General features: G+C 58.5%; 56 protein-coding genes (1 of these 56 running past the window's edge). 38 read left to right on the top strand and 18 right to left on the bottom strand.

What is annotated here, in order from left to right:
• From C8D82_RS11720 to amrS, 3 genes are all read left to right on the top strand, one after another.
• Window positions 1–277, top strand: the 3' end of a protein-coding gene (locus C8D82_RS11720; protein WP_165833035.1) for a thermonuclease family protein. 350 nt of this gene lie to the left of the window's left edge; 277 of the gene's 627 nt are visible here — the last part of the coding sequence; its start codon lies off the left edge, out of view; its stop codon occupies window positions 275–277.
• 83 nt (window positions 278–360) lie between these two features.
• On the top strand, window positions 361–687 hold the full coding sequence (locus C8D82_RS11715) for a 50S ribosome-binding protein YggL (protein ID WP_116884476.1): 327 nt from the start codon (window positions 361–363) through the stop codon (window positions 685–687).
• Between the two features lie 5 nt (window positions 688–692).
• Complete coding sequence (amrS, locus tag C8D82_RS11710) at window positions 693–1,568, top strand: AmmeMemoRadiSam system radical SAM enzyme (protein ID WP_165833034.1); 876 nt, start codon at window positions 693–695, stop codon at window positions 1,566–1,568.
• A gap of 15 nt (window positions 1,569–1,583) precedes the next feature.
• Here amrS and C8D82_RS11705 read toward each other — a convergent pair whose 3' ends face one another.
• The 7 genes from C8D82_RS11705 to C8D82_RS11675 form a co-directional block, all read right to left on the bottom strand.
• Window positions 1,584–2,639 carry a hypothetical protein gene (locus tag C8D82_RS11705; RefSeq protein ID WP_116884474.1) on the bottom strand — a complete coding sequence of 352 codons (1,056 nt, stop codon included), beginning with the start codon at window positions 2,637–2,639 and terminating at the stop codon, window positions 1,584–1,586.
• Window positions 2,630–3,673 carry an HlyD family secretion protein gene (locus tag C8D82_RS11700; RefSeq protein WP_116884473.1) on the bottom strand — a complete coding sequence of 348 codons (1,044 nt, stop codon included), beginning with the start codon at window positions 3,671–3,673 and terminating at the stop codon, window positions 2,630–2,632. Before C8D82_RS11700 ends, C8D82_RS11705 begins: the two co-directional genes overlap by 10 nt.
• A gap of 3 nt (window positions 3,674–3,676) precedes the next feature.
• Complete coding sequence (locus C8D82_RS11695) at window positions 3,677–5,161, bottom strand: TolC family protein (protein ID WP_116884472.1); 1,485 nt, start codon at window positions 5,159–5,161, stop codon at window positions 3,677–3,679.
• A gap of 317 nt (window positions 5,162–5,478) precedes the next feature.
• The gene (locus C8D82_RS11690) at window positions 5,479–6,225 is read right to left on the bottom strand and encodes a cell division cycle protein 123 family protein (protein ID WP_116884471.1); all 747 of its coding nucleotides are present in this window, start codon (window positions 6,223–6,225) and stop codon (window positions 5,479–5,481) included.
• 3 nt (window positions 6,226–6,228) lie between these two features.
• Window positions 6,229–7,173: a hypothetical protein gene (locus C8D82_RS11685; RefSeq protein WP_116884470.1), complete on the bottom strand. Its 945-nt coding sequence runs from the start codon at window positions 7,171–7,173 to the stop codon at window positions 6,229–6,231.
• Window positions 7,170–7,763 (bottom strand): peptide deformylase, encoded by a 594-nt coding sequence (gene def, locus C8D82_RS11680; RefSeq protein WP_116884469.1) that lies wholly within the window; start codon window positions 7,761–7,763, stop codon window positions 7,170–7,172. Before def ends, C8D82_RS11685 begins: the two co-directional genes overlap by 4 nt.
• Before the next feature lie 72 nt (window positions 7,764–7,835).
• A complete protein-coding gene (locus tag C8D82_RS11675; protein WP_116884468.1) occupies window positions 7,836–9,659 on the bottom strand; it encodes a TolC family protein in 1,824 nt (607 codons plus the stop codon).
• Between the two features lie 320 nt (window positions 9,660–9,979).
• Between C8D82_RS11675 and C8D82_RS11670 the strand changes: the two genes are divergently transcribed.
• From C8D82_RS11670 to C8D82_RS11655, 4 genes are read left to right on the top strand one after another with little or no spacing between them, the layout of a single operon-like run.
• Window positions 9,980–10,963 (top strand): NAD-dependent epimerase/dehydratase family protein, encoded by a 984-nt coding sequence (locus C8D82_RS11670; RefSeq protein WP_116884467.1) that lies wholly within the window; start codon window positions 9,980–9,982, stop codon window positions 10,961–10,963.
• Window positions 10,964–10,987: 24 nt separating this feature from the next.
• Window positions 10,988–11,953, top strand: coding sequence for a UDP-glucuronic acid decarboxylase family protein (locus tag C8D82_RS11665; RefSeq protein ID WP_116884466.1), 966 nt, complete (start codon window positions 10,988–10,990; stop codon window positions 11,951–11,953).
• 13 nt (window positions 11,954–11,966) lie between these two features.
• Entirely contained in the window at window positions 11,967–13,340 is a 1,374-nt protein-coding gene (locus C8D82_RS11660; protein WP_116884465.1) for a UDP-glucose 6-dehydrogenase, read from the top strand.
• 13 nt (window positions 13,341–13,353) lie between these two features.
• The gene (locus C8D82_RS11655) at window positions 13,354–13,956 is read left to right on the top strand and encodes a GNAT family N-acetyltransferase (protein ID WP_116884464.1); all 603 of its coding nucleotides are present in this window, start codon (window positions 13,354–13,356) and stop codon (window positions 13,954–13,956) included.
• A 42-nt stretch (window positions 13,957–13,998) separates the two neighbouring features.
• Here the strand turns inward: C8D82_RS11655 and C8D82_RS11650 are convergent, their stop codons facing one another.
• Entirely contained in the window at window positions 13,999–15,333 is a 1,335-nt protein-coding gene (locus C8D82_RS11650) for a mechanosensitive ion channel family protein (RefSeq protein ID WP_116884463.1), read from the bottom strand.
• Between the two features lie 123 nt (window positions 15,334–15,456).
• Between C8D82_RS11650 and C8D82_RS11645 the strand changes: the two genes are divergently transcribed.
• A complete protein-coding gene (locus tag C8D82_RS11645) occupies window positions 15,457–15,711 on the top strand; it encodes a glutaredoxin family protein (protein ID WP_116884462.1) in 255 nt (84 codons plus the stop codon).
• 167 nt (window positions 15,712–15,878) lie between these two features.
• Window positions 15,879–16,244: a hypothetical protein gene (locus C8D82_RS11640; protein WP_116884461.1), complete on the top strand. Its 366-nt coding sequence runs from the start codon at window positions 15,879–15,881 to the stop codon at window positions 16,242–16,244.
• A gap of 57 nt (window positions 16,245–16,301) precedes the next feature.
• Here the strand turns inward: C8D82_RS11640 and C8D82_RS11635 are convergent, their stop codons facing one another.
• From C8D82_RS11635 to tsaD, 6 genes are all read right to left on the bottom strand, one after another.
• Window positions 16,302–17,618: a phenylacetate--CoA ligase family protein gene (locus tag C8D82_RS11635; RefSeq protein ID WP_116884460.1), complete on the bottom strand. Its 1,317-nt coding sequence runs from the start codon at window positions 17,616–17,618 to the stop codon at window positions 16,302–16,304.
• 102 nt (window positions 17,619–17,720) lie between these two features.
• A complete protein-coding gene (locus tag C8D82_RS11630; protein WP_116884459.1) occupies window positions 17,721–19,064 on the bottom strand; it encodes a CCA tRNA nucleotidyltransferase in 1,344 nt (447 codons plus the stop codon).
• Window positions 19,065–19,072: 8 nt separating this feature from the next.
• Entirely contained in the window at window positions 19,073–19,897 is an 825-nt protein-coding gene (locus C8D82_RS11625; RefSeq protein WP_116884458.1) for a nitroreductase family protein, read from the bottom strand.
• A gap of 27 nt (window positions 19,898–19,924) precedes the next feature.
• Window positions 19,925–21,928: an alpha-amylase family protein gene (locus tag C8D82_RS11620; RefSeq protein WP_116884457.1), complete on the bottom strand. Its 2,004-nt coding sequence runs from the start codon at window positions 21,926–21,928 to the stop codon at window positions 19,925–19,927.
• 36 nt (window positions 21,929–21,964) lie between these two features.
• The gene (locus C8D82_RS11615; protein ID WP_116884456.1) at window positions 21,965–22,603 is read right to left on the bottom strand and encodes an HAD family hydrolase; all 639 of its coding nucleotides are present in this window, start codon (window positions 22,601–22,603) and stop codon (window positions 21,965–21,967) included.
• Between the two features lies 1 nt (window position 22,604).
• Window positions 22,605–23,684 carry a tRNA (adenosine(37)-N6)-threonylcarbamoyltransferase complex transferase subunit TsaD gene (gene tsaD / locus C8D82_RS11610; protein ID WP_116884455.1) on the bottom strand — a complete coding sequence of 360 codons (1,080 nt, stop codon included), beginning with the start codon at window positions 23,682–23,684 and terminating at the stop codon, window positions 22,605–22,607.
• Between the two features lie 91 nt (window positions 23,685–23,775).
• On the opposite strand from tsaD, the gene C8D82_RS11605 reads away from it, so the two are divergent.
• From C8D82_RS11605 to C8D82_RS11540, 14 genes are all read left to right on the top strand, one after another.
• The gene (locus C8D82_RS11605) at window positions 23,776–24,321 is read left to right on the top strand and encodes a hypothetical protein (protein ID WP_116884454.1); all 546 of its coding nucleotides are present in this window, start codon (window positions 23,776–23,778) and stop codon (window positions 24,319–24,321) included.
• Between the two features lie 13 nt (window positions 24,322–24,334).
• A complete protein-coding gene (ispF, locus tag C8D82_RS11600) occupies window positions 24,335–24,808 on the top strand; it encodes a 2-C-methyl-D-erythritol 2,4-cyclodiphosphate synthase (protein ID WP_116884453.1) in 474 nt (157 codons plus the stop codon).
• A gap of 96 nt (window positions 24,809–24,904) precedes the next feature.
• A complete protein-coding gene (locus C8D82_RS11595) occupies window positions 24,905–25,540 on the top strand; it encodes an SGNH/GDSL hydrolase family protein (RefSeq protein ID WP_116884452.1) in 636 nt (211 codons plus the stop codon).
• 22 nt (window positions 25,541–25,562) lie between these two features.
• Window positions 25,563–26,102, top strand: coding sequence for a GTP cyclohydrolase I FolE (gene folE, locus C8D82_RS11590; RefSeq protein ID WP_116884451.1), 540 nt, complete (start codon window positions 25,563–25,565; stop codon window positions 26,100–26,102).
• Window positions 26,099–26,539, top strand: a complete 441-nt coding sequence (gene dtd, locus C8D82_RS11585) for a D-aminoacyl-tRNA deacylase (RefSeq protein WP_116884450.1) — start codon at window positions 26,099–26,101, stop codon at window positions 26,537–26,539. Before folE ends, dtd begins: the two co-directional genes overlap by 4 nt.
• Window positions 26,536–27,690, top strand: coding sequence for a 1-deoxy-D-xylulose-5-phosphate reductoisomerase (dxr, locus tag C8D82_RS11580; protein WP_116884449.1), 1,155 nt, complete (start codon window positions 26,536–26,538; stop codon window positions 27,688–27,690). Before dtd ends, dxr begins: the two co-directional genes overlap by 4 nt.
• Window positions 27,691–27,710: 20 nt before the next feature.
• Window positions 27,711–29,384 carry a hypothetical protein gene (locus tag C8D82_RS11575; RefSeq protein WP_116884448.1) on the top strand — a complete coding sequence of 558 codons (1,674 nt, stop codon included), beginning with the start codon at window positions 27,711–27,713 and terminating at the stop codon, window positions 29,382–29,384.
• 121 nt (window positions 29,385–29,505) lie between these two features.
• Window positions 29,506–31,233 carry a site-2 protease family protein gene (locus C8D82_RS11570; RefSeq protein ID WP_116884447.1) on the top strand — a complete coding sequence of 576 codons (1,728 nt, stop codon included), beginning with the start codon at window positions 29,506–29,508 and terminating at the stop codon, window positions 31,231–31,233.
• A complete protein-coding gene (gene ispG / locus C8D82_RS11565) occupies window positions 31,214–32,323 on the top strand; it encodes a flavodoxin-dependent (E)-4-hydroxy-3-methylbut-2-enyl-diphosphate synthase (RefSeq protein ID WP_116884446.1) in 1,110 nt (369 codons plus the stop codon). The genes C8D82_RS11570 and ispG overlap by 20 nt, the downstream gene beginning before the upstream one ends.
• A 55-nt stretch (window positions 32,324–32,378) precedes the next feature.
• On the top strand, window positions 32,379–35,300 hold the full coding sequence (locus C8D82_RS11560) for a sialate O-acetylesterase (protein ID WP_133245170.1): 2,922 nt from the start codon (window positions 32,379–32,381) through the stop codon (window positions 35,298–35,300).
• A gap of 128 nt (window positions 35,301–35,428) precedes the next feature.
• Complete coding sequence (locus tag C8D82_RS11555) at window positions 35,429–36,424, top strand: HlyD family secretion protein (RefSeq protein ID WP_116884444.1); 996 nt, start codon at window positions 35,429–35,431, stop codon at window positions 36,422–36,424.
• 2 nt (window positions 36,425–36,426) lie between these two features.
• Entirely contained in the window at window positions 36,427–38,154 is a 1,728-nt protein-coding gene (locus C8D82_RS11550) for an ATP-binding cassette domain-containing protein (RefSeq protein ID WP_116884443.1), read from the top strand.
• Complete coding sequence (locus tag C8D82_RS11545) at window positions 38,151–39,266, top strand: ABC transporter permease (RefSeq protein WP_116884442.1); 1,116 nt, start codon at window positions 38,151–38,153, stop codon at window positions 39,264–39,266. Before C8D82_RS11550 ends, C8D82_RS11545 begins: the two co-directional genes overlap by 4 nt.
• A 5-nt stretch (window positions 39,267–39,271) precedes the next feature.
• Window positions 39,272–40,369 carry an ABC transporter permease gene (locus C8D82_RS11540; RefSeq protein ID WP_116884441.1) on the top strand — a complete coding sequence of 366 codons (1,098 nt, stop codon included), beginning with the start codon at window positions 39,272–39,274 and terminating at the stop codon, window positions 40,367–40,369.
• 1 nt (window position 40,370) lies between these two features.
• Here the strand turns inward: C8D82_RS11540 and C8D82_RS11535 are convergent, their stop codons facing one another.
• Window positions 40,371–41,222 (bottom strand): DMT family transporter, encoded by an 852-nt coding sequence (locus tag C8D82_RS11535; protein ID WP_116884440.1) that lies wholly within the window; start codon window positions 41,220–41,222, stop codon window positions 40,371–40,373.
• Between the two features lie 166 nt (window positions 41,223–41,388).
• Between C8D82_RS11535 and C8D82_RS11530 the strand changes: the two genes are divergently transcribed.
• Window positions 41,389–41,970: a helix-turn-helix domain-containing protein gene (locus C8D82_RS11530; protein WP_116884439.1), complete on the top strand. Its 582-nt coding sequence runs from the start codon at window positions 41,389–41,391 to the stop codon at window positions 41,968–41,970.
• A gap of 13 nt (window positions 41,971–41,983) precedes the next feature.
• Window positions 41,984–42,865, top strand: a complete 882-nt coding sequence (locus tag C8D82_RS11525; protein WP_116884438.1) for a CehA/McbA family metallohydrolase — start codon at window positions 41,984–41,986, stop codon at window positions 42,863–42,865.
• 190 nt (window positions 42,866–43,055) lie between these two features.
• On the opposite strand, the gene C8D82_RS11520 is transcribed toward C8D82_RS11525, so the two are convergent.
• Window positions 43,056–43,631: a hypothetical protein gene (locus tag C8D82_RS11520; RefSeq protein WP_116884437.1), complete on the bottom strand. Its 576-nt coding sequence runs from the start codon at window positions 43,629–43,631 to the stop codon at window positions 43,056–43,058.
• A gap of 80 nt (window positions 43,632–43,711) precedes the next feature.
• Window positions 43,712–44,506, bottom strand: coding sequence for an HAD family hydrolase (locus tag C8D82_RS11515; RefSeq protein ID WP_207776126.1), 795 nt, complete (start codon window positions 44,504–44,506; stop codon window positions 43,712–43,714).
• A 149-nt stretch (window positions 44,507–44,655) separates the two neighbouring features.
• Between C8D82_RS11515 and C8D82_RS11510 the strand changes: the two genes are divergently transcribed.
• The 11 genes from C8D82_RS11510 (at window position 44,656) to C8D82_RS11460 (ending at window position 55,966) form a co-directional block, all read left to right on the top strand.
• On the top strand, window positions 44,656–45,114 hold the full coding sequence (locus C8D82_RS11510) for a MarR family winged helix-turn-helix transcriptional regulator (protein ID WP_116884435.1): 459 nt from the start codon (window positions 44,656–44,658) through the stop codon (window positions 45,112–45,114).
• On the top strand, window positions 45,108–46,568 hold the full coding sequence (locus tag C8D82_RS11505; protein ID WP_116884434.1) for an MATE family efflux transporter: 1,461 nt from the start codon (window positions 45,108–45,110) through the stop codon (window positions 46,566–46,568). The genes C8D82_RS11510 and C8D82_RS11505 overlap by 7 nt, the downstream gene beginning before the upstream one ends.
• Before the next feature lie 693 nt (window positions 46,569–47,261).
• Window positions 47,262–48,926, top strand: coding sequence for a hypothetical protein (locus C8D82_RS20695; RefSeq protein WP_133245169.1), 1,665 nt, complete (start codon window positions 47,262–47,264; stop codon window positions 48,924–48,926).
• Between the two features lie 174 nt (window positions 48,927–49,100).
• Window positions 49,101–50,285, top strand: a complete 1,185-nt coding sequence (locus tag C8D82_RS11490) for an ATP-binding protein (RefSeq protein ID WP_116884431.1) — start codon at window positions 49,101–49,103, stop codon at window positions 50,283–50,285.
• Window positions 50,286–50,555: 270 nt separating this feature from the next.
• Entirely contained in the window at window positions 50,556–51,401 is an 846-nt protein-coding gene (locus tag C8D82_RS21590; protein WP_207776125.1) for a hypothetical protein, read from the top strand.
• On the top strand, window positions 51,398–52,051 hold the full coding sequence (locus C8D82_RS11480) for a tyrosine-type recombinase/integrase (RefSeq protein WP_207776124.1): 654 nt from the start codon (window positions 51,398–51,400) through the stop codon (window positions 52,049–52,051). The genes C8D82_RS21590 and C8D82_RS11480 overlap by 4 nt, the downstream gene beginning before the upstream one ends.
• A gap of 80 nt (window positions 52,052–52,131) precedes the next feature.
• The gene (locus tag C8D82_RS11475) at window positions 52,132–53,292 is read left to right on the top strand and encodes an ATP-binding protein (RefSeq protein WP_116884428.1); all 1,161 of its coding nucleotides are present in this window, start codon (window positions 52,132–52,134) and stop codon (window positions 53,290–53,292) included.
• 49 nt (window positions 53,293–53,341) lie between these two features.
• On the top strand, window positions 53,342–53,644 hold the full coding sequence (locus C8D82_RS11470) for a helix-turn-helix domain-containing protein (protein WP_116884427.1): 303 nt from the start codon (window positions 53,342–53,344) through the stop codon (window positions 53,642–53,644).
• A 460-nt stretch (window positions 53,645–54,104) separates the two neighbouring features.
• Window positions 54,105–54,545: a hypothetical protein gene (locus C8D82_RS20690; protein WP_147835477.1), complete on the top strand. Its 441-nt coding sequence runs from the start codon at window positions 54,105–54,107 to the stop codon at window positions 54,543–54,545.
• 268 nt (window positions 54,546–54,813) lie between these two features.
• Window positions 54,814–55,434 carry an RNA polymerase sigma factor gene (locus C8D82_RS11465; protein WP_165833033.1) on the top strand — a complete coding sequence of 207 codons (621 nt, stop codon included), beginning with the start codon at window positions 54,814–54,816 and terminating at the stop codon, window positions 55,432–55,434.
• On the top strand, window positions 55,424–55,966 hold the full coding sequence (locus C8D82_RS11460; RefSeq protein WP_116884425.1) for a serine/threonine protein kinase: 543 nt from the start codon (window positions 55,424–55,426) through the stop codon (window positions 55,964–55,966). The genes C8D82_RS11465 and C8D82_RS11460 overlap by 11 nt, the downstream gene beginning before the upstream one ends.
• On the opposite strand, the gene C8D82_RS20685 is transcribed toward C8D82_RS11460, so the two are convergent.
• A complete protein-coding gene (locus C8D82_RS20685; RefSeq protein WP_133245167.1) occupies window positions 55,947–56,204 on the bottom strand; it encodes a hypothetical protein in 258 nt (85 codons plus the stop codon). The two genes, C8D82_RS11460 and C8D82_RS20685, sit on opposite strands and share 20 nt — an antisense overlap.
• A 69-nt stretch (window positions 56,205–56,273) precedes the next feature.
• Between C8D82_RS20685 and C8D82_RS20680 the strand changes: the two genes are divergently transcribed.
• Together C8D82_RS20680 and C8D82_RS11455 are read left to right on the top strand one after the other, a co-directional pair.
• Window positions 56,274–56,462, top strand: coding sequence for a hypothetical protein (locus tag C8D82_RS20680; RefSeq protein ID WP_133245166.1), 189 nt, complete (start codon window positions 56,274–56,276; stop codon window positions 56,460–56,462).
• A gap of 28 nt (window positions 56,463–56,490) precedes the next feature.
• Window positions 56,491–56,925: a hypothetical protein gene (locus C8D82_RS11455; RefSeq protein ID WP_133245165.1), complete on the top strand. Its 435-nt coding sequence runs from the start codon at window positions 56,491–56,493 to the stop codon at window positions 56,923–56,925.
• Window positions 56,926–56,966: the final 41 nt, after the last annotated feature.

Here is a 56,966-nt window from a genome sequence, read left to right as displayed (position 1 = left end):
CCGGGACGCTTTGGCCGATATGATCCTCGGCCGCAACGTCCGGGTCGAAGTCGCCAACACCGACCAGTACGGCCGCGCCGTAGGCAAGGTCTATGTCGACGGGAAATTCGTGAACTTTGAAATGGTCAAGCTCGGCCATGCCTGGCACTATGTCGCCTACGCCCGCGACGAACCGGAATTCGCCCTCGCCGAGCTTGCCGCCCGCCGCGCCCGGCTCGGCCTCTGGAATGCGCAGAATCCGACTCCCCCCTGGGAATACCGTAAAACCCACAAATAAAGCCGGCCGCGGGTGGGAAAAGCCGTTTTCGGTGTTATAGTATAGACATATCTCAATCGATCAACTTGAAAAGGAATTTCACCATGAAGAAAAGATTGCGCAAAAAACTTCACCGCGGCGAATTTCAGGAACTCGGTTTCTTCCTGAAGGTCAAATATGCGGAGATGCCCGACGAGGAATTCGACCGCTTCACCGACTGCGTGATCGACAAGATCGGTTCGCTCGGGCTGGAGTGCGGCGGGCGCTTCGACGTCAACGAGCTGGAGCTTTTCGTGACCACCGGCCTCGTGAACACTGATGAAGCGGGAAAGCGCCAGGCGGTGCTGGATTTCATGAACTCCCTGCCCGGCGTCACCTCCGTTGAAGGTTCCGATTTCGCCGACGCGTGGTACGACACCAAAAAGGCATGATGTCAATGCGGGAAGCGGATTTTCAGAGTTCTCTTCCCGGCGGAGAGGTCCGGTGCGACCTCTGCCCGCGCGCCTGCGTGATCGCTCCCGGCCGGACCGGTTTCTGCCGGGTGCGGCGCAACGACGGCGGCAGGCTCGTCGCGCTTTCCTTCGGGCGGCCGGCTGCGCTCCAGGTCGACCCGGTGGAAAAGAAGCCTCTCGCCTTTTTCCTGCCGGGCACCCGCACGTTTTCGCTCGGCACCTTCGGCTGCAATCTGGACTGTGCATTCTGCCAGAACTTTGAATTGTCGCGCGGCGGTTACGGCTCCGGCAGGGCCTGCCCGGCGGTTTCTCCGGAAGAGATCGTCCAGATGGCGCTCAGCCGCGGCTGCCGCTCCATCTCCTTCACCTACAACGAGCCGACCGTGTTCATCGAATATGCCGTGGAAATCGCGAAACTCGCCCGGCAGGCAGGCTTGAAAACAATTCTCGTCAGCAACGGCTGGATCAATCCGGCCCCCGCCGCCGCACTTTATAGGCTGATCGACGCCGCCAATATCGATGTGAAAGGGTTCAGCGAGGAGTTTTACGGCCGGCTCTGCAATGCGACACTGGCGCCGGTGCTGCGCAGCTGCGAATTTTTCCGCAACGAATGCGGAGGCCATCTGGAATTGACCAATCTGGTGATTCCGGGGCAGAACGATTCGCCGCAGATGATCGACGCGCTGCTCGACTGGGTGGAGGAAAAGCTCGGAGCCGATACGCCGCTCCACTTCTCAGCCTATTTCCCCTGCCACCGCTACTGCGATTCGCCGCCGACGCCGCGCGAAACGCTGTTTTCGATCCGCGAACATGCCGCCGAACGCGGTTTCACCCGCATCCGGCTCGGCAATATCCGCTGAACGCCGCTTCCGGCGTCAGGCGGTTTTCTTTTCGTCCTCGAAATCCTCCACGCAGCAGGGGGGATCGAGCCGGAATTCCGCCAGTTCCACCAGCCCGGCTCCGATCGCGACCGCGAAGGTGGACTGCACGATCATGTTCCAGCCGTTGCCGTAATCCGCGAACTCCCCCATGCTCAGGTTGTTGGCGCCCGAGATCATCACCATGAACAACAGATAAAAACCGATGTAGTCATCCGCCCGGAAACAGTAGTAGAACGCAACGAACGCCCAGATCACCGCCAGATAATTGAACTGGTAATCGATATAGCCGACCGTCCCCAGCCACGCGACCGCCAGCGTAAAGCCGAGCGGCGCCCAGACCAGCCGCAGCATCGCCACATGGCGTACCGCCTTCCCGGAGCCGCCGCCCGAATAACAGAGCCCGACCGTCAGCGGAATCCAGTAACCGAACTTCCAGTCCAGCATATCGAACAGAAACAGCGCGAACATGAACGCGCAGATCCGCCGGATCACCGCATCCCCCGGCATCCGCGGCGTCGACGGCGAGCCCGGCCACTCCCGGCTGCCGAACAGCATCCGGTCCAGCAGCAGATAAGTCGGGACGATCACGGTAATCAGTGCGACCAACATGCAGAAAGTATCCAGTCCGATCAGGAAAGAACCCTTTTCGAAGTTCATGATCGACGCGACCATCACCGCGCCGGCATTGTTGCCGCGCCGCCGCTTCGACGCAATCCAGACTGCAAACGGCGTCACCAGCGCAACCGCCAGCCAATACGGCTCCAGCGCCGAATAGAGGAACTGGAAAAAGCCGAACTGCAGCAGATTGACCGCGATCGCCTTGGCCCGTTCCACCCGGGTCCGCTCCGAAAGCGCGCCGACGGTGCAGAGCAGCGGCCCCAGCAGCCAGATCAGCCCGTGGCGCGGATCGCGGAACACCACCACTGCCAGAATCGACCAGAATACGCTGTTGAAGACCAGCATCGTCGCCTCGAAAGCGTGCAGCCGGACTTCGTCCGCGAAATGGTGCATCAACCCGTCGCGAAGATTTTTGAGTTCCCCTACACCCAACGGAAGATCCTCCAGATGATCTGCTTGAGCAGCTGCGACGAAGTATCGATCTGCACGAAGGCGCTGCCGCCGAGGTTGAAGGGATACTCAGGATCGGGATCGGTGATCCGTATCTGCACCGGGAAACGCTGCGGCAGCAGGAACCACTGGTTCTCCTTTTCCACCAGCTGAACGCCGGTCTCTTCAGAGGTCTGCCGCCGTTCCGCGCCGAAACTCACCTGCTCGACCACGCCGTGAAACTTTTTGCCGGGATACTGCCACAGCCAGATCGACGCGGTCTGGCCGGGCCGGATCATCGACAGGTCGGTCTCCTCGAAGTTGGCCTGTATGAACCAGTCGTCCGACTCGATGAAGGCGAACAGGATATCACCGGGACGATAGTAGCCGCCCGGCGACACGTGCATATTGCTGATGGTGCCGTCGTTCAGGGCGTAAACGGTGGTCTGTTCGAGATAGATTTTCGCCAGTTTCAACTGGCTCTGCAGCCGCCCGATGCCGGCAGCGACCATCTCCTTTTCCCGCTCGACCGCTTCCAGCTGGTGCTTCGAAGCGGAGAGCTGCGCGTTGGCGGCCAGCTCGGCTCGCCGGGCCTCCTCGGTATAGGTCTGCGAAACCGCCTGCTGCGCATACATCTCGACCGCCTGCTTCGACAGATACTGCCGGTTGGCGGCTTCGGCGGCGTCCTTTTCGACCTGCGCCTTCGCAGCCTTCAGCTTCGCGTCGATTCCGGCCAGCCTGGCCTCTTCGACTTTGACCGCATAGGTGAGGTCCTCCACTTTCAGCTCATAAGGAGGGCGGAAGATGGTGAACAGCGGCTCCCCCTTCTTCACTTTCTGGTGGTTCTTCACCAGCACTTCCGTCAGGTAGCCCTCGACCAGCGGCGAAACAGGCCGGGTGTTGGTGATCAGGAACGCGTTCTGGGTGAACGGCTTGTAATGCAAGCTCCAATAGTATCCGCCCAGCCCGAGGCCGAAGAGGATCAGCACGATCACCACGGTGTAATTGCGAATGATGTCTTTTGCGGAAACGGCCATGATTTACTCTCCAAACTTTTCTTCGAGCCGGTCGAACATTTTATCCAGCACCGGAATCGTCTCCGGATTGTGCAGCGGCGCCAGCTCCACCTCCCCGTTGACCGCCGCGATCAACTGGGCATTGGCCTTGCACATTTCAATCAGCGAAACCGCAAGGCCGCCTTCGGCGCTGATCAGGTCGTTCTGGGCGCCGCGCAGCCGGGTGATGGTCACATTGCCCGCCCAGTATTCGACGACCACCAGGTTGCGCTGCTCGAACACCCAGTCCATCGTCTGCCGGTAAAGCTCGGCGATCTCCGCGCTGGAACGATAGATGGTGTAGGCGGTTTCCACCTCATTCAGCACCTGCAGCTGGGTCTGTGCAAACTGCAGCCGGGACTCCTCGTACAGCTCCCGCAGCTCCCGGTAACGGTTATAGCGCTGCAGGCCATTGAAGATCAGCCAGTCGGCAGTAATGCCGTAACCGTAATTGTAGTTATCCCATGAGCTGCGGCTGAAATCGTAGCCGCGCATCCAGTCCTCCTTGCGCTGGTAACCGACCGTGCCGTAAGCATTCACCACCGGAGAAAAGGCGGAAAGCCCCGCGTACTTCCGGTAGCGCGCCGCATCGATCGCCTCGCGCATCGCACGCAGATCGGGGCGGCGGGCCAACGCCTCGTTCAGGTAAAATTCCAGCTCCAGCTCCGGCTTCCGGATCGCATCGGCGATCGGGATCAGCTTCAATCCGGGCGGCAGCCTGCCGTCGGGATATCCCATCAGAGCCGCCAATGCGTAGCGCGCCACCTCACGCTGCTGCCGCGCCTGCACCCGCATGGTCCGGGCTCGGTTCAGGTCGATTTTGAAGCCGAGCCAATCCCCCTTGGCGATAAAGCCGGAGTTGAACCGCACCGAAGCCTGCTGAAGGCAGGACTCCTGAAATTTGATATCCGACTCCGCGATCGCCTCCATCTCCCCGGCCAGCAGCACGTCGTAATAGGCGAAAGCGACCGAACGCTTCAATACGCGCAATACGTTTTCACGCCGGCTGCCGCTGATCCGGTATTCGGAGCGGCTTGCCAGCACATTCAACTCCCGCGCCAGCCCGTCGAACAACAGCCAGCTCGCCCGCAGCGAAGCTCCGACATTGAAGCGGTTCGTATAGGGAACGGTGGTCGGCAGCGGATTCACGATATGATCGCGGTCGAGGATATTCTGGCCGATTTCAAACCGTCCGGAAATCTCCGGGCTGTACGCACCCACCGCCTGATAATAACGCATCCGGGCGGCGTTGACCGCATAGAGCGTCGCCTCAAAATCGGGGTTGTTCCGTTCCGCAATCTTCTGGGCAAGCGCAGGAGTAAGCGTCGTGACTCCGTCAAACGCCCTCCACTCGGGATCGGCCGCATATTGTTCGCGGATCTCTTCGAGCGTCTCCGCAAGCGGCGCTTCCCGGCAGCCGGATACAAGCAATCCGGCGATCGCGCCAAGAACAATCCAATACCGTTTCATCACCGGCTTTCCGGTCTTCCCGCGCCGGCCGGACCGCCGCCGTCTCCCCCCGGATATCCGGCAACACAATCAGATATGCTCCGGCTGGCACAAGAAAAACTCAACTATACACATTTACAACTCTTCATTATTAAAAATAGCGCATTTCGGCAATATTGCAAGTGCAGGAGTCCCACAAACCGGAAAAAGTGTCCGGTATAGTCGTTTCATGCCGCCCGGCCGGAATTGTCCGGGCATAAAAAAGACAACCGCCTTCAATCAAAGGGGTTGTCCTGAACCTTCAATGGACGGGAGCCGACGCGAAGCGGCGGGCCGCCTCAAAACGATACGCTGACGTCGCCGGAGATGCGGGTCGGCGGATCCATCAGCACGATTCCGGCGGGTTTGCTCCAGTCCCGGTCCCAGCTGCGCAACAGCAACGGATCAGTCGCGCCTCCCCACGGATTCAGGTCAACGATCATGATCTCGCCGCCAGCAGTAAAATAGATGTCCATCACCAGCGTTTTCAATGGCAGCATCCAGCTGATGTGCTCCACAAATTCCCCGGCACGCTCCCAATATTTCTCCCGAACTCCCTCCAGACGGCGGAAATGGCGGAGCAGGTAATACTGGCTCATCGCATTCAGTTGACCGTCCCTGATGAACAGCCGGAATTCGCGGGTCCGGTTCATACGCCGGAAGGGGCGCAGACAGATGTATTCCACCTCGCCGCGGCGCGCTGCGCGCCGCACTTTATCGCTGAGCGTCAGGTACTTCCACGCGCTTTCCGGCGAATAGACCGCGCCGCGTTTGTTCAGGAAACGTTCCGTATCGGTGGGCGCGCAGCTGTCGACCGACACAAAGCAGTTGCCGGGAATCGCCGCCATCGGCTTGCGCAGTTCTTCGATGATCCCCTCGACGGCGGGATTCACCTCGTCATCGTCTTCATAGTCATCATAATTCTCGCCTGCGACCAAAGCGGCGAGCGCTTCCTTGCGCAGCTTCACGAATGAAGTCAGGAACGTATAACCCGCGAGAACCGGATACCAGACCGGTGTGCGCAGAAAATCCTCTTTTTTCTCCATACCCTATCCCTCCTGTGAACCGGAAACACCGGCCCGTTCCACCCGCGCCACCGCGACCAGCCAGTACACGACCAGCCCGATCATGAACACCGTACTGTAACTCAGGTACGGCAGGTCGAATGCCGGAAAACATGAGGCAACCAGCATCACCGGAAACCCGGCGTAAACGCCGATCTTCCAGAATTCCCCGAATGTCAGCGTCTGGAGCCGGCGGGAACTGGTAAGCCGGAACATTCCGGCAAACAAGCCCGTATAAAACAGCGCCAGCGCCAGAATGCCGACCAGCTGCATGCCGAAAAGCAAAATCCCCATCCCGATCTTCAACGATCCGAACAGAGCCGCAAAGCTCTGGGTGGCGGTCTCCTTGACCGGCCAGGAATACCCGTTGTCCAGTTTGGAATCCAGCAGCTCGACCAATCCGGAATTCGTCAGATAATGCTTTTCAGGTGAAAACATCGAAATCGCCCCGCCCTCTTCCGCCGGACGCAGGATCGACACCAGCCACGAATCCTTCTCATAATGTTGTGCCGAGACGAAATATCCCGGCGACCAGACCGCCAGATAATTCAGGAACTCCGCCTGCTCCGGCGGCAGCCTGCCCCCCGCCTCCCCCCTCGGCACATAGAACAGCTTGCCGTCAAACGGCAGCGACAACGCCCGGGCCCGTTCCGGCGCTTTTTCCGGCACAATTCCGGCGGCGGAAAGCTGAAATTCACTGCCGAATTCAGCGATAAAAACCTGCTCCAACTGCCGCACTTCAGGCAGCAGCCGATTCAGTTGTCCGAGCAATATCCCGGCTGAACAGAGCAGCGCCATAAAGAACAAATGGAACAAAATGCGAAGCGTGGAGTTTTTCCGCAACCGGAAAAAAATCTCCGTCCCGCAGCAAGTTCCGCGCAACGCTTCCCAAAAGCCGACCCGCGCCTGATAATCCGCCATCTTGCTCACTTCACCTTTATCCGGTGGAAATGGTGTTTCTCACCGTACCGGATCAACTGCTTCAAGTCGCGCTCGATCGTCCGCGCCGCTTCCGGGGAAACCCGGTCCACAAAAAGCACGCCGTCCAGATGATCCAGTTCATGCTGGATGCAGCGGCCCAGCAACCCGCCGCATTCGCACTCGATCACTTCGCCGTCCAGCGTCGTCGCCCGGAACACCACGGTTGCGGGGCGCACCACCGGCGCCCAGATGTCCGGCACCGACAGGCAGCCCTCGTCGCTCTCGCAGAGTACATCCGAACTGGCCACGATCTCCGGGTTGATCACCGTCAGCGGCATCCGGGGCAACAGCAACTGTTCCCCGACCGTCGGATTCTCCCCCATCGAATCCACCGGAATGTCGAATACAACCAGACGCAGCGACTCCCCGACCTGAGGCGCGGCAATCCCCACGCCGCTGAACACCCGGAGCGCCTCCTGCATATTGCACGCCAGCTCGCGGATCTCCGGCGTCACAGCCTCCACGGGCCGCGCCTTCGCCTTCAATACCGGGTCTCCCGCCGTATGAACCACATACCGTTTTTTATTGCGAAACAACATTGTTTTTTCCTCTTTCAAAAAAGCACAAAAACCGCCGAATCAAACATTCGACGGTAAATGAATCATCCCGCGTCAGGGCTGCACCACGACCGGAGTGCTGCCGGCAGGAGCCTTGCCCGGAGGCGGAGCCGTCGAACTGGCCGGAATCGGCACCGGCTGGTCCTGCGGAGCCGAAGCCGGAGCCGACACCTCGGGCTTTTTCGCGGGAGCCGTCGCCGGAGCCTTCGGCTGATCCGCCGCCGGAATCGGCACGACCGGAGTCGTGGTGTCGATATTTTTCGGAGCCGGAAACGCCGAGGACATGCCCGGACCGGCCGTACCCGGAATGATCGAATTATCCGGCGCGCTCACCGGTGCGGTCTGCTCACTCGGCTTCACGTCGACGCTCTCCATACCGGGAACCGGCGTATTTTCAAGTTTTCCCGGAGCGATATTCGCGGGATCACGGTAGAAACTGGCCGGGTTGACGGCGACAGCGGCATCCAGCTGCGCCTTGGCGTTCTGGATGTTGATATAGCTGCTGGCGAGATTGGTTTCCGCCTCGACGAGGTCGCGCTGCGCCTCGTTCAGACGGGTCAGCTCGGTGTTGCCGGCGCGGTATCCCTCGTCAACAAGGTCACGCTGCTGGGCGGAGAGGTCGCGGGTCTTTTCATAGATCCGGGTCTGCTTCACGCTCTGGATGTAGTTGGCATAGGCGGTGCGGACTTCTTCCACAACCGTCATCCACATCGCGGAAACCTGATAATCCGCCACCGCGACGTTCGCCTGATACTCACGCATCTTGTTGTAGCGGATCAGGCCGTTGAAAATCGTCCAGTCCGCGGTGAAGCCGTAGCTCAGCGCCGGAGTGGTGCTTCGGCTGTGGCGGTAATAACCGCTGCTGCGTTCGTAGCTGTCGCTGCCGACATACGTATTGTTCTGGGTCCCGACCGCCAAAGTCGCGAATGCGTTGATCGTCGGGCCGTAGGCGCTGTAGGTCTGGTACATCTGGTACTTCGCGATTTCGAGCTGTTCGCGGTAGCCCTTGAGATCGGGGCGGTTCGCCAGCGCGGTGTCCAGATAGATATCGACCGACGGCAGGTCGCTGAAGTTGGTTTTGAAGTCCGACGCGAACTTGATCTCCTGCGGCAGCGTACCGTCCGGATAGCCCATCAGCACGGCCAGAGCGTAAACCGCGGTTTCGTACTGGTAGTCGGCCTGCACCAGATTGCTCTCGGCCGCGTTCATCTGGATTTCAAAGTTCAGCACGTCGCTGAGCGGAACCGCGCCGGCCTGATACTTCAACTGAGTGTACTGCAGCGAACTCTGCTGGAAGTCGCGGTCCTCAAGGGCGATGCGCTTGTTTTCGATCGCCAGCAGCACCTGATTGTAGGCGTAGGCGACCGCCCGCATCAGGGTACGGCACTCATCGGCTTCGAGCATTCTCTGATAATCGAGGCTGTGCGAAGCGGCCAGCAGCGTGAATTCACGGGCCAGGCTGTCGAAGACCAGCCAGTTGGCGTTGATTCCGGTGGAGGTGGAGAAGCGGTCGGTCCGCTGCGGATTCGAAGCGACATTGTGCGTATTCTTCGTCCAGTTGTGCGCGTTCTGCAGCGTGAACTCCGCTCCGATGGTCGGGGAGTAGGCTCCCATCGCCTGATAGTAGCGCATCCGCGCGGCGCTGACCGCGTGGGCGGCGGCGATGTAGGTCGGGTTGTTGATCACCGCGATCCGCTGCGCATCCGCAAGCGTCAGGTCGGAAATTCCCTCCAGCAGCTTGTCGGCATCGCCGCGGGGCCGCTGCGTGTAGGTTTCTCCCAGCGTGCCGGATGCCGGAGGCGGATACTCGTAACAGCCGCCGATTGCAATCAACATCAGGCCGATCGCTCCCTTGCCAACGTACTTCTTCAGTTCCATACTTTCGTTTGCTCCAGATGTTTCAATAGATATCAGAATCTAAAAAGAACTTGCTTAGGTTATCCTAAATACAATAGCAGTTTTTTTCCGATTTTCAAGTTTCCGTTTTTAATTTAACGCACAAACCTTCAAATTATTTTCCCCGGGTTCAAAAAAAACATTCTTTTTCTGCAGAGCCGGAGCGGCAGTCCCGGCAACTCCCGGCGGCGATTCCGAAAGAAATCGGCGCCGGCGCTTGCATCCGGGGCAAGAGTCTGTTATATTTATTCCCGCCATAACATTGCACCGAATTTCGATCATTGCAAATAAGAAGAGAGATCATGAACAAGCAGAAACGCGCATTGGTTTGCGGCGCCGGCGGCTTCATCGGCGGGCATCTGGTCAGACGGCTCAAGTCCGAGGGATATTTCGTCCGCGGAGTGGACATCAAGGATCATGAATTTTTCCCGGTCACGGCGGATGAGTTCATCCGCGCCGACCTGCGCAATCCGGTGATCTTCGACGAGATCACCCGCGACATGCAGTTCGACGAACTTTACCAGCTGGCGGCCGACATGGGCGGAGCCGGATATGTGTTTTCGGGCGAACACGACGCCGAGGTCATGCACAACTCCGGCACCATCAACCTCAATGCGGCGGAAGCGGCCCGCAAAAACAAGGTGAAGAAGCTCTTCTATTCCTCTTCCGCCTGCATTTACCCGGCCTCGATCCAGACGGATCCCGACAATCCGGGGCTCCGTGAAACCGATGCCTATCCCGCCGGCCCCGACAGCGACTACGGCTGGGAGAAGCTCTTCAGCGAGCGCCTCTATTTCGCTTATATGCGCAACTACGGGCTGGAGGTCCATATCGCCCGGTTCCACAATATCTTCGGTCCTTACGGCACCTGGGAAGGCGGCCGCGAAAAAGCCCCGGCGGCGATGTGCCGCAAGGTCGCGGAAACGCCCGACGGCGGCGAAATCGAAATCTGGGGCGACGGCCTGCAGACCCGCACTTTCCTCTATATCGACGAATGCCTCGAAGGGGTGCGCCGCCTGATGAATTCCGACTTCTCCGGCCCGGTCAACATCGGCTCGGATGAGCTCATTTCGATCAACGACCTCGCCGGAATGGCGATGAAGATCGCGGGCAAGACGCAGTCGATCCGGCACATTCCGGGTCCGCTCGGCGTGCGCGGCCGCAGTTCGGAAAACAGCTTCATCCAGGAAAAGCTCGGCTGGCGCCCCACCGCCCGGCTGCTGGACGGCATGACTCCGACCTACCGCTGGATCGCGGAACAGGTCGCAGCCCGGAACGGAAAATAATTTTGTTGAACGCGGGATTTCCGAATGAAGAATAAACATATCCTGGTCACCGGAGGCAGCGGCTTCCTCGGCTCCCACCTCTGCGAGCGGCTGCTTGAACTCGGCAATGAGGTCATCTGCGTCGATAATTTCTACACCGGGGCCAAGCGGAACATTTATCACCTGCTGGACAATCCCCGTTTCGAACTGGTCCGCCACGACATCACCTTTCCGCTCTATGTCGAGGTGGACATGATTTTCAACCTCGCCTGTCCGGCCTCGCCGATCCACTACCAGCGCGATCCGGTCCAGACCATCAAGACCTGCGTGCACGGAGCGATCAACCTGCTCGGGCTGGCCAAGCGGATCAACGCCCGGATCCTGCAGGCCTCCACCAGCGAGGTCTACGGCGACCCGACCATCCATCCGCAACCCGAGGAATACTGGGGCAATGTGAATCCGATCGGGGTACGCTCCTGCTACGATGAAGGGAAACGATGCGCGGAAACACTGTTCCACGCCTACTGGCTGCAGTGCAATCTGCCGATCAAAATCGTGCGCATCTTCAACACCTACGGGCCGCGGATGCACCCGAACGACGGCCGGGTGGTCAGCAATTTCATCCTGCAGGCGCTGCAGAACCGGGATATCACCATCTACGGGGACGGGCAGCAGACCCGGAGCTTCTGCTATCGCGATGACCTGATCGAGGCGATGATCCGGATGATGGATACGCCGGATGAGGTCACCGGCCCGGTCAACATCGGCAATCCCGGTGAATTCACGATCCTCGAACTGGCCGAGCTGGTGATTGAACTGACCGGTTCGAAGTCGAAGATCGTCCGCCGCCCCCTCCCCTCCGACGATCCCAAACAGCGCCGTCCCGATACCGCGAAAGCGGAAAAGCTCCTGAAGTGGCAGGCTACCACGCCGCTGCGGGAAGGGTTGACCCACACCATTGCGTACTTCGACAAGCTGTTGAAGGAAGAGCCCGATTTCTGCAAACAATGAAGAGGAACCTTGCATGACAACCAAAAAGATTCTCTGCATCGGCGCCGGATACGTCGGCGGCCCGACCATGGCGGTGATCGCCGACCGCTGCCCCCAGTACCAGATCACGGTCGTGGACCTGAATGAAAAACGGATCGCCGCCTGGAATTCCGATGAGCTGCCGATCTACGAGCCCGGCCTGGAAGAGGTGGTCGCGCGCTGCCGGAACCGGAATCTCTTTTACTCCACCGACATTCCGAAGGGCATCCGCGAAGCGGATATCATCTTCGTCAGCGTCAATACGCCGACCAAGACCTTCGGCTGCGGCGCCGGCCGCGCCGCCGACCTGCAATATCTGGAAAAGACCGCGCGGGCGATCGTCGAATATGCCGATGAAGGCAAGATCGTGGTGGAAAAGAGCACCCTGCCCGTGCGGACCGCACAGGCGATGAGCCGGATTCTGCACTCCAACCCCAAGGGACTGAAGTTCCAGATCATCTCCAATCCGGAGTTTCTCGCGGAAGGAACCGCGATCAATGACCTTGAAAACCCCGACCGCGTGCTGATCGGCGGCATGGAGACCCCGGAAGGGCAGCGGGCGATCGAGGAGGTCGTCGCGATCTATGCGAACTGGGTCCCGCGCGAACGGATCATCACCACCAATCTCTGGAGCAGCGAATTGACCAAGCTGGTCTCCAACGCCCTGCTCGCCCAGCGGGTCTCCTCGGTGAACAGCATTTCCGCGCTGTGCGAGAAAACCGAGGCGAACATCAATGAAGTCACCGCCGCCGCCGGACGCGACAGCCGGATCGGCGCGAAATTCCTGAAAGCGAGCATCGGTTTCGGCGGCTCCTGCTTCAAGAAGGACATCCTGAACCTCGTCTATCTCTGCGGCTATTACGGGCTGCCCGAAGTCGCCGAATACTGGGAGCAGGTGGTCAGGATGAACGACTATCAGGCCCGACGCTTCGTCGGCAACATGCTCGCGGCGATGTTCAACACCGTGGCGGATAAAAAGATCGCGATTCTCGGCTTCGCTTTCAAAGCGAACACCGGCGATACCCGCGAATCCCCCGCCATCGCGGTCTGCTGCCAGCTGCTCGAAGAGCACGCCCGGCTCCGGATTCACGATCCCAAGGCGCTCGGCAACGCCCGGCTTGACCTGGAAGACGCGGAGGGCGACATCAGCTACTGCGAGGACCCGTATGACGCGGTCAAGGGGGCGCACGCCATTGCGCTGCTCACCGAATGGGACTCCTTCCGCAAACTGGATTTCCGCAGGATTTACGACCTGATGGAAAAGCCCGCGTTCCTTTTCGACGGGCGCAACCTGCTCGACCATCGGAAGCTGTACGAAATCGGCTTCAACGTCTATCCGATCGGGCAGAAGGCTTTGACCCACTTCTGAACCGGAAGTCAGCGTGATTTACGAAAATACGCCGCGATTGGAAACGGAGCGCCTGATCCTGCGCAAGCTGGAGGAGACGCCGGACGATCTCAACGCAATGTTCGCCATCCTGAGCGACCGGGAAGCCAACACCTTCCTGCCCTGGTATCCGGCGGAGAATCTCGACGACGTCCGGCGGCACGTCCGGGAACGCTACTTCGACCAGTATGCGGCTCCCGCCGGCTACCGGTACGTGATCTGCCTCAAAAGCGACAACATCCCGGTCGGCTACGTCGGCATGAGCAATGACGACAGCCGCGATTTCGGCTACGGGCTGCGCAGCGGCTTCCAGCACCGGGGCATCGCCACGGAAGCGGCCCGGGCGGTGACGGAACGCATCCGGGCTGCCGGTTATTCCTATATCACCGCCACGCACGACGTCAACAACCCGCGCAGCGGCGAGGTGATGAAAAAGCTCGGCATGAAATACTGTTACAGTTACGTCGAGCACTGGATGCCCAAGAACATCACGATCACTTTCCGGCTGTACCAGCTCAACTTCGACGGTTGCCCGGACCGGGTCTACAAGGCGTACCGGGAGAGATACCCGGAACACTTCATCGAAACGCTTGCCTGATTCGGTGTACGGCAGGCAAGGACGAAGCGCCGGAAACAGGCATCACCGCGCCGCCGGAGACGGCAGGGCGGCCGGGTCGAATTTGACGTAGTTCGTGACCGTATTGTAGGCCATGCTCAAGCCGGCTTCGTTGAACTGTTTCAGGATCGCAAGGTTGATTTCGGTGCGCCACGCTTCCTCCGTCTCGAAGCTGGCGGTTTTCAGCCACATGATCACGCGGATGTTCATCGCCGACGCTCCGAAGGTGTCGAAGAAAATCCGGGGAGTGTACGCGGGCAGATCCTGCCCCTTGAAATTATCCACGATCCCATGCAGAATCTTCATCGCCTTCGCCATATTTTCATCGGAGGTGTCGTACACCAGCCCCAATGTGAACGCAAAGCGGATCAGGCCGCGGCGGCTGATGTTCTCGATGTTGCTTTCGGCGATCTTGCTGTTCGGAATCGTATAGACGCTTTCGTCATCGGTCAGAATCCGGGTGCTGCGCATCCCGACCGATTCGACCAATCCGTCGATGCCGTCGGTCTGGATACGGTCTCCGCAGCGGAACGGCCGGTCCATGATGATCACCAGCGTACCGAAAAAGTTCGACAGCGTTTCACGCGAAGCGAAGGCGATCGCCAACCCGACCACTCCGGCTCCGGCCAGCAGCGTGGTGATGTTCAAATTGAAGATGCTCTGTCCGATGAACATCACGGTCAGCGTCACCAGCGAAATCTTCAGCACCTTGCGGGTGATGTCGACCATCAGCGCATCGAGGTTGTTGTTCTGCCGCTTCGCATAGGCGCACATGCGCACGCTCAACACTTCGATCAGCCGCAGCCCCGCCCATGCCGCGATCGCGGTCGCGCAGGTGAAGAAAAGCCGCGCATCCCACACATAGAGCGTCGGCAGCGATTGCAGCACCGGCAGCATGAAACCGAATACCGAAATCAGCACCATCATCAGCAGCAGCGGCTGAGTCAGCGCCCACGCCAGTTGCCAGCGCAGCGAATTGGTCTTGGGATCGGCTTTCTTTTCAAACAGCTTCTTGAATCCATAACCAACCGCGCCCCCCACCGCCAGCGAACCGATGCTTCCCAGCAGAAAAACCAGCAGCGCATGCCGTTCCCGGTTGAACCACTCCAGAAATTCATTGACCTGCCGGTTCAGATGATCCTCCAGCTCTTCACTGGAAACCAGCGGAATTGCCTCCTCGCCGGAGAGAATCCGGTCGATTTCCGACGGCTGCTCCTCTTTCTCCGGCTCCGCTTTCTTCTCCGTTTCAGCGCTCTTTTCCCCGATCGTTTCGCCGGGGACCTCCAAAGCGGCCGTTTCGGGAACAAACCCGCCCCAGAGCAATGCACCGCATACAATCAGCATCCAACAACGCTTCATATTCAACTCCTCTCAGTTTATGGATTAATGTACCGTGTTTCCGGGGTTCTGTCAAATCCGGCTTGCATAAATCGCCGGATGTGCTATGATAATTCCAGTCAACCAACAGAGGAGGAAAGCATCATGCTGAAAGTCTACGCCTGGAGTGTCTGTCCGCATTGCCACAAAGCCATCGCCTGGCTGAACGAGCACAGAATCCCGTTCGAATATCTGGAAATCGAGGAGCAGCCGCAGGAGGTGATCCAAAAGGTCATCGAAGTCAACGGCGGCGATGACTGGGTCGTTCCGACCATGGAATACAACGGCCAATGGCGTCCGGGACAGGTTTTCGACGCCGCCAGACTCGAAGCGGATATGAAGGCCTGGGGCTTGCTCTGACCGCAAAAAAATCCGCGTCCGCCCATCGGATGCGGATTTTTTTGTGAAAATAAATTCGGATATTACAATATTATTGATTTCCTAATCGTTTTATAATCAGAAACAAATTCCGGGAAGCGGTTTTCCCGGAATGCGGAACGGATGAAAAAACAGTCAGGAGGTCAATCATGAACAACAGATTTCTCACATTCGCCGCCGCCGTCGGAATCGTCTGCTTCACGGGATTCACCGCCAGCGCCCATCACGGCCCGGACGGCTTCGACCGCACCATGCAGGTGATCGACCGGGTCACACGGATTCTCTTCCCGCCGGTCACGGTCGTGACTCCGGCTCCCGCTCCGGTCGTCGTCGCTCCCGCGCCGCCGGTCGTGGTGCAGCAGCCGGCCTATGCGGTTCCGCCGCCGGTTTATGTCGCGCCGCCGGTCTATATGGCTCCACCGCCTCCGCCGCCGCGGCCGCACTGCGACTGGGGCCGCCCGCCGCAGCACCGTCCCGGACCGCCGCCGCGGCCGGGACACGGCGGCCATCGATAAGTCATGCAAAAAGGCCGGAAATCCGACTGGACTTCCGGCCTTTTTTCAGCGGTCCGCTCAACGTTCGCGATGGTCGATCACGCGCCGGGCCTTGCCCTCGCTGCGCTGAATCGTATTGGGAGCGACCAGCTTGACCCGCACCCGCAGCCCGATCAATCCTTCGATCGCGGAGGTCAGGCGGTGCTGCAGGGCTTCCATCGAACGCACCTTGTCCGAGAACAACTCCTCGTTGATCTCGACATCGACTTCGATGTTGTCCAGCCCGTTCTCGGTGTACAAAATGATGTTGTAATGCGGCATCGTGCCGTCCACCGACAGGATCGCGGTTTCGATCTGCGACGGGAACACGTTCACGCCGCGGATGATGAACATATCGTCGCTGCGCGAGGAGATGCGCGCAATCCGGCGGATCGTCCGGCCGCATTCGCACGGCTCGGCGATGATCTTCGTGATGTCACGCGTCCGGTAACGGATCATCGGCATCGCGTATTTGGAAAGCGTGGTCAGCACCAGCTCGCCGGTTTCGCCGTCCGGCAGCACTTCGCCGGTTTCCGGATTGATGATCTCGGGATAGAAGTGATCCTCGAACACGTGCATCCCCTGCTGGCAACCGCACTCGATCGCGACACCGGGGCCGATGATTTCGGAGAGGCCGTAGATATCGTAGGCCTTGATCCCGGAAGCGGCTTCGATCCGTTTGCGCATCTCCTCCGTCCACGGCTCCGCGCCGAAGATGCCCGCCTTGATCGGCAGATCGCGCATGTCGATGCCCTGCGCCAGCGCCTGCTCGATCATGAAATTGAAATAAGAGGGCGTGCAGCAGACCGCCGTGGTGCCGAAGTCGCGCATCAGCATGATCTGGCGCTGAGTGTTCCCGCCGGAGGTCGGAACCACCGTCGCGCCGAGCGCCTCCGCGCCGTAGTGCGCGCCCAGCCCGCCGGTGAACAGCCCGTAGCCGTAGGAAACCTGAATCACATCGTCGCGGGTCAGCCCGCAGCTGGCGAAGGCGCGCTTGACCACCTCCATCCAGACTTCGAGGTCGGAACGGGTGTAGCCGACCACGATCGGCTTGCCGGTGGTGCCGCTGGACGCATGCAGCCGGACCACCTCCGACATCGGAACGGCGAAAAGGCCGAAGGGATAGGTGTCGCGCAGGTCCGCCTTGACCATAAACGGCAGCTTGGCGATATCGCCGAGCGACTTGACGTCCGCCGGAACCAGATTGCGTTCCTTCATCCGGCTGTTGAAAAGCTCGACGTGATCATAAGCGTGTTGAACCATTTTGCGGAGCCGCTCCAGCTGAAGGCCGCGCAGATAGTCCTTCTGCACGTAGTCGAGCGCGCTTAAATCATCATTCAAGTACTGCGAAGACATAGAAATCCCTACATAAAAATGGTTGAAAGGTCAAGTAATATACACCGGTTTTCCGGCGAACGCAAACTCCTTTTCCCCGATATCGCAAAAGTTTACGCAATTTCAGCGGAAGCGCTCCAGCGCCGTCTCCAGCGCCTCTTCCGGCGTGGACAGCTCTCCGGCAAGCTGAAGCTCGAACACCTCCTCCAATACCGTTTTGAAGCGGGGCCCCGGCTTCACCCCCGCGGCGACCAGGTCGCGCCCCCTGACCCACGGCTCCGGCAGCCGGCGGTGTTCCGGTTCGGCGGCGAGGCGGTCCAGCAGGAATACGAAGCACTCCATCAGGCCGTGGCAACTGATGCAGTCGAGCCGGTGCAGCTCCAGCTCCAGCGGGAAATTCGGGTCGGCGATCAGCTTGCGCAGCTTCGCCGCGCGCATGTCGCGCACCGACGCGAAACGCATGTGGTTCCGCACCGCCTGCGTGATCGAATCGCGGTCGGCTGAGGAGAAGTGCAGCCGGTCCAGAATCTTCCCGGCCAGTTCCGCGCCCATGCTTTCGTGCGCGTAAAAACGGGCGCGCCCATCCTCGCCGACGGTCCGCGCCTCCGGCTTGGAGATATCGTGCAGCAGCACGCTCCACGCCAGATTCGCGTCCGCGCAGGCCATGTGGCTGAGCATCAGCAGCGTATGGGTCAGCACGTCGCCCTCGGGGTGGAATTCCGGCGGCTGCTCCACGCCGTCGAGCGCGGCCACCTCCGGCAGCACCGCCGCGAGCAAGCCGGTGTCGAACAGCATCCGCACCGCCCGCGCCGGATCGGGTCCCGTGAGCATCCGGGTCACCTCGGCATTGATCCGCTCACCGGCCAGTCCGGCCGCCTTCGGCGCCAGCGCCTGAATCGCCCGCCGGGTCTCCGGAAACAGCTCAAAGCGGAGCCGGGCCGCGAAACGCACCGCCCGCAGCATCCGCAGATAATCCTCGTTGAACCGCCGCCCCGCATCGCCGACCGTGCGCACGACGCCGCGTTCCAGGTCGTCGATGCCGCCGACGCAGTCGCACACCTCGCCTTCGGCGGGATCGTACCACAATGCGTTGATCGTGAAATCGCGCCGCTGCACGTCGCACTCCAGATCGGCGGTATAGCGCACCAACTCGGGATGGCGTCCGTCCAGATAGTTGCGCTCCTCGCGGGCGGTGGCGACCTCCAGCGACACGCCGCCGACTCCGATCAGCGAAACCCCGAAACTCGCCCCGACCGCCCGGAAATCCGCGAACAACTGCGCCAGCTCCTCCGGCTTCGCCGAAGTCACCAGGTCGAAATCCGACGGCACTTTGCCGAGCAGCAGGTCGCGGACCGAACCGCCGACCAGCCCGGCGGCAAAGCCGTGCTCCCGCAGCCGCAGCGCGGCGGAAACCGCCGCGTTGAAGCCCGGTTCATGAAGCTCGAATTTCCGTTTCAGCCGACGCATTCCGCCCCTTACTTCACGCTGTGAAGGCGCACTTTGCCGGGCTGGGTCGCCCGCGGGTACTTCAAACTGGTCGGCCCGAAGAGCATCACATAGCCAAGTTCATAGCCGTCCGGCACGCCGATGCGCTGCCGCAGCTTCGGAAACACCTTGAAAGCTCCCGCCGCGAGGCCGCACCATGTGGTGCCGACGCCGAGCGTCTGCGCATAGAGTTCAAAGTAGGAGAGCGCGATCACCGGGTCGATCTCCGGGCACGGCGAATCGGCCTTCGACGACACCGCGATCAGATGCGGCGCGCCGCGGAAGATCACGTCGCGCCCCGCCAGAATCTGCTTGCGGTAACGCTCCATCCGAGCCGCGAACGGCGGCAGCGGGTCCATCTTCATCATCGCCAGCACCCGGTCGTTCACTTCGGCGCGGATCTCGTCCATCACCGCCGGATCGTCCACCACCGCGAAATCCAGCGAATGATTGTTCACGCCGGTCGGCACCCAGTCGAGCATGCCGAGCAGTTTGTGCAGCGTATCCGCGTCGACCGCTTCCTTGCGGTAATTCCGGCAGGTGCGGCGCATTTTGATCTGCGCGAGCATCGCCTCCGGCGCCGGTTCGGCTCCGGCCCGCTGCGAATCCATCGGGTCACGTCCGAGAATCGAAATCGCGCCGCTCGGGCAGACCGCCAGACAGTGCTGGCACCGGATGCAGCTTTTCGCCCCGTCCTCGACCATCGCCGGATGCTGGGTGGCGTCGAATTTCAATATCTGCGCCGGACAATCCCGCACACAGGCCCCGCAACGGATGCATTTCCTCTCGTCGACGAAAAACCTGAGCTCATTCATGATACGGTCCTTTTTATTACACGTTCCTCAATACGCCAGTTCGACCATCTGGTGACAGGTGAATTCCGGCACGGTAAACACAACCCTGCCATCCTTCTGTTCAAAGGGCAGCTCCGTTCCCGCCGGAACCAGCTTCACGCTCTTCACCGGCGCTTCCGCCCGGACCGAAGCCCGGACCGGGCCGATCGGCGTAAGTTCCTCGATCACCTCGATCGAACGGCCAGGCCAGGTTTCGCCCGGCACCGGCACGCCGCCGCCGCCGCGATTGACGGTATTGGCGTACAGCAGATGCAGCACGTCGCGGTTTTCGGACTGCTGGCGCATCAGCGTGACCCGCCCGGTGGTCGGCATGCCTTCGAGCTTCACCGGCACCTCGTCTCCCATGAAGCGGCGCAGCGCATTCAGCACGAACGCCTGCACCGCCACCGCGCCGTAGCTGCGGTAGATCGAAAACACCGGATGCGCGAAGTAGAGCACGTCATCAGTCATCACGCCGGCGTCGTAGCCGGAGGGTTCCGGGCGGTTCGGGGTGTGCTGATGGCTGCAGAAGTGCCGGTAATCGCGGTTGAAGTAGGGATCGAACACCTCGCCGAGGCTGACGCCCGCCTTCGCCTTGACGCGGCGCGATGACAGGTACATCACGAACGGGGTTTTCGCGAAATCCGGAGCGATTCCGGGAGCGCCTTTCACATAATCCGGGTTGAGTCCGTTTTCCGCGCCGCCCTCGATCGGCAACTCCAGCGCGAACACATCCTCGCCCTGCTTCAGGCCGCTCGCGCCGGAGAGGATCAGCTTGCCGCCCTGATCGCGGAACGCCCGCAGTTTGCGTTCGAGCTTTTCGTCGATGCGGATCTCGTCCGGCAGCAGCAAATAGCGGTAGCCGTTGAACTCCATATCCGCGTCGATCATATCGAACGGGATATGCGCCTCCAGCAGCAGCCGCGCCGCGCCGACGTCGGCGGGTTCTTCCTTTTCATGGGTGAAGCCGGCGACGGAGAGAACCGCCAGATTCGCGCGGCTGGTCACGTTGTCGCACCATGCCTCCTTTTCCTCGACCTCGCGGTAGGCGGCGGCGATGGAAGAGTAGGTGCTCTCGTCGAGCGCGCCGTCCGGGTGGAGCTGGTCGCCGACGCTGCACTTGGAACCGTTCGCGATCATCGCGGCACACTCGTAGCGCAGCGCGTTCGGGTGCTTGATTCCGCCGAATTCGCCCCAGGTGGTGTGGAATTTTCCGGTCATGCCGAGGAAGTCCAGCCCGAGCTTGCGGCTGTAGGCGGCCGACAGCGGATAGTGATCGTATCCCCAGCCGCCGGTCGGCAGGCTCTCCAGCTCCAGATGGCTGAAATATTTCAGGATGCCGGTCTTGCCGACGGTCACGTGGCCGGAGTTGTGGAAAACCGGCATATCCGGCCGCAGTTTGCGCGCGGCGGCGGTGGTGCGTTCATAATAACGTTGCAGAACCTCCTCCGCGAAAAGCTTGCGGTCGGCTTCGGCGCGCGCATCAAGTCCGCGCTCCTTCATCCCCTCCAGACAGGCGGGGCAGCAGCACTGCCCCTGATTGATGATGTCCAGAAAGATGCCGTCGCAGTTCGGGAAAAGCGCGGCGGTCTCCTCGATCTCGGCGCACAGCAGATCGAGATAAGCGGTGTTGAAGCAGAGCTTGATGAATCCGGCATGCAGCGGGTCCGGCCCCCTGCCCTCCGGCGAAATTTCATGCCACTCGGGGTGCAGCATCGCCACGCGCTGGTTGAAGCCGGCGGTGATGTAGACCGGCACATTCACATCGATCTGCTTGCACGCATCGAACTGGGCGCGCAGCAGGTCGAACTTCAGGTGCGGATGCATTTCTCCCACCTTGGTCGGGTGATAGCTCCAGCCGTGATGGCAGATCGAGAAACAGGTGATGGAATCCACATGCGCGTCCCGCAGCTGCCGCTGCCATTTTTCACGGTCGAACGCCTCGCCGATTCCCGGAATATCGGGTGACGTGTGAAAATCCAGATGTACCTGACGGAATCTCAAATGATGCATTGTTTTCCTCGTTCTCTTTTTATTGATTGACTGTTTTCAAAAACCTTTGATCGCCATCACGAATTCGGAAAAGGAATCCACCTCAAAATCGGGCTTTTCCCCGCGTGCTTCGCCGAATCCGTACTTCGCCAGCGCCCGCCGGAACCCGGCGCGCCGCCCCGCTTCCAGATCGGTGTAATGATCGCCGAACATCCAGCAGCTTTCCGCCGGCAGCCGGTATTTCGCGCGCAGCGCGTTCAGCGCGTCCGGCTCCGGCTTCAGCGGATAATCGGAATCCCCGCCGATGATGTCGGCCAGAAAACCGGCCACGCCGAGCTTCTCCAGAATCACCGTCGCCGCCCCGGTCGGCTTGTTGGTCACCACCGCCAGCTTGATTCCCTGCGCGCCCAGCTCTTTCAATCCGGCCTTGACGCCCGGATACAAACTGGTCGAATCCATCAGATGACAGGAGTAATATTTCTTCATCCGCCGCAGCGCTTCGTCGAAATCCACCTCGGCGTCGGCGATCGCGCGGCGCACCAGATTCGGCACGCCGTTGCCGACGAACGAGATCACCCGGTCGGCGGTCAGCGGTTCAAGCCCCATCGTGCCGCGCATATGGTTCACGGCCCCGGCAAGGTCCAGCCGGGAATCGATCAACGTACCATCCAAATCAAAAACAATCAGCTTAACCATGCTACTCCCCTAAAAACGGCACCTGCGTAATCTGAGGCAACCGGGCAAATGAATCGATATTCAGCGGCGAATACGCCTGTTTGCGGTGGTAGTGCCAGCCGAGGCCGCCGACCATCGCCGCGTTGTCCGTGCAGTATTTGCGCGCGGCCAGACGCAGCTGGACATGCTTCGGAGTCAACGCTTCAAACCGTTCGCGCAGCACCGAGTTGCAGGCGACGCCGCCCGCGACCACGATGGTTTTCGCCCCGAAATTCTTCGCAGCCAGCAGGGTCTTGCGGGTCAGCACATCCACGACCGCCTCCTGATAGGACGCGACGGTGTCCTGCAGCAGCTCCGCCGGCAGCTTTCCGTCCGCCCCGGCATGATGCTTCACATGGTAAAGCAACGCGGTCTTGATGCCGCTGAAGCTGAAATTGTACAGATTCTCCGGAGCCAGCGGCTTGCCCGCCCCGCCGGTCAGCGGCCGCGGGAACTCATACTTATGCGGATCGCCGCCCTCGGCGGTCTTCTGCATGATCGGTCCGCCCGGATAACCGAGCCCGAGCAGCTTCGCGCCCTTGTCGAGCGCCTCGCCCGCCGCATCGTCGATAGTACAGCCGAGCTGGCGGGCCTTCCCGTCCCGCTCGATCAGCATCAGGCTGGTATGGCCGCCGGAAACCACCAGCGCCAGCAGCGGATAGGTCGCCGGATTTTCCAGCACGCCGTGCGCCTCGTCGAGGAACGCGCCGTAAATATGGGCGATGAAGTGGTTCACGCCGATCAGCGGCTTGCCGTTGCCCATCGCCAATCCCTTCGCGAACGAGAGGCCGACCAGCAGCGCCGGAATCAGTCCGGGGCCCTGCGTCACCGCGATCGCGTCGATCTCCTTCATGGTCACGCCCGCCTCGCGCAACGCGCCCTCCACCACCGGATTCAGCGCCACCAGATGTTCGCGCGCCGCCAGTTCGGGAACCACGCCGCCGTGGACCGCATGTTTGGCGATCTGCGACGCGACGCAACTGGACAAAACCTGATAACCGTCGCGAACCACCGCCGCCGCGGTTTCATCGCAGCTGGACTCGATTCCCAGAATCAAACTCATGTCAAAAATCCTCCGAAGACTTGATTATTCAGAAATATACTATATTTTCAATGAAAAACAATCTTGTTTCCAAGGTTTTGGTCCGCTATCGATGAAAAAACTTTTAAAAACGGTCAAGCAGCTGCTTTTCGATCAGGAACGCTTTCCGGCGCTGTTCCGGATTCTCGCCGCCCTGATCGCCGGCACGCTGCTGCTCTTCAAGCCGTTTGCGGCGGTCCGGCTGCTGTCGCCCCTGTCATGGGGCTTTGTGATCGCGGCGGTGCTGGTGCTCTTCTTCGACGGCCGGACCTCTCCCCGGAAGCGGGGACGGTACTATTTCGGGGCGCTGGCGGCCGCGCTGCTCGGCGCGCTGCTGCTGATGCGCGTCCGCGGCGACTATCTGGCCAGCGGGAGCATCGGCATCTGGACACTGCTGGCCGGAGCGGGTTTCCTGCAGGGCGTCCGGCGGCCCGGCCTCCCGGACGTCGACCGTGGCTTCCGGCTCGGCGAAGGCGTGCTGACGCTGGCGCTCGGCGCCTTTTTCCTGTGCCGCTTCGACCGCAGCTTCATCGAAAGCGCCCCATTGTACGCGCTGACGTTTTTCGCCATCGCCGCAATCACCGCGGCCTCCACCCGCTGGAAACGTAACACGATTTAAAAGGAGTGCAATCATGTTCAGGATCGGACAAGGCTATGACGTGCACCGGCTTGTGCCGGGGCGCGAACTCGTGCTGTGCGGCGTGAAAATCCCGCATTCAACCGGCCTCCTCGGTCACAGCGACGCCGACGTGGCCGTGCATGCGCTGATGGATGCGCTCATCGGGGCGCTGGCGCTCGGCGACATCGGCGGCTTCTTCCCGGACACCGATCCGGCCTACGCCGGGGCCGACAGCATGAAGCTGCTGGAACAGGTGCTCGCCGATCCCCGCGTCCGCGACTGGCGCGTCGAAAACCTCGACCTGACCATCGTGGCCCAGAAGCCCAGACTGCTTCCCTACCGCGAGACGATGCGGCAAAACCTCGCCGCGGCCCTCCGCATCTGCGTCGGGCAGGTTTCGGTCAAGGCGACCACCACCGAAAAACTCGGCTTCGAGGGGCGCGAGGAGGGGATCAGCGCCTCCTGTGTGGTGCTGCTTTCGCGCTGACGGCTCCGGAATTTCCGGATTCTCCTTGAAAAAGCCCGGCTCAGCCCATATATTATAGGGAATTTTCTCAATTCTTTATCAGGACAAGGTAGAAAAATGGCGGAAAAAATCATCGTATTCCAGGGGGATTCCGTAACCGACTGCGGCCGCAGCCGTGAAACCGACCAGCCCAACTGCGGACTCGGCGGCGGCTATCCCGGGTTGATCGCGGCCCGTCTGCTGGCCGACCACCTCGACAAGGAGCTGAACGTCTACAACCGGGGCATCAGCGGCAACCGGGTTGTCGACCTCTACGCCCGCTGGAAGTGCGACACCCTGAATTTGAATCCCGCCGTGCTCAGCATCCTGATCGGCGTGAACGACTCCTGGCACGAATACTCCAACCGCAACGGCGTGGAAGTGCCTCGCTATGCGCAGTTCTACCGGATGCTGCTCGACTGGACGCTCGAAAAGCTCCCGGAAACCAAACTGGTGCTCTGCGAACCCTTCGTGCTGGAATTCGGCTTCATCACGCCGGAGTGGGTCGCGGAGATGAAGGAGCGTCAGGAAGTCGTGCGCGGGCTTGCCGCCGAATACGGCGCCGTTTTCGTCCCGCTGCAGCAAATGCTGATCGAGGCGGCGAAGAAGGCCGGCGCGCCGGAGAAAATCCTCGGCGACGGCGTCCATCCCACCTTGCTCGGCCACCAGCTGATCGCCGACGCGTGGCTCAAGGCCGCGTGCAACCTGATCTGACCGGGAGCGAAGCGAAGAAATCATGCAGCAGCAGATCCGGGATATTTTAGTTGAAATCGGCGAGGACCCGGAACGCGAAGGGTTGCTCGACACTCCGAAGCGGGTCGAGAAAAGCCTGAAGTTCCTGACCCGCGGCTACCGTCAGACGCTGGAGGAGGTGGTCAACGGCGCGCTGTTCGAAGCCGAATCCGACGATATGGTCATCGTGCGCGACATCGAATTTTTCAGCATGTGCGAACACCACATGCTCCCCTTCTTCGGCAAATGCCACGTCGGCTACATCCCGAAAGGGAAGATCCTCGGCGTCAGCAAGGTGGCGCGGATCGTCGACATGTTCGCCCGCCGTCTCCAGATTCAGGAGCGGCTGACCCGCCAGATTTCCGGCGCGCTGATGGAAATCCTCGGCGCCGAAGGAGTCGGCGTCGTGATGGAGGCGCGCCACCTCTGCATGCAGATGCGCGGCGTGGAAAAACAGCACTCCGTGATGACCACCAGTTCGATGGTCGGCTCCTTCCGCCGCGAACTGGCCACCCGCAACGAATTCACCCGGCTGATCCGATGAGGGCCTTGCTGCAGCGCGTGACCTCCGGGCAGGTCGTGATCGACGGCGAAGTCGCCGGACGGACCGGCAAAGGGCTGGTCATCCTGCTCGGAATCACCCACGCCGACACGATGGCCGAAGTCCGGTACGTCGCGGAAAAATGCGCCAATCTGCGCATTTTCGAGGACGGCAACGGCAAGATGAACCTGTCGCTGCTCGACGTGAAAGGCTCCGCATTGATCGTGTCGCAGTTCACGTTGTACGGCGATGCCCGCACCGGCCGCCGCCCCTCCTTTACGGAAGCGGCCCGGCCGGAAACGGCGATCCCGCTCTATGAAGCCTTTATCGAGGAGTTCCGAAAGCTGGGCGTGCCGACCGAAACCGGCCGGTTCGGCGCCGACATGCAAGTGGAAATTCACAACGACGGTCCGGTAACTTTACTAGTGGAGTCCAGATGAATCCCAAAGGCGTGGTGATACTCGGCGCGACCGGTTCCATCGGCAAGAGCGCCGCCCGGGTGCTCGAAGCACTGCCCGGACATTTCCGGGTGATCGGGCTGGTCGCGCGCAACAATACCGGAGAACTGGCCCGGCAGGCCGCCCTGTTCCGTCCCCGTCTCACCGTGACCACCGCGCCGGAACGGCTGGATGAGCTGAAAAGCGCCCTCCCCTCCGGTCTTGCCGCCGCTGCCGGGGACGCCCCGGTGCTCGACCTGGTCACCGCCCCCGAAACCGACACCGTGCTCTGCGCGATCGTCGGCACCGGCGGGCTGGAGCCGGTGATCGCCGCGCTGCGGGCCGGGAAGCGGGTCGCGCTGGCCAGCAAGGAGGTGATGGTGATGGCGGGCGAACTGATCCGGCGCGAGCTGGCCGCCAGTCCCGGCGGAGAGATCGTTCCGGTGGACAGCGAACACTCCGCGATTTTCCAGTGCCTCGCCGGGCGTCCGGCGCGGGAGGTGAAAAACCTGTGGTTGACCGCTTCCGGCGGCCCTTTCCGGGAGTGGTCCGCCGAACGGATCGCCGCCGCGACGCTGCGCGACGCCCTCGCCCATCCCACCTGGGACATGGGCCCGAAAGTCACGATCGACTCCGCCTCGCTGATGAACAAGGCTCTGGAGCTGATCGAGGCGCACCATCTTTTCAACGTGCCGCCGGAGCGGCTGAAGGTCGTCATCCATCCGCAGTCGCTGGTGCACTCGATGGTCGAGCTGTGCGACGGCAGCTTCATCGCCCAGATGTCGAAACCGGACATGCGTTTTGCGATCCAGTATGCGCTGACCTGGCCGGAACGCGCCGCCGAAGGCGGTTTGCCGGAGCTGGATTTCGCCCGGCTGGTCTCGCTCGACTTCCGCGAACCGGACCGCAGCCGTTTCCCGTCGCTGGATTTCGCGTACCATGCGATGCACATCGGAGGGACGATGACCGCCGCGATGAATGCGGCCAACGAGGTCGCCGTCGATAAATTCCGGCGCGGGGAAATCGGCTTTGCCGCCATCTGGACCATCATCGAAAAAACCATGAGCGCCCACCATACGGAACCGCAGAGCGATCTGGCCGCCATCCGCGACGCCGACCGCCGGGCGCGGGAATTTGCATCGCAGCTTTATTGAAAGAGTTTTCAGGAGGGAAAATGAGCACTCAAACGAAGCCGGACGCCGATCAGAGGACAAGATTTTTCCGCCTGCTGTGGATCGGAACCTTGCTGGCCGGCGCATTGCTGCGGATTTCAGGATTGTTCTCCAGCCTCGAATATGATGAAATCTGGACGCTGGAGAGTTTCGCTCCCCAACCGCTTTCCGTGATCTTCACCGACCTCGCCCTCCCCAACAATCACCCGCTCAACACCCTCGGCGTAAAACTCTGCATCGCCTGTTTCGACAATCCCTGCCTGATCCGGCTGCCCGCGCTGCTGACCGGCCTCGGAAGCCTGCTGCTCTTTCCCGTGGTCGCCTTTTTGTGGACCCGGCGCCGGGGCGCGGCGCTGGCCGCGACCTTTTTCTTCGCTTTTTCCCACATGGCGATCGGCTATGCCGCTCAGGCGCGCGGTTACGGTTTACAGCTTTTCTTCCTGCTGCTCTTCTGTGCCGGATTGCAACTCTCCGGCAGATACCGCCCCAAGCGTTACCGCCATTTGCCGGAGGCGATGGTATTCCTCGGCGGAGCCGGGGCGGTGCTGACGCTCCCGACCTCGATCCTCTATCTCGCGCCGGCCGCCCTGCTCGGCTGGCACTGCTGGAGGAAACGCCCGTTCCCCTGCCAGCCGCTCAAAATCGTGCTGGCCGCCGGCGTCGTGCTGACCGCCGGCTGGTATCTGCTGAATTATCACGCTTTGCGTGCGGCACAGGTGTGGGGAACGCCCGTCACCGGCGCGGGACAGTTCCTGACGCTGGTCTCCGACACCCTCCTGCATCTGAACGGGCCGGTCGTCCTGCTGCTGGCGTCGGCCGGAATCCTGCTGCGCTTCCGCCGGGCGTGGCCGCTGCTGGTGATCACCGCAATCCCGTTCCTCTCCGCGATTGCGACCAACGCGGGCGGCGTCCGGGTCTATCTGCCGCTGGTGGTTCCGGGCGCCCTGCTCGCCGGAATGGGCCTCGAAGCGATTTACCGCAGGTTCAGCGCAAAAAAGCGGCGGCTCGCCGCAGTTTTCACCATTTGCCTCGTCGGCCTGTTTCTGCTCAACTGGTACGATACCGCACCGCAATACAAGGCGCAGGACTGGTTCAGTCTGTATGATCAGATCCGCAAACTCTCTCCGGAATATATGATCGCGCTTGACGCGGGCGACGGCTATCCTTACACATGGAACAATATGCCGAATGCCTATAAAGATTATGATCTGCGCCTCCGGAATACCATGTCGCAACGCGAGCTGATCTCTTTCCTGCCGCCCAACCATCTGAACGGCACCGACCGGCACGGGGCTTCGCAGAGATTTCAGTTGAATTTCCAGCCGGAACCGGAACAACAGGAACTGGGAGGGTTCCGCGTCTGCCGCTACCGCCTGACGGAACTCAGAGAAACTCCCCGCCCCCATTCCGTTATTTTGCTTGTTTTACGTCCGCTTCCGGTTGAAGTTCTGCGTCAATATACCAGTGCAATCCATCAAGCCTATCCTGAAGTACTGAATTTGAATCCGTGGCTTGCTTCTGCCATCACAGTACGCGGCAACGTCTATCAAGGGTGCACTTTACTGTTTCGCTGCGACGATCCGTCCCGGCTTGACTGGTCCGCGCTGCGCAGCCGGGTTCCGGATGCGGTCGGCATCTATCAGATAACGCCCGCCGACGGGAAAAATCAAAAATAATTTCCCGCCCCCGCTCCGTTCCCTTGAAAAAAGAACGAAATCAGTTATTATAAGTAAGACGTGGAAGTGATTTTTGTATGAACCGCCCCTCGACGGGGCTTACGATAAGGAAAATTTTCGGATGACTTTCAGTGAACTGCTGCTCAATATCGGCTCATTGGCCTTTGTTTTCATCGCGGTCGGCTTCTGCATTTTTTCGCACGAGCTCGGCCATTTTCTGGCCGCCAAATGGCGGGGGTTGCATATCGACGCCTTCTCCCTCGGCTTCCGGCCGATTTGGAAAAAGAAGGTGAACGGCGTCGAATACCGGATCGGCTGGCTGCCGTTCGGCGGCTACGTCGAACTGCCGCAGGTGGACGCCACCGACGCTACCCCCAAAGCCGCCGACGGCACGGAGCTGCCGCGCGCCAAAGCGATCGACCGGATCATCACCGCAGTCGCCGGGCCGCTGTTCAACATCCTTTCCGGCCTGCTGATCGCCTGCTTCGTCTGGTATGTCGGCATGCCTCAGGACACCCCCAAGATGCGCGAAATCACCGTAATGGAGGTCGAACCGGGCAGTCCGGAATATCAGGCGGGACTGCGCCCCGGCGACAAAATCGTCAAACTCAACGGCGAACCTTTCTTCTCGACCTGGTCGAATTTCGTCAGCAAAATCCTTTTCGCGATCGGCAAGGTCGATCTGGAAGTAATCCGCGACGGCAAACCGGTCACAGTCAGCTATGTCCCGGTCGACAACCCCAAAGCCCCCGGCTCGCTCGGCGCGGAAAAGATCGCATGGCCGTTCTTCACGCCGCTGATTCCGCTGGAACTGACCCCGGAAAAAGGTTCCGTCGCCGCCAAAGCCGGAATCAAACCGGGCGACTATATCGTCGCGATCGACGGCACTCCGGTACAGGATTACGCGGAGTTCCAGAGCGGGCTCGACCAGGCCGGTTCCCGGCCGGTGCGCCTCACCCTGCGGCGCGGCGGGAAAAACTTCGATGTGACCGTCACGCCGGAGCCGATCAAGGATCTCGGCCCCGAATTCAGCCGCTATTTGACCGGCATACAGCTCGGCCCGAAGGCGGACAAGCCGGGCATCTACATCCACGCCGTGATGCCGGACTCCAACGCGCTTGCGGCCGGGCTGCGGAAAGACGACCGCCTCGTGGCGATCAACGGCAAACCGATCACCGATCCCGCCGTGCTGATCGATACGGTGCAGGAGCTGAAAACCGCCCCGTTCCAGTTGACCGTCGAACGCGACGGCAAGCAGGAGACCAGAGAGCTTTCGGCCCGGCTGATCACGCCGCACACCATCGGCGCGACCATCGCCTCGCTGGATCATCCCACCCCGTTCCAACAGTTCATTTCGACCATCGACATGAGCTACAAGTCGCTGCGCGGCATTCTGGTGCGCTTCGGCAACCAGCTGGGGCTGACCGACCAGACCAGCACGCTCAAGCCGACCCACATGTCCGGCCCGCTCGGCATCGGCATGGTGCTGTTCAACTCGGTGCGCTACTCGTCGTTCATCCACGGCATCTACTTCATCGTGATCATCTCGTTCGCGCTGGCGATCTTCAATCTGCTCCCGCTGCCGGTGCTGGACGGCGGGCACATCACTTTCGGCTTCATCGAAATCATATTCCGCAAACCGCTGCCGACGGTGGTGATCAAGACCCTCTCGATGATCTTCGTGACGCTGCTGATCGGATTGATGGTGTTCGTCACCTTCTCCGACGGCCGGCGGCTGTGGCGCAGCATCGCACCGCCGCCGGGGGAGGAACAGCAAGCGGTTCCCTCCGCCCCCGCGGCAACCCCCAACCCGTCTCCGGAGAAAACCGATGCCGCAGCAGCGCCGTAACAGCCGCAGGATCACGGTCGGCGCCGTCGCGATCGGCGGCGGCGCTCCGGTCACGGTTCAATCGATGACCAACACCGACACCCGGGATGCGACGGCAACGCTGGCGCAGATCGGAGAGCTCGCCCGGCTCGGCTGCGATATCATCCGGGTCGCGGTGCCGGACCGGGAAGCGGCGGAGGCGCTCGCCGAAATCACCGCCGCAAGTCCGATTCCGGTGATCGCCGATATCCATTTCGACTACAGACTCGCGATCGCCGCCATTGAAAACGGCGTCGCGGCGGTCCGGCTCAATCCGGGCAACCTCGACGATCCGGATCACGTCCGCCTCGTCGCGGAAAAGGCGCAGGAGCACCGGATTCCGATCCGGGTCGGCGCCAACTCCGGCAGCCTGCGTCCCGCCGTGGTGCGTGAGATGGCCGCCAAGGGGCTCGACCACGATGAAGCAATCGCCGAAGCCCTGGTCGAGAGCGCGCTGCGCGAATGCGCCCTGCTGGAAAACTACGGGATGCGCGACCTCAAAGTCGCGCTGAAATCCTCCAGCGTGCCGGTCACGCTGGCCGCTTACCGGAAGTTCGCCGACCGCACCGACTACCCGCTGCATATCGGCATCACCGAGGCCGGAACTCCCCGGCGCGGCGTCGTCAAATCCGCAGTCGGCATCGGTTCGCTGCTGCTGGCGGGCATCGGCGACACGCTGCGGGTCAGCCTGACGGCCCCCCCGGCGGAGGAGGTGCTCACCGGGCTGCGCATCCTCGAAGCGTGCGGTCTCAGGAGCGCCGAGCCGGAGGTGGTCTCCTGCCCGACCTGCGGCCGGACCCGGATCGATCTGGTCGGACTGGCCGACAAAGTGGAAACCTTTCTCGCCGAAATCGCCGGTTCCGGCCGTAAAATCCAATTGAAGAAGATCGCGGTGATGGGATGCGCGGTCAACGGCCCCGGCGAAGCGCGCGACGCCGACCTCGGCATCGCCGGGAGCGCGGCGGGAAAGCTGGTGATCTTCCGGCACGGCGAGGTCGTCGGAGCGTTCGATCCGGCGGAGGGCTTCGAGCGTTTCCGCAGTGAAATCCAAAAATGCACTGTTGCTGAATAAGATTCGTCCACAGATACCGGGAAACTTCCCGGAAAAACACAGAAGGAGGAAGGGAATGACAGGTACATTCAGAACCAGATGGATGCTGCCCGCCGCCGCAGTGATGCTCTGCGGCCTTGCGGCGGAGGCGAAAGTGGAGCTTGCTCCGGTCTTCGCCGACAACATGGTGCTTCAGCGCGAAATGCCGGTCCCGGTCTGGGGCAAGGCTGATCCGGGCGAGGAGGTCACGGTGAAATTCGCCGACCAGAGCGTCAGCGCCAAAGCCGCCGACGACGGCAAATGGATGGTCAAGCTCGCTCCTCTTTCGGCCAGCAAGGAGAACCGCAAACTCGAAGCCGCCGGCAAGGACAACGCCGTCACGGTCAACAACGTGCTGGTCGGTGAAGTGTGGCTGTGCAGCGGCCAGTCCAATATGGAGATGCCGCTCTGGGGCGGCAACGCGCGTTTCCGCCACTACAACGGCGATAAAGTCGCGGCGGAATCCAACTATCCGCTGATCCGCATCGCCCAGATGAGGCCCTACGGCTGGAGCCAGTTCCCGCGCGACGATTTCAAGATGAGCTGGCAGCCGGTCCGCCCGGACAATATCGCTCCGTTTTCGGCCGCCGGTTTCTTTTTCGGCCGCGAGCTTTTCAAGGCGCTCGATATTCCGATCGGCCTGATCAGCTCCCACTGGGGCGGCACCCGGATCGAACCGTGGACTCCGCCTGCCGGTTTTGAAGCGGTACCGGAGCTGGCCAATATCGCCCGAAGCGTGAACGCCAAACTTCCCGGCACGAAAGATTATCAGGAAATCAACGCCAAGGTGGTCCGGGACTATCAGGAGTGGCTGGCCAAATATCAGGACGCGGCCGCCAAGAACCAGCCCGTCCCGCAGCCGCCCGCTTTCCCGCCGGAGCTGAAACCCTACGAGAACCATCAGCAGCCGACGGTGCTTTACAACCGCATGCTCTATCCTTTCGTGCCCTTCGCAATGCGCGGCGCGATCTGGTATCAGGGCGAAGCCAACCTCGGTGACGGCGCACTGTATGAAAAGAAGATGGAAGCGCTGCTGAAAGGCTGGAAACAGATTTTCCGGAATCCAGATTTCAAGCTTTATTTCGCCCAGCTTGCCCCGTTCAACTACGGCGGCGACGCGACCCGGCTGCCCAGGGTCTGGGAAGCCCAGCAGGCCTTCGCCGACAAGACGAAAGACGCGGGCATGGCGGTGATCAACGACGTCGGCAACATCAGCGACATCCATCCCGCCGACAAGGAGACGGTCGGCAAGCGCCTCGCGCTGCTCGCGCTGAAGCGCGACTATGGAAAAAGCGACCTGAAGGCCGATTCGCCGAAGCTGAAATCCTCCAGAATCGAAAACGGCAAATTCATCCTCACGTTTGAAAACGTCGAGAGCTGGAAGACCAAAGACAACAAGCCGGTGATGAATTTCGAAGTCGCGGCGGCCGACGGCTCCTATGTTCCGGCCAAGGCCGAAATCCGCGGCGCCGAACTTGCGGTCAGCTCCGATCAGGTTCAGGAGCCCCAGCTGCTCCGCTATATGTGGAAGCAGACCGCCGAAGGCAATCTCTTCAATGAAGCCGGCCTGCCGCTCGGCGCGTTCCGCATCGAAAACGGGCTGACCTTCGACGACATCCTCGCCTACTACAAGAAGAACGACCAGCTCGTCTACGAGTACAACCTCAAGAGCGGTTCCGGCTTCGGCGACAAGACCAAAGTCAACTACACCGTCGACAACAGTTCCAAGGTCGCCGGCAAGATCCAGCGGGTCATCTATCTGGCCAAGCTGGTCGCCAATGACGGCACCGTTTCGTGGATGAGCGCGGCGATGGCTCCGTTCACCCAGAACGCGGCCCAGCTCGGCGTGCCGGTGAAATCGGCCGGCGCGACGTTCCAGACCATTGTGCGCGACCTCGAGGTCCAGACCAACGTGCCCGGCGTCCAGACCGGAAAAATCGGCGACGGCAACATCGAATTCTGGCCCAACAACTACGGTCCCCGCAACGAGAAGCGGATTCCCGGCGCCGATGACCGGCGTTACGACTGCGGCGACCAGATCAACCAGCCGCAGGTCGGCTACGGTTCGATGCAGATCCACAACAACCGCGCCCGCCAGACGGTGTTCGCGTACAATAACTTCTCCGCCGGCGGCAACGCCGACCTCGGCATCGGCAACTGCGCCGGCAAAGAACCCGACTGGACCTTCTCCAGCAGCGCCCGGAACTACAAGGAAGCCACGCTCTACGTATTCGTAAAGGCCGCTTCCCCGGAGGAACTCGCAAAGCTGAAAGCCGCCCGGCTCGCGGAACTCGAGAAGAAAGAACCCGCCATCCGTGAAGAGATCCGCAAGGTCGCTCCCGAAACCGATGCGCTGAAGCTCGTCTATGCCTACAACCTCAAGAGCGGCTCCGGCTTCAGCGGCGGCCAGCGGGTCAACTATGAGTATGACGCTTCCGAAGTGCTCGACGGCAAGGTCAGGCGCGTCGCCTACGTCGCGAAGCTGACCGGCAACGACGGCAAGGAGAGCTTCGTGACGGTTTCGATGGATGCGTTCACCCCGGAAACCGCCAAAATCGGCGTGCCGACCTTCTCCGCCGGCGCGGTGTTCCAGCAGAAAGTCGCCAACCTCGAAGTCAAGAGCAACGTCGAATCGGTCAAGAGCGGCAAATTCGAAAAGGGCAACATCGAATTCTGGCCCCATAATTATGCCCAGAAGAATGCCAAAAACATTCCCGGCGCTTCCGATGCGACCTTCGACTTCGGCGACGCCCGCAACAATGACGGCCGCTACGGTTCGATGCAGATCCATAATTTCCTGGAAAAGCAGACCGTTTTCGCCTACAACAACTTCACGACCGGCGGCAACGCCGACCTCGGCATCGGCAATCAGCCGGAGAAAAATCCGGACTGGACCTTCTCCGGCGCCGCCAGAAACTACAAGCAGGCGATGCTTTACGTGCTCGCGGAGATGGAATAATCCCGTTTTCTCCGCATCAGACGCCGACCGGAACCGCTCCGGCCGGCGTTTTTTCCTGCACCCGCTATTGACAATTTTGCGGAAACGGCAATATTATATCAGAGAGAGAGTGAGAGAGCGAGGTGCGTATGAAGAAGAAGCTGATATCGGCCGTTGCCGTCCTGCTGGTACTGACGGCGGGAATTTTCATTTATCACCGGTATGCCGTTTCGGAAACGCCGGAACAGCTGATCCTGTACGGGAATGTGGATACCCGGCAGGTCACACTGGGTTTCCGGGTATCCGGGCGCATTCTGGAAATCCTGGTCGACGAAGGCGACCGGATCAAGACGGGAGAAGTGATCGCCCGTCTCGACTCCGCGCCTTACCGTTCCGAGCTGGAGCTTGCCCGCGCCAAACTGGCGGAGGCGGAAGCCGAACTGACCAAGCGCCGCAACGGGAACCGTCCCGAGGAGATCGCCCGCGCCCGCGCGGCGGTCAAGGGCTTCACAGCCGCGTTGCGCAACGCGAACGCCCAGCATAAACGCAACGAGGAGCTGGTCAAGACGCAGGCCGTCGCCGACAAGGAGTACGACGAGACCCTCGCCAGGCGCGACCAGACCGCCGCTGAACTGGAGTTTGCGCAGGCGCAATTGCAGCTGCTGGAGCGCGGTTACCGGATCGAGGAGATCCGCGCAGCGGAGGCCCAGCTGGCCGCGGCGCAGGCCGCCGTTTCCGCCCGCGAACTCGACCTGAAGGACTGCACGCTGACCGCCCCCGAGGCCGGAGTGGTGCAGACCCGGATCAAGGAGCCGGGAGCAATCGTCGCGGCCGGAACCGGAGTGATCACCGAAACGCTCGATACCCCGGTATGGATTCGCGCCTATGTGCCGGAGCCGCTGCTGGGACGGATCCGTCCCGGCATGGAGGTCGAAATCTATATAGACAGCCAACCGGACCGTCCGGCGGGCACCGGCAGGATCGGCTTCATCAGCCCGGTCGCTGAGTTCACCCCCAAGAGCGTCGAAACCGCGACGCTGCGTACCGACCTGGTCTACCGTATCCGGATCGTCGCCGAAAACGGCGCGGGCAATCTGTTGCAGGGGATGCCGGTCACCGTCAAAATCGTCCCGGCGGAGCAGTGACCATGCCCGCCCTCGTCGAAATCGACCGCATCCGCAAGGAGTTCCGGGGCGAAACCGCGATCGACAACCTCACCGCCTCGCTGGCCAAAGGCCGGATCACCGGCCTGGTCGGCCCGGACGGAGCCGGAAAAACCACCTTGATCCGGCTGATCAACGGACTGCTTGCTCCCACACGCGGCACGGTAAGGGTCAACGGCTTCGACGCCGCCCGCGAACGCGCGAAACTGGCCGGCTTCATCGGCTACATGCCGCAGAAGTTCGGCCTCTACGAGGACCTGACCGTATTGGAAAACCTGCGGCTCTACGCCAGGCTCCACGACGTGCCGGAGAACGAACGGCAGCGGCAGTTCGAAAAGATGCTGGAATTCACCGATCTCGCCCGTTTCACCGGGCGGCTCGCGGGAGCGCTCTCCGGCGGCATGAAGCAGAAGCTCGGCCTCGCGTGTTCGCTGCTCGGCCGCCCCCGGCTGCTGCTGCTTGACGAGCCGGGCGTCGGCGTCGATCCGATCTCCCGCCGCGAGCTGTGGAGCATGGTCAATGCGCTGCTCGACGGCGAGATGACCGTGCTCTGGTCCACCAGCTATCTCGATGAGGCGGAGCGGTGTGAGAGCGTACTGCTGCTCAACGAATCGAAACTGCTTTTTTCCGGCCCGCCCGCCGAGCTGACCGGCAGATTGCAGGACCGGGTCCGGCTGCTGCGCGGCATTGAGGGCGACCGCCGCAAGCTGCTCGCCCGGCTGCTGGACAAGCCCGGCGTGATCGACGGCGTGATTCAGGGCAGCGCGCTGCGGCTGGTGTTCGCCGCCGACGCCCCCTGCCCTTCCCTCGCTTCCCTTGGGGTGGAGCGCGACGCACGCGAGCTGATTCCGGTCCAGCCCCGCTTCGAGGACGCCTTCATCGATATCCTCGGCGGCGGTCCCGGCGGGCGCTCCGAACTCGCGGAACGCTTCGAACCGCTTCCCGACGACGGCGCCACCGTCGCGGCGGCCCATACGCTGGTCAAGCGTTACGGCAGTTTCACCGCCGCCGACCGGATCGACTTCCGGATCCGGCGCGGCGAAATCTTCGGGTTGCTCGGCCCCAACGGCGCGGGCAAATCCACCACCTTCAAAATGCTCTGCGGCCTGCTGCGTCCGACCTCCGGCTCCGCCGAAATCAACGGCGCCGACCTGCAGCGAAGCGGGCCGGAGGCGCGGCGGCAGCTCGGTTACATGGCGCAGAAATTTTCCCAGTACGACGGGCTGAATTTGCTGCAGAACCTGCGTTTCTTCGCCGGAATCTACGGGCTGACCGGCCGCGACCGCGACCGGGAGATCGACGGCATGGTCGATGCGTTCCATTTCGCCCCCTACCTGAAAGCGAACGCGGGCGACCTGCCGCTCGGCATCAGGCAGCGGCTGGCGCTGGCCTGCGCGGTGATGCACAAGCCGGCGGTGCTCTTCCTCGACGAACCGACCTCCGGCGTTTCGCCGGTCACCCGCCGGGAGTTCTGGACGCATATCAATGCGCTGGTCGACAAGGGGGTCACGGTGCTGATCACCACCCATTTCATGGACGAAGCCGAATACTGCGACCGGATCGCCCTCGTCTATCGCGGGCGCGCGATCGCCACCGGCACGCCCGACGAACTCAAGGAACAGGTCAGGTCCGCCGACTGTCCCGATCCGTCGATGGAGGACGCTTTCATCAGGCTGGTGCAGGAGTCCGACCGGCAGGAGGCGTCCCGATGAAATTCAGCCGCTTCGCCGCATTGTTCAGCAAGGAGTGCCGCCAGATCGTCCGCGATCCGAGCAGCATCCTGATCGCCTTCGTGCTGCCGATCATCCTGATCATCATCTTCACCTATGCGGTGTCGCTCGATATGAACCACCTGAAAATCGCGGTGATCCTTGAGGACGACTCCGCCCCGGCCCGTTCGCTGGCCGGAGCCTTTCTCGCCAACTCCCACTTCGAAAGCCGGGTCAGCGCCGACCGCCGCGCCTTCGAGCGCGATCTGGTGGCAGGCCATATCCGGGGAATCGTGATCATTCCGCGCCGGTTCGGGGAAAAGCTCCGGCAGGGCGAAATCAAGCCGCTGGAGGTCATCACCGACGGCAGCGAGCCCAACACCGCCAATTTCGTGCAGAACTACGCGCAGGGAGTCTGGGCGGTCTGGTTCGGCCAGCATCAGGCGCTGACCGGCGGAACGCTCACGCCGACGCCCGACTCCGAAACCCGCATCTGGTACAACCCGGAGCTGGAGAGCCGCCACTTCCTGCTGCCCGGCGCGCTGGCGCTGATCATGACGCTGATCGGCACGCTGCTGACCGCGCTGGTGATCTCGCGCGAATGGGAGCGCGGCACGATGGAAGCGCTGCTCAGCACCGCCGTGACCCGCGGCGAACTGCTGCTCGGCAAGCTGGTTCCGTATTTTCTGCTCGGGATGCTGTCGCTGACGCTGTCGGTGGCGGCGATCATTCTGGTGTTCCACGTGCCGTTCCGGGGGAGCTTCCTGCTCCTCGGCGCGTCGGGAGCGGTGTTCCTGTTTTCGGCGCTGGGGCTGGGGCTTTTCATCTCGACCGTCGCGAAAAACCAGTTCGTCGCCTGCCAGATCGCGTTTCTGGCGGCTTTCATGCCGAGCCTGATGCTCTCCGGCTTCATCTTTGAAATCAGTTCGATGCCGGCCTGGATCCAGTACATCTGCAACATCATACCGGCCAAATACTTCATCACCTGTCTGCACAGCCTTTTCCTGGTCGGGAACGTTCCGGCGCTGCTGATTCCGAATATGGCCTACATGGCAGCGGTCGGCGCGCTGCTGCTGGGGCTGACTTTTCTCCTGACCCGGCCCAATTTGGAGTAACCGCGATGTGGAACCGAATCAAAACCCTGATCGTCAAAGAGCTGCAAATCCTGCTGCGCGACCGGAAAACCCGGATCATCATCATCGTGCCGCCGATCATGCAGCTGGTCGTCTTCTCCTTCGCTTCGACGCTGGAGGTCAAGAACATCTCGATGGGCGTCTACAACCGCGACTCCGGCGAAGCGTCGCGGCAGCTGGTGCGGCGCTTTGAATTCTCCCCCTCCTTCATCAAGCTGACCAGCCTCGACAATCCGCGCAGCCTGAAACAGTTCCTCGACGCGCAGAAAGGGGTGATGGTGCTCTCCATCCCGGACGACTTCAGCCGCAAGCTCGCCGCCGGCGAACCGGTCAAGGTGCAACTGCTCTTCGACGGACGCCGCAGCAACGTCGCCCAGATCGTGAACGGCTACGCGAACCGGATTCTCGCCTCGTTCCGCGCCGATACCGGGCAGGCCGCCGAACTTCAGCCGCTGCTGGTCCGCAACTGGTACAACCCGAACCTCGACTATATGTATTTCACGCTCCCCTGCCTGATCGGCATTCTGTGCATGGTCATGGGAATCACCATCCCGGCGCTGTCGGTCGCGCGCGAACGGGAGTTCGGCACTTTCGACCAGATTCTGGTTTCGCCGCTGAGCAGCACCGAGATCCTGATCGGCAAGACCGTGCCGTCGCTGCTGATCGGCCTCGTTCAGGCGACCGGCATGATCCTCGCGGCGGTCTGGTGCTTCCGGCTCCCCTTCACCGGCAGCGGCGGGCTGCTCTATTTGTCGATCGTGATCTTCATCACCTCCGTGACCGGAATCGGACTTTTCATCTCCGCGCTGTGCAAGACCCAGCAGCAGGCGATTCTCGGAGCTTTCGCGTTCGCGGTTCCGGCGGTGATGATCTCCGGCTATGCCACGCCGGTCGAAAACATGCCGCAGTGGCTGCAATATCTGTCGCTGCTCGACCCGCTGCGTTACTTTCTGGTCATCATCCGCGGCATCTTCCTGAAGGCGATGCCGTTCAGCGTCGCGCTGGAAAACCTGCTGCCGCTGGTCGCGCTGACCGTTGTCTCGCTGCTTTTCGCCGGCTGGTTCTTCAAAAAGAAGCTGGACTGATTCAGCCTTCGATGCTCAGGAACAGAATCGCGAGCATACCGCAGCCGATACCGGCGCATTTGCGCCAATCGAGCTTTTCCTTCAGGATCGCCGCGCTCAGCCCCAGCGTGCCGAGAAAGCTCATCTGCGCAATCGGCAGCACCACGCTCGCCTTGCCGCAGCGCAACGCCGCCGCCATGAAAAACACGATCCCCGTCACCAGAATCCCGGAGAGGACGCCGAAGCCGAGCAACCGCCAATCCGGTTTCCGCCCCGGCATTTTCTCCCGGCAGAACGAGTAAACGACTCCGCCCGCAATCCAGAACAGGCTGTTCAGCAGCACTACGCCATTCGGATCAGCCCCCTGCCGGAATCCGTATTTGTAGCTCAGCCCCATCCCGGCGCGCAGCAGCGACGCAATCAGCACCAGCCAGAAGCCGAGCCACGCCGTCCGCTCCCCGCCGTGTTTTTCCCACGACAGGAAACAACACACCGTCGCCGCCGCGAATACGACCCCGCAGCCCTGAATCGCCGTCAACGTTTCGCCCAGCAGCCAGCAGGCCCCGATCACCACCGCAACCAGATTGAGCCGGTATATGGTCGAACAGATCCCGGCGCTCTGATGTTCCATCGCTTCGATCAGCAGCAGGTTGGCCGTCAGAGAAAAGAAGCCGGAAATCATTCCCCACAGCACGGTTGCTTCGGTATTGCGTTCCCATTCCACCGGCATCGCCAGCAGAGCCAGCAGCCATACGCAGCCGATGACCGTGATGAACATGCCGCGCGGCCCCTGGCGGCCCGCGAACAGTTTGAACAGAAAATCATTCAACGCCGAACAGATCAGACACCCCAGCGCCAGCAGAATCGCCATCATCGCCTCTTGTTACTATTTGTTAATTTTATCGGATTTATTTTTACAATAGTTCAATATTTTTGAGAAAGCAAACGGATTTTTTAATATTTATCAAATTTCCATCTTGTATTTTTACAATAATTCAATATAATATATAACAAAGAACCTGTAAAGGAGCTCCGAAACCATGCGTGAACAACTGATCGCCCTCGGCACCCGGATCAAGATGGCCCGGAAAGAGCGGAAGATGACGCTGCAGACCCTGGCCGACCGGACCGGACTGACCGCCGGGCTGCTTTCCAAGATCGAAAATTTCCGGACGATTCCGTCGCTGCCGGTGCTAGTGGACATCGCCGCCGCACTGGAAACCGATCTTGCGGAATTCTTCCGAGACATGACGCTCGGCAGCAAGGCACGCTGGCTGCTCGTCCGCCCGGAAGAACAGAAAACGGTCGAACGCGAGGAGGGGCGTCATCTGCACTACCGGATGATCTTCGAAACCTCGCTTTCCGCCGTGAATATGCAGATGATGTACGTGACCATTCCGTGCGGCAGCGGAGGCGAACCGGTCTCCACCGAAGGCGACGAGCTGCTGTACATCCTCGACGGCCGTTTTCGCTACCGGCTCGGCGACGAAGTCGTGGAACTCACCCCCGGCGACGCGCTTTACTTCGACGGGACGCTGCCGCACGTGCCGGAAAACGACTCCGGCGCACCGGGAACCTTGATCGCCTTCTACTTCGTGCGCGAAACGGAAAACCAACGGTAAGGATTTCATCATCATGGATTTCTACGGACGCCGACTGCACAGCTACAAAGCCAATCTGCACACCCACTCCACCCTTTCCGACGGCGAATTTCCGCCGCAGGAGGTGATCCGGCTCTACCGGGAACACGGCTACAGTGTGCTGGCCTTCACCGACCACCGCAAAACCAATCCGGTTTCCGGCTACGACGGCGGCGGACTCACGCTGCTCTCCGGCATCGAACTGCATCCGAATGGGCCGCGCGGTATCCGGTGGCATCTGCTGGCGCTCGGCGTGCCGGAAAGTTTTCCGGGCGAATTCGAATCCGGTCAACAGGCGGTGGATGCGGTCAACGCCGCCGGAGGCATCGTCTTCGCCGCCCATCCCTACTGGTGCGGGTTCACCTCCGCCGAGGTCATGACCCTGTCCGGCGTCTGCGGCACCGAAGTCTACAACACCAGCACCCGCTACATCGGCAAGGCGTACAATATGCAGCTGTGGGATGAAATTCTCGATGCCGGGAAACGTTGCACGGCGCTGGCAGTGGACGATATGCACCGCACCAGCGACCTGTTCCGGGGCTGGACGATGATCTGCGCCGAAAACAATACTCCGCAGGCGTTGCTGGCCGCATTGAAAGCGGGCGATTTCTACGCCTCGCAGGGGCCAGAATTTCACCGTTTAAGTTACAAGGACGGTATTTTTGAGGCGGAATTCACTCCGTGTGCGGAAGCGATCCTGTTGACCTCCCAAGCCCGCGGTTACTGCGGCCGGGTTCCCGATTCCCCCGGCACCGAAACCACCTCGCTCCGGGTCGACCTGCGCGACCGTCCGCCGCAGCGCTATCTGCGCTGTCAGCTCCGCGACCGGGACGGCAACTATGCCTGGAGCATGCCCCTGTATTTCATGAACAAGTGAGGCTTATTGGATTTTCACAGCCCGATTGCCGTTTCGCATACGATCCGGCATATCAGCTCTTATCGTTCGCTCCGCCGGTACCAACACACTTCCCGCCGCCGTGCTTTCAGCAGCTCTATCGGTCAGCCCGGGTCGTCTTTGAGCACATTCGTATGGTTGCGGAAATAACGCAGTCGCCAACCTGACAGGTTCAGGAGAGCTTGCGGCCGGAAGCCTTGTCCACCTGGTAGAGCATCCGGTCCGCCACTTCGAAATCGAAGCCGTCGCCAGTCAGCTCGCGCAATGCCTCCAGATAACGGAAATAGCAGTCGCAGACCCGGTCGAGAAACGCCGGCGTCAGCTTGGCCGGCGGGTCGGGATACTCCTCCTCGCTCCCCAGCACCACATGGAAATTGCGACGGTTCATGGTCTGGAACACCGCCGGATTGATGAAGCGCAGAATCGCCGTCGCCATCGTCAGCCCCACATTGCGGCACTGCAAAAGCTTTTTCAGCGTCGGCGCGGCTTTACGGGCGTCGGCGCGTTTCAACCCGGCGATCCTGCCCAGCTCGGCGAACAGCGCGTCGTCAATCTGCGGATAGCGGTTCAACTCCCAGAGCACGATCTCATACAGCTTCTCCCGGCTCCAGCTCTCCGGATGTTCCGGCAGATTGAATGCGTCGATTTTCGCGGTCAGGCCGCTGTTGTATTTCGGAATATGCGCGCACCAGTCGTTGAAGTCGCGATACTCCGGCGGCAGATAGCGGTTCAATTCTTTGCGGTCCATGCGATCTCCTCCTTTTCGTTCGCCCCCCGTCTCCTTTATCTATAGCAGGAATTGCGGAAAAGTCAAATCGCCGCAAAGAATCAAAGCTCCGGGAAAAACTCCCGGATTTTTTCCAGCACGCCGTTTTCGTCGTTGGATTTCGCCTCGAAACGGCAGACCGCTTTCAGTCCGGGATGGGCGTTCGCCATCGCATAGCTGTAATCGCATACGCGCATCATGCCGCAATCGTTCAGGTAATCTCCGAACGCCATGCACTCGGCCGGAGCGATCCCGAACTGCCGCTGCAATGCCTCGATCGCCACGCCCTTGTCCACGCCCGGATTCATCAGGTCCACCCAGCGGCTGCCGGAGAGGATCACCATGAAACCGTCCCGGAACCGTTCCAACCGCACATAACAGTTGCTCTCCGCGTCGACCGCATCGAACACCGCGACCTTGCAGATTTTGTCCTGCTTTGCCGCCTCCAGAATATCCGGCACGATTTCGAGCCGCTCGTAGTAGCGGCAGGCGTTTTCGAGAAAAAACGGATCGCGGCTTTCGGCATAAGCGGATTTGAGGCCGCAGAAAACCGGCTCAGCCCCCCTGATCGCCCGGATCGCCCGGAGCGGTTCCACCAGCCGGTCGAATCCGATCTCGCTGCAATAAACGTTCCGGTGATTCTCAAACACGATCGCGCCGTTTTCGCAGATGAAGGTCACTTCATCGCGCACCGGCTCGAACAGCTTCAGCAAATTGTAATACTGCCTCCCGCTCGACACCGCGAAACGCACGCCACGACGCTTCAACTCACGAACCACCGGGAACAGCCCCGGCGGCAACCGGTGCGAGCTGTCCAGCAGCGTTCCATCCATATCGACTGCAATCAATCTGATCACGGCAAACTCCTCCTCTGTCGGAATGTGATCTATTAAGATACTCCGTTTCCGCCGAAATTTCCACAGAAACCTGTTTCGCCCCATTGAATTTTATTGAATCCATACTATATTACGCTTCCAAAACAAAACAATTAAATTATGGAAATGATATGAATCTCGAACCATTCTTCACCATGCACGCGCTGGTCGAAGAACTGCGGCGGCAGTGCGTGATCGATTACTGGGAGCAACGCCAGTCGGATGATCCGCTCGGGCAATTCGGCCCGCGTCAGCTCAATCAACTGATCGTGATCATGAACCACCAGCCCTGTGCGCTGCAGGATGTGATGCACCACACCGGGCTTTCGGCTCCGGCCGCTTCCGCGGCAGTGGACAAACTGGTCCGGGCCGGCATCGTCCACCGGGAGCTCAATCCGGAAAACCGCCGCAGCATCCGGCTCACCGTCGATCCGGAAATCCGCAAATCGCTCGACGAAATCGACCGGAATTTCCGCAGCCGGGTCGAGCAGCTGTTTCAAGCGGCAACTCCGGCGGAACTCGCCGCAATCGAAACGGTCGGCACCTTTCTCTCCACACTCCGCAGGCCGAAAGGGCATAAATCATGCTGAAAAAAGACAATGCCGCCTACACCCGCGGTTCCATCGAGGGAACCATGCTCAAAACCGGCTTCGCGATGCTGGCCGGAACTCTGGCGATGTCCGGCTACAACATCGCCGACACCTATTTCGTCGGGCAGCTGGGCAAGTCGCCGCTTGCCGCGATGGGGTTCACCTTCCCGGTCATCATGCTGATCGGCTGCCTGTTCCACGGCCTCGCCTCCGGCGTGATGACCACTTCGGCCCAGGCGCTCGGCGGCGGGCGCAAATCCAAGGCGGCCAAGCTGGTCACCTCCGGCGTACTGCTGATCTTCGCGATCTCCCTCGTGCTTGCGCTGCTCGGCATGAGCACGACCGGCTGGATCTTCGAAAAATTCGGTGCGACCGGCGAAACCCTCGAACAGGTCAAGGGCTATATGAACATCTGGTATTTCGGCTGTGCGACCGCCTCGCTGTCGATGACCGGCAACGACCTGCTGATCGCCGCCGGCGACTCCAAGGTGGCCAGCGGCATGATGATCGTCGGCATGATCATCAACGTGGTTTTCGACCCGCTGTTCATCTTCGGCTGGGGACCGGTTCCGGCGATGGGCATCCGGGGAGCGGCGCTGGCGACCATCGGCTCGCAGCTCGTCGCGACGATCGCGGTGCTGACGATCCTTTACAGGCGCCACGGCCTGCTCCGCTTCGAGCGGATTCCGTGGAAACGGCTTAAAAGCTCATGGAAGCTGATCATCCGGTTCGCCGTCCCCGCCTCCATCGGCATGCTGATGATGCCGATCGGTTCGGCGATCATCACGCGGATCACCGCCGCCTTCGGCGACACCGCCGTCGCCGCGACCGCCGCGGCCGGACGGCTTGAAATGGTCGCTTTCATCTTCCCGATGGCGCTCGGCATTCCGCTACTTTCCATGGTCGGCCAGAACTACGGCGCCCGGCTCTACAGCCGCATCCGCGTCTGCCGCCGTTTTTCGATGCGCTTCGCGTTCCTGTTTTTGCTGGCGATGGCGGTGATCTACTTCTTCACGGCCCCGGTGCTGGTGCGCTTCTTCTCGCCGGACCGCGATGTGCAGAAGATCATGACGCTCTGCATGTACATTATTCCATGGGGATTCGGCATGATCGAAATCCACCGCTACTCGGGATTCTTCTTCACCGGCTGCGGCCGTCCCGCCGTGGCGGCGTGGCTGAACGCGCTGCGCATTCTCGGGCTGATGATTCCGCTGTCGCTGCTGGCGCTCTATCTGCATTCGCTCGAAGCGCTCTTCGCCGCCCGGCTGATCGCCGACGTTCTTGCCGGAGGAATCGGCTTCTGGCTCGCCCGCCGCATGACCCGACAGCTTCCGGAAGACGGCATGCCCCCGCCGGTCTACGCTCCGGTCTCCTGGAGCCGCTTCCTGCCGAACCGCCTCCAGGCCTTCGCCGCCGCCCAGGCCCACGTGGACAGCGCCAGCGACACGCAATAACGCGGAAATCCGGCGATTTTTTTGATTTTTCCGTTTTCTTCATGCAAGAAATCCCTTTCCGGCAGTGTATCACACTGCAAAGCGAAAGGGATTTTCTTTTACCGTGAAACAGCAAAAGGAGAAAGATGGACGGTCGGAAATGTCGCAGGCGGGAAAATAAATTTTCACTCATTGACCTGCCAATAGCGGAAAAAATGAACTTCTGGAACAAAGACCTCAATAACAACAAGATATATGCAGGTATTGTAAAACAACTCTGATTCATTGCCCCGCCTTCGCCGAAACAGCAGGACGTTGTAAAAAAAAGAGAAATGCAGTATCAGTTGAATTTGCATTGACGAATTTCTGAAGTACATTACAGGAGTTTTACCTTATATGGAAAGGAAGTAAACCAAAGCAAATTAAGAAATAAATTCTACAACTGAATACAGACGTCCCATCTGAACTACCACTTTACCAACAGCGTCTTGCAGAAAAACGGCTTGTCAGTATGCCATTATTTGGCATATCCTGATGATGTTTTTCTGCTCGCTGTGGTATGATAAAATTAAGGCTTTCCAAAAGATGGAAATATGTTATGCCAATGAATTAGCAGAAAAGCTGGAAATTCCATTGCTAATCCACAATGGGAAAACACGTTTGACGCAATTTGTAAGAAATAGAATTTTGAAAAATAATACAAGAGAATAGTAAATGCAGGTAGGAACATTACATTATCGCTGTGGTTTTTTTGTCCGTCCTTCAAGGAAAAATCAACAGATCAATTTGTGGCAAGAGCTTTTAAACCAAGTTCGTTCTTGGGCTGCATATCAACCTAGAGCTCATAGACTGCCGATTAATGGCATGTATGATAAGTGGTTTGAGAATGGAGGAAGCGAACACTTTGGTCCATTTTTTATTAAAACTGCTTATGCAGAAGAGTATGAACGGAAAAATCGAGTTTGGGCGTTATTACATGAACAACCCGATCGGGATTATCCTTTCCGAAAATGGTATACATATATTGGTTTATTTGAAAATCAATCTGCCGATATTTTCTTTCAAGTACAAACGACCTATAATATTGATGCAAATTATTTAGGCGAAATGCCCCCAACGCCAGTCCCCACAACTCCCAATATCGTAAAACGTATTTTGACTTCTTCAACCATGATCAGCTATTCTGGTAACGCTGAATTTTCTGGTAATGCAACACTTTTACACTTGGGTGATGGCGATCGGTTTCGTTCCCATTTGGACGACTTAGCTCGTAGCTGTCCGGTTATACTAATAACGCCAGTGAAAGAATCAGGAAATTACTTGGTTGATCCAGAAAAGTTAGCCAAACGTCTTCAGGGAGCAGCTCAAGTATTCGTACTTCCTCCTAAAAATAATGATATTCTTGATGAATTTAGAGTGATGCTCGGTCGAAAGCTTTTCACATATGATGGTGCTGTTCGCTTATATCTGCAAGGCGTAGACAATAACTCCCCAACCGCCTCGTTCCGCCATCGTTTTGTTACAGGCAAAAAGCTGTTGCAACTAGGACAGGAAGATGCCGAAAAACTATTTGCAGATGCTGTATTAAGAAAAAACCTAAGCTATCATAGTAACTACCCGCTTTCACCAGATGAAGTAATTTCATTTTTCAGAAAGCAACGAATTATTGAACTGAAAAATCGAAAGAAGGGTGAAGCATCTTCTATTGATGAAATTCAACAATTTAATGAAATGTTATGGAAGGACAATGATGATTTACAAAAGCGAGTTGATGAATTAGAGGGAAAGATTGGAGAACTGCAGGGAAAATGTGAGGAATATGAAGGTCAAGAATCACGTTTAAATTCTAAAATCGAAAATCTCCAACATCAATTGACGGAAAAGAAACAACATCATCCCCAAGTTACGGCTGATAAATGCTTCTATAATTATCCAAACTCGTTAGAAATGGCGTTACATTGGTTCCAAAAGCTTTTTCCCGGTCATATCGTTTTTACTGCTGATGCTATGGAAAATTTAGCTGATTCGACATTTAAGGATACGGAAACGTTTTGGAACACGCTTGTAACAATGCACACCTTTCTGTGGGATTGGTGTATCGCTGGCAAACGGCAAGGTAACATTGAGCAGGAATTTGAAAGGCTTTCCGGTAGAAGACTAGCAATGGCGGAATCTCAGGCCACTCAAAAACACAAGAAGCTCATGAATGGCCGAAAAATCAAATTTGAAGGCCATGATGTTGAGATAACCCCTCATATAAAATTGGATGATGACTCTACTCGGATATATTGGGGAGCTTGTATCGAAAAACAAGTTTTAGTTGTTGGTTTCTTCGGGCACATGGATACCGCAGGAACTCGGCGGCGAAGGAAGCGATAAATTCTAGTAAAATGACTTATCTATCGCAATAAATTTACTGAAAAGTAAAGTAAAGACCTGGATATGAATAGGTGTCTTTGGTTTTAGTACAGGCTTTGGCTGAAACAAATTTTCGATTTAACTTGAAATTTGTTCTTGTGGCGATATATTATTGTCGTCATGGAGGATAGGAATATGATCAAGAGAAAAATTCAAGGGGTATTGGCTGATCTAGCTACGAAGTTTCCGGTAATTACGATTACCGGACCGAGACAGGCAGGTAAAACAACTCTTGTTCAATTACAGTTTCCGGACTATAAGTATGTCAACCTTGAAGACCCGGATGTCCGCTTGCTTGCGGAAAGAGACTCCAAGGAGTTTCTGGAGCAATATTCTGCTCCGGTAATCATTGATGAAGTTCAGCGGGTTCCCAAACTTCTCAGTTATATTCAGGTGATTGTCGATCGGGACAAGAAGAAAAAAGGTCAATTCATTCTGACCGGCAGTCAGCAGCCGAATCTTCGAGCCGAGGTTTCGCAATCCTTGGCAGGACGGACGGCGATTCTGCAACTGCTTCCGCTTTCCATTCAGGAATTAACTGAGGCGGGCATTCAGATGGATCGGGATGAATATCTCTTCAAGGGATTCATGCCGGAACTCTACGATTCCAATATTGAACCGGAATTGCTGTACCGCAACTACTATATGACTTATATAGAACGAGATGCCAGGCAGTTAATCAATCTCCGCAACAGCTTGAATTTTGAGTTGTTCATCAAATTGCTGGCTGGTCGGGTCGGACAATTGGTCAACCTCAGCAGTTTATCCAATGATGTGGGCGTTTCCGTTTCGACGCTCTCCGAATGGCTCTCGGTATTGGAGGCAAGCCATATTGTGTTCCGGTTGCCGTGTTATTTCCAGAATTTCGGCAAGCGGTTGGTGAAAACTCCGAAACTTTATTTTACCGAAGTCGGCTTGGCTACCTACCTGCTTGGAATTAAGGATGTATCACAGGTGGCACGAGATCCGCTTCTCGGTGGATTATTCAAAAACATGGTGGTGGTCGAAGCCCTGAAAGCCCGATATAATGCGGGCAAAGAAGGAGAACTCTATTTTTATCGGGACAGCAAAGGTATGGAAATTGATCTGCTGCTCAATGAAAACCGGGAACTCCTGCCGATGGAAATCAAAGCCGCCCGGAGCTACAATCCTGATTTTACTGAAGCTATCACCAAGTTCCGCTCTCTAGTGCCGAATGCCAAACCCGGTGCAGTCATTTATTCCGGGGATTTGACTCCGACAATCAAGGAGACCCGTTTTGTCAATTTCACCGATACCGCTGACATCATTACAAAACAAGTTTTGACCAGCAAAAACTAATGTCAGTCTATTGTATGTCTATGATTTGGTGTTTGAGCGTAAACGGTGGTGGCGGATGGTATCTTTCGCAATTTCGGCATAAAAAGAGCCAAGCGGTGTAAACGCCTGGCTGATAAGATCAAATTGGAGCCAATAATCGGAATCGAACCGATGACCTATTCATACGAGTGAATTAGTTTTGAGCTTATTTTAATGTTTTGGGTTGCAAATAGGTTGCAATTGCACCAAAATTGGAATATCATTCCCACGTGTGCAAACGAGCGGAAACCAGTGAGAGCGAGGGAAGGTAACATAGGCAGACTCAAGGAAGGTAAACGGCGTGGAAACAATGCAGGCAGTGCCTATCTCTATCGCGGACGTTATGTTTTAATGTACATTGATCCAGTCAGCGGCAAGCGCAAAAAGAAAACCTTGACTGCCAAAGCCGATAAAGGTGTGGATCAAGCCATTACAGAAAAGTCGATAGCAGAGAAAGCCGCTGCCGAATTTCTCGCCGGAATCCCAAAGATTACCGCCATCGAATCCAAAGCTGAACTGATGGTGAAGGTAGCGGAGGCCAAAAAGATCATCAATCGGACCCGGCTCAGCCTTTCCGACATCTGGACTGCTTTTGAATCCAGCCCGGAACGCCCGGACAGTGGCCCCGGCACCCTGAAGAAGTACAAGATTTTCTGTGACCGATTCACTACGTGGCTGAAGAAGAACCGTCGTGCCGAAGATGCCAGCTGGATTGATGCGGACACCGCCGCTGCATTCATGGCCTACCTTTGGGGAACCGGGATTTTCGAGGCCACCTATAACAGCTATCGCCAAGCGCTGCAATTGATCTTCCGGATCGTGCTCAAAGAGGACGGCATGGAGAATCCTTTTGCCCGAATCTCCAAAAAGAGTGAGAATCCGCAGAGCCACCAAGATTTCACAGCCGAAGAAGTCAATCGGATTTTTCAGCAGCTCGCTCCGGCAAGTGGCTACAGGATGCTCCATTGCATCCGCAGCTTCGCCAGGCATTGCTCGAAGCCGAAGCCTGGCATAGCGAAAACAGTTACATCCTTCCTGAAATCGCCGAACGTTATCGGAAGAATCCCTCCGGAATCGGTAAGGATATCAGCAAATTGATCAATTCCATCGGGCTTGACGCTACCATCGCTGCTCCCGAGCATGTCCGTACCAAGAAACTCGGCAACGGCAAAGAGAAGGTGAAGCGGCGCATCTGCCAGTACGACACGCACTCTTTCCGTCACAGCTTCGTCAGCTTTTGCGCCAATGCCGGAGTCCCAATGGCGATCGTCCAAGAGATCGTCGGGCACGGCAGCCCGGCCATGACCCGGCACTACTACCACATGGATCAGCTTGCGGCACAACGTGCCATCAACACGCTTCCGGCCATTGGAAAAGAAGCCCCAAGTACACAGGTTGCCGCTTTACGGCGCAAACTGCATCAGTTCATCGACACAGCAGATCTGTCACAACTTCAGTGTTTGCAAGAACAATTGCTTTCTGAACATCAGTCTATCCCCGCCGATATCATCGAGGCGGAAGCACTTCCGGAGCCGGAAAATGCTCTTGCCATTACCCCGGAGCGTTTACAATATCTTCTCCCTGATTACACCATTGAGGCCATTGGTCAGGTTTTCGGTGTGACGGGTACAGCGCTCCGAAAACGGATGAAAAAATTCAACCTTTCCCGTCCGGCAAAACGAATTGTTTCAGGCGTGTTGTCCTCCGAGCAGATTACTGCTGCTCAATCCAAAATCAAACAAATATAAAATGCGACTTGAAATCCGCATAGAAAATGCTATTGTATTGCAGAAGAGGAAAATAACCATGCTTACCAAGGGGAAGTCCGATGATTCAGCGTGAAATACAACAACAACTGCTCAAGTTGGCCGCCATGTATCCGGTGGTCACGATTACCGGCCCCCGGCAGTCCGGCAAGACTACCCTTGCAAAGATGACGTTCCCGCAGCACCGGTACGTCAGTTTGGAGAATTTCGATATCCGGCAGATGGCCGAGGCCGACCCCAGGGGATTTCTGAAGAGCTACGCACCGCCGGTCATCTTCGATGAAATCCAGCGCGTCCCGAAGCTGTTGAGCTTCATTCAAACCGCAGTGGATGAAGACAAAAGCTATGGGCAGTATATCCTGACCGGCAGCCATCAACCGGCTTTGGGGGCCGGAGTTTCGCAGTCGTTGGCCGGGCGTACCGGCATTCTGCAACTGCTGCCGCTCTCCATTTCCGAGATGACTGCCTCCGGCATTACACTGGAGCGAGATCAGTACCTCTATTCCGGCTTCATGCCGCGTCTTTACGACACAACGCTTGATCCGAAGAACCTTTACCGCGATTACTTCTCGACCTATGTGGAGAAGGATGTGCGCCAGATGCTGAATATCAAGGACCTCAGCCAGTTTGAAACATTCGTGAAGCTGCTGGCGGGCCGGGTTGGACAACTGGTCAATATGGCTTCACTGGCGGGGGATGTGGGCGTATCGTCACAGACGCTCGCCCAGTGGCTTTCCGTACTGGAAGCCAGCTTTATCGTCTTTCAATTGCCGGGTTACTACGAGAACTTCGGCAAACGCCTGATCAAGAGCAAAAAACTCTACTTTACGGAAGTCGGTCTGGCGACATGGCTATTGGGCATCAACTCTCCTGAACAGGTTGCCCGTGATCCGCTGTTCGGCGGACTCTTTGAAAACATGGTAGTCATTGAGGCGCTGAAACAACGCTTCAACACGGGCGAGACGGCGGAATTGTATTTCATTCGGGATTCGCAGGGGCTGGAGGCCGACCTCCTGTTCCGCAAGAACAATCAAACGCTGATTCCGGTGGAGATCAAAGGCGGCATGACCTGGAACAAGGACTTCTGCAAAAACCTTCTGAAGTTCCGCAAGCTGTCGGAAAAATTCCAGCCCGGTTTCGTCATCTATTCCGGTGATCTGACGCCGGAAATCGATGGCATCAGATTCCTCAACTTCAAAGATACCGGAACAGCAGTAAAATGAGCCGCTCCCCGGGTCATAACTGGTCAAGTCGACAGCAACGGAGGGTGACATGCTCCTGACCCCGGAAGAGATCAAAGTGGTCAAAGACTTTTTGGCCCCAGCCGTGAAAAACGGCCTGCTTGACGGCAGACGCTTGAATGAACTTCTGAAACTGGCGGCTTCCGGTGGCGAAAGCCGACCGGAAGTGCCGGAGAAATTATATACTGTAAAGGAGGCTGCCGAACTACTCGGTTGCCATCCAAAATCAATCTTCCGTTACATTCGGGAAGGCTGGCTGGGTGTCATCAAAATCTCCGCACGCAGCACTCGTATTCCGAGAACAGCATTAGAGTTGTTCATTTCCGTGAAATAATCCGAAAACAGAGATGATTCCTGTAAATTCTCTTGAGGTTATATAAAATTATATTTATACAGTATTAAAAATAATTTCTCTCAAATATAAAAGTAATATTATTGCAACTATAAAAGGTAAAATTTGAATTATAATTATTTGATTATAAGCTATTATCATTGATATTTATGTATACCTGGCAATCTAAAAACAATACATTTGAGTCAACTTTCCATGGCATTTGACACACAAAAAAATCAGAAGAAAAACAGCCTGAAATTGACAATAGGAGCAATGACTCCGTTGTAAGATATTCGTACAGTCTTGCCCGGACTGGCGTTTTTCCGCTGAAGAGTGGGGAAAGTTACTAGCCGCATCGCCGCAGCTTCGGGACTATTGCGACTTCCAAACGTGGAACGCTTCTGCGTGGAACATTGTGCTGCAATCGGCTCCGCATTTGTTCCAAGAATGCCCCTGTGTTTTGGAATGGGGAACGCTGCAATGGAGCGAGTTGTTGGCCAAGCAGCCACAGCTTGCGGCCTACTGCCGCTGTTGGAAAAATTTCTCGATAAATGAATGGGCGGAATTGCTCTCGGTTCAGCCGCGCCTGATATCCTATTGTCCAAGTCCCAAACATCCGACAATACAGGCCGTTTTTCTGGTGGGTTCACCCGAATCAGCAGCCTATATCAAAGATTGGAGCTGTTTCTCCCTCTATGACTGGTTGCTCATGCTGCGAAACAGTTGCGATTTCGAACCTCATTGTAACTGCTGGGAACGCTTTCCAGTTTCCTACTGGTGGAACTTGTTGTTTCATCTGCCGGACTACATCGAGCGATGCCCGGTCATTAACCAATTCTCGGAAGATGACTGGCAATTGCTCTGCCGAAAGCATCCGGTGTTGAAGAAATACCGTTTCTAAACTACGTGCAAGGAAGCGTATTGCCCTCGTTGGCAATACGCTTCCTGCTTACCTAAAGCGAGCGATTCGAGAACCGTTTCTTCCTCGATTTCATGTCTGAATCGATGCCCCTGTACAGTGATACAGGGAGCCATTGAAACAGCGTAAAACGATCAGAAATCTGTGGAAATAACGGGAGATTTTTGCCCTTATTCCGACAAGTAGGAAACAAGGACTTGAAAACGGAATCCTTTGCGATATGTTAACCAATTCAAAACGGAGCAGCAGCTTGAAGTATCCAGAAACATCCCAAACCTTATTGGAAAAGATGACCGGGGGAGATGAAGTCTCCTGGGAGGAGTTTATTGCTCGCTATTCGGAAATCATTATTTCGCTCGGTCGCCTGAAAGGACTGACTGACACCGAATGTGACGACTTGCTCCAGGAGGTCATGTTCCGCTTCTTTCAGAACTCCAAAACCTTCGTGTTCGATCCGGGAATTGCCCGGTTTCGTACCTATTTCGGCAGGATCATTCACGGTAAAATCATCGATATTCTGCGGAAGCGTCCTCCGGTAAGCCAATCAGTGGAGACTCTTCCGGAAGATCCCGCAGATGCGGATGACGGCCCGGACGACATCTTGAATACCGCGTTATTGTACGAATGGCGCGCGTTGATCCTGCATGACGCCATGGAACTTCTCCGAAAGGAAGTGGAGCCGATTACCTACTGCGCCTTTGAACTCTACATGGTGCAGGAAATGCCGATCGATCAGGTCATCAGTCAACTCGGAATCACGAAGAATCAGGTTTATATCGCCCGTACCCGCTGCGTTCAGAAATTGAAACATATTATCGCTGAAATCAACGCAGCCGATCCGACTTTGGAGCTGCCGGAAAATGGAATATAAAACGGGCGATGTCATCGGCGCTTACCGGTTGCTGGAGCAATGCGGCAAGGGTTCTTTCGGTCAGGTATTCCTGGCGGAAAATCTCTTCTCCGGCCAGACGGTTGCCTTGAAGCTTCTGATGGGAACCGGAAAGGCGATGCAAAAAGAACTGGCCAGGCTGATCCGTTTCCGTTCCTGCCGTCACCCGAATCTGCTGCCGATCCTGCATATCGACAAAGTGGACAATCGGCTCTATTACACCGTGCCGCCGGCCGATAATCTCACTCCCGGAGAGGGATATTCCGCCGATACGCTGGCGCATCGGTTGAGTTCACGAGGGCCTTTACCGGCTTCGGAAGTTATGGCAATGACAGTGGAACTGCTTGCCGGATTGAAGGAGCTGCACCGACATAAGCTGATGCATCGAAACATCAAGCCGGATAATATTCTCTGGCTCAACCGACAGGCGGTACTGGCGGATGTCGGGTTGGTCAGGAATCACGCCGATGCCGGAGCCTGCGGTTCTCCCGGTTTCATGCCGGAGGATGTTTGAGGCCCGTTTTACAGGGCTTTTCCGACCATTTTCTCCCGTAATTTGCGGGACTTTTTCCATGCAATTCCGCTTCGACCGAGTTTCGCACCAGATCAAACGTTTCGTGAATACGAGCCTGCAACTGATCCGGGCTTAACCCGTCCGGCAGTTCCACTTCGACTGAAGCATGATAGCTCTGGCTGGAATATTCCTCTCCAGCCGGAACCTTTTTACTGTAACTGGCATTGAGCTTCAACATGACAAATCACCTTTTTCTTGTTTTTTGAGAAAATTCAATTATATTAGACACAGGAGCAGCAAACACACTATGGATATTCGAGAGCAGAAAATACGGCTTTGGCTGGCTAATCCACCGGTCATGAAATTTCCGGTGCCGCTCAATCTGCCCAAATTTTCAAAGAAGTCATTCCGCAATTATGAGGAAATGAATGCTTGGAAACGGGAATATCTGAAAGAAATTGCTGCTCAGGGGGGAGTGAAATGGAAGAACTTCTGAAGCGGTTGAATGCAGCCAATGTCCGTACGTGGTGATCGGCGGTCAGGCTATGCTTCAGGAAGGCATGCCTCGTTTCACGTTGGATTGGGACATTTTCATTCCTCCATTCGATCAGGAGAATTTCGCCAAGATCAATGCCGCGTTGGCCGATGATCTTGATATGGAATTGGAACCGCTTGATATTCAGGCCGGAGAAGGTTTTGTGCAGACCTTCCAGACTTCCGCCGGAATTATCCAGTTTCATCTGTCGCCACCGGGGCTTCCCAAGTTCTCCACAGTGGAAGAACGGGCAATTATCCACGACTTTCACGGTGTTCCGGTCAAATATCTATGCTTGGACGATCTGTTGCGTTCCAAACAAGCGGTAGCCCGCGATAAGGATTCCGATGATATTCTGTTTCTGACGATTAAGGGAACCTCTATCAATAGTTTTTTGAAAGGAATTCCGTTTATTCATGTCTGAAAATCTCCGAATGAGATTTTTCAGAGTTGCCATTTAGTTTT

Origin of the sequence: Victivallis vadensis, assembly GCF_003096415.1 — a bacterium.
In the GTDB taxonomy this organism is placed as follows: domain Bacteria; phylum Verrucomicrobiota; class Lentisphaeria; order Victivallales; family Victivallaceae; genus Victivallis; species Victivallis vadensis.
The sequence above is the reverse complement of the archived record's forward strand: the minus strand, read 5'-3'. Positions and strand labels throughout refer to the sequence as shown.

Bases quoted from the DNA above. Each gene is read 5' to 3' on its own strand.
- C8D82_RS20685 (WP_133245167.1), bottom strand. From the start codon at position 56,204: ATGTTGAAGCTCAATGCCAGTTACAGTAAAAAGGTTCCGGCTGGAGAG.
- C8D82_RS11715 (WP_116884476.1), top strand. From the start codon at position 361: ATGAAGAAAAGATTGCGCAAAAAACTTCACCGCGGCGAATTTCAGGAA.
- ispF (WP_116884453.1), top strand. From the start codon at position 24,335: ATGTTCAGGATCGGACAAGGCTATGACGTGCACCGGCTTGTGCCGGGG.
- C8D82_RS11490 (WP_116884431.1), top strand. From the start codon at position 49,101: ATGATCAAGAGAAAAATTCAAGGGGTATTGGCTGATCTAGCTACGAAG.
- C8D82_RS11635 (WP_116884460.1), bottom strand. From the start codon at position 17,618: ATGTCTTCGCAGTACTTGAATGATGATTTAAGCGCGCTCGACTACGTG.
- C8D82_RS11510 (WP_116884435.1), top strand. From the start codon at position 44,656: ATGAATCTCGAACCATTCTTCACCATGCACGCGCTGGTCGAAGAACTG.
- folE (WP_116884451.1), top strand. From the start codon at position 25,563: ATGCAGCAGCAGATCCGGGATATTTTAGTTGAAATCGGCGAGGACCCG.
- C8D82_RS11665 (WP_116884466.1), top strand. From the start codon at position 10,988: ATGAAGAATAAACATATCCTGGTCACCGGAGGCAGCGGCTTCCTCGGC.
- ispG (WP_116884446.1), top strand. From the start codon at position 31,214: ATGCCGCAGCAGCGCCGTAACAGCCGCAGGATCACGGTCGGCGCCGTC.
- C8D82_RS11540 (WP_116884441.1), top strand. From the start codon at position 39,272: ATGTGGAACCGAATCAAAACCCTGATCGTCAAAGAGCTGCAAATCCTG.
- C8D82_RS11640 (WP_116884461.1), top strand. From the start codon at position 15,879: ATGAACAACAGATTTCTCACATTCGCCGCCGCCGTCGGAATCGTCTGC.
- C8D82_RS11505 (WP_116884434.1), top strand. From the start codon at position 45,108: ATGCTGAAAAAAGACAATGCCGCCTACACCCGCGGTTCCATCGAGGGA.
- C8D82_RS11660 (WP_116884465.1), top strand. From the start codon at position 11,967: ATGACAACCAAAAAGATTCTCTGCATCGGCGCCGGATACGTCGGCGGC.
- C8D82_RS11595 (WP_116884452.1), top strand. From the start codon at position 24,905: ATGGCGGAAAAAATCATCGTATTCCAGGGGGATTCCGTAACCGACTGC.
- C8D82_RS11675 (WP_116884468.1), bottom strand. From the start codon at position 9,659: ATGGAACTGAAGAAGTACGTTGGCAAGGGAGCGATCGGCCTGATGTTG.
- C8D82_RS11645 (WP_116884462.1), top strand. From the start codon at position 15,457: ATGCTGAAAGTCTACGCCTGGAGTGTCTGTCCGCATTGCCACAAAGCC.
- C8D82_RS11700 (WP_116884473.1), bottom strand. From the start codon at position 3,673: ATGGCCGTTTCCGCAAAAGACATCATTCGCAATTACACCGTGGTGATC.
- C8D82_RS11535 (WP_116884440.1), bottom strand. From the start codon at position 41,222: ATGATGGCGATTCTGCTGGCGCTGGGGTGTCTGATCTGTTCGGCGTTG.
- C8D82_RS20680 (WP_133245166.1), top strand. From the start codon at position 56,274: ATGGATATTCGAGAGCAGAAAATACGGCTTTGGCTGGCTAATCCACCG.
- dxr (WP_116884449.1), top strand. From the start codon at position 26,536: ATGAATCCCAAAGGCGTGGTGATACTCGGCGCGACCGGTTCCATCGGC.
- C8D82_RS11570 (WP_116884447.1), top strand. From the start codon at position 29,506: ATGACTTTCAGTGAACTGCTGCTCAATATCGGCTCATTGGCCTTTGTT.
- def (WP_116884469.1), bottom strand. From the start codon at position 7,763: ATGTTGTTTCGCAATAAAAAACGGTATGTGGTTCATACGGCGGGAGAC.
- C8D82_RS11530 (WP_116884439.1), top strand. From the start codon at position 41,389: ATGCGTGAACAACTGATCGCCCTCGGCACCCGGATCAAGATGGCCCGG.
- C8D82_RS11630 (WP_116884459.1), bottom strand. From the start codon at position 19,064: ATGCGTCGGCTGAAACGGAAATTCGAGCTTCATGAACCGGGCTTCAAC.
- C8D82_RS11615 (WP_116884456.1), bottom strand. From the start codon at position 22,603: ATGGTTAAGCTGATTGTTTTTGATTTGGATGGTACGTTGATCGATTCC.
- C8D82_RS11520 (WP_116884437.1), bottom strand. From the start codon at position 43,631: ATGGACCGCAAAGAATTGAACCGCTATCTGCCGCCGGAGTATCGCGAC.
- C8D82_RS11605 (WP_116884454.1), top strand. From the start codon at position 23,776: ATGAAAAAACTTTTAAAAACGGTCAAGCAGCTGCTTTTCGATCAGGAA.
- C8D82_RS11525 (WP_116884438.1), top strand. From the start codon at position 41,984: ATGGATTTCTACGGACGCCGACTGCACAGCTACAAAGCCAATCTGCAC.
- C8D82_RS11475 (WP_116884428.1), top strand. From the start codon at position 52,132: ATGATTCAGCGTGAAATACAACAACAACTGCTCAAGTTGGCCGCCATG.
- C8D82_RS11545 (WP_116884442.1), top strand. From the start codon at position 38,151: ATGAAATTCAGCCGCTTCGCCGCATTGTTCAGCAAGGAGTGCCGCCAG.
- C8D82_RS11460 (WP_116884425.1), top strand. From the start codon at position 55,424: ATGGAATATAAAACGGGCGATGTCATCGGCGCTTACCGGTTGCTGGAG.
- C8D82_RS11670 (WP_116884467.1), top strand. From the start codon at position 9,980: ATGAACAAGCAGAAACGCGCATTGGTTTGCGGCGCCGGCGGCTTCATC.
- C8D82_RS20695 (WP_133245169.1), top strand. From the start codon at position 47,262: ATGCAGGTAGGAACATTACATTATCGCTGTGGTTTTTTTGTCCGTCCT.
- amrS (WP_165833034.1), top strand. From the start codon at position 693: ATGCGGGAAGCGGATTTTCAGAGTTCTCTTCCCGGCGGAGAGGTCCGG.
- C8D82_RS11470 (WP_116884427.1), top strand. From the start codon at position 53,342: ATGCTCCTGACCCCGGAAGAGATCAAAGTGGTCAAAGACTTTTTGGCC.
- C8D82_RS11575 (WP_116884448.1), top strand. From the start codon at position 27,711: ATGAGCACTCAAACGAAGCCGGACGCCGATCAGAGGACAAGATTTTTC.
- C8D82_RS11620 (WP_116884457.1), bottom strand. From the start codon at position 21,928: ATGCATCATTTGAGATTCCGTCAGGTACATCTGGATTTTCACACGTCA.
- tsaD (WP_116884455.1), bottom strand. From the start codon at position 23,684: ATGAGTTTGATTCTGGGAATCGAGTCCAGCTGCGATGAAACCGCGGCG.
- C8D82_RS11560 (WP_133245170.1), top strand. From the start codon at position 32,379: ATGACAGGTACATTCAGAACCAGATGGATGCTGCCCGCCGCCGCAGTG.
- C8D82_RS11695 (WP_116884472.1), bottom strand. From the start codon at position 5,161: ATGAAACGGTATTGGATTGTTCTTGGCGCGATCGCCGGATTGCTTGTA.
- C8D82_RS11550 (WP_116884443.1), top strand. From the start codon at position 36,427: ATGCCCGCCCTCGTCGAAATCGACCGCATCCGCAAGGAGTTCCGGGGC.
- C8D82_RS11690 (WP_116884471.1), bottom strand. From the start codon at position 6,225: ATGGAGAAAAAAGAGGATTTTCTGCGCACACCGGTCTGGTATCCGGTT.
- C8D82_RS11625 (WP_116884458.1), bottom strand. From the start codon at position 19,897: ATGAATGAGCTCAGGTTTTTCGTCGACGAGAGGAAATGCATCCGTTGC.
- C8D82_RS11650 (WP_116884463.1), bottom strand. From the start codon at position 15,333: ATGAAGCGTTGTTGGATGCTGATTGTATGCGGTGCATTGCTCTGGGGC.
- dtd (WP_116884450.1), top strand. From the start codon at position 26,099: ATGAGGGCCTTGCTGCAGCGCGTGACCTCCGGGCAGGTCGTGATCGAC.
- C8D82_RS11555 (WP_116884444.1), top strand. From the start codon at position 35,429: ATGAAGAAGAAGCTGATATCGGCCGTTGCCGTCCTGCTGGTACTGACG.